The sequence below is a fragment of the Catenulispora sp. EB89 genome (genome assembly GCF_041261445.1).
Taxonomy (GTDB): domain Bacteria; phylum Actinomycetota; class Actinomycetes; order Streptomycetales; family Catenulisporaceae; genus Catenulispora.
Genome location: NZ_JBGCCU010000014.1, coordinates 114,456 through 172,126 on the forward strand (window position 1 = coordinate 114,456; position 57,671 = coordinate 172,126).

General features: G+C 70.4%; 43 protein-coding genes and 1 pseudogene (2 of these 44 cut by a window edge). 24 read left to right on the plus strand and 20 right to left on the minus strand.

Going from position 1 to position 57,671, the window contains the following annotated elements; all coding sequences use genetic code 11:
• The 3 genes from ABH920_RS27705 to ABH920_RS27715 all read right to left on the minus strand — a co-directional run.
• Positions 1-1,825, minus strand: partial view of a glycoside hydrolase N-terminal domain-containing protein gene (locus tag ABH920_RS27705; protein ID WP_370352078.1) — the 5' portion only. Its footprint begins 557 nt before the window's first position; the window shows 1,825 of its 2,382 coding nt (coding positions 1-1,825); it begins with the start codon at positions 1,823-1,825; its stop codon lies off the left edge, out of view.
• Between the two features lie 77 nt (positions 1,826-1,902).
• The gene (locus ABH920_RS27710) at positions 1,903-3,750 is read right to left on the minus strand and encodes a carbohydrate-binding protein (RefSeq protein ID WP_370352079.1); all 1,848 of its coding nucleotides are present in this window, start codon (positions 3,748-3,750) and stop codon (positions 1,903-1,905) included.
• A gap of 73 nt (positions 3,751-3,823) precedes the next feature.
• Positions 3,824-4,999 carry an ROK family protein gene (locus ABH920_RS27715; protein WP_370352080.1) on the minus strand — a complete coding sequence of 392 codons (1,176 nt, stop codon included), beginning with the start codon at positions 4,997-4,999 and terminating at the stop codon, positions 3,824-3,826.
• A gap of 266 nt (positions 5,000-5,265) precedes the next feature.
• Here ABH920_RS27715 and ABH920_RS27720 point away from each other — a divergent pair, with 266 nt between their 5' ends.
• Entirely contained in the window at positions 5,266-5,829 is a 564-nt protein-coding gene (locus tag ABH920_RS27720; RefSeq protein WP_370352081.1) for a GPP34 family phosphoprotein, read from the plus strand.
• A gap of 52 nt (positions 5,830-5,881) precedes the next feature.
• Complete coding sequence (locus tag ABH920_RS27725; protein WP_370352082.1) at positions 5,882-7,909, plus strand: prolyl oligopeptidase family serine peptidase; 2,028 nt, start codon at positions 5,882-5,884, stop codon at positions 7,907-7,909.
• A 115-nt stretch (positions 7,910-8,024) separates the two neighbouring features.
• On the opposite strand, the gene ABH920_RS27730 is transcribed toward ABH920_RS27725, so the two are convergent.
• Positions 8,025-8,411 (minus strand): nuclear transport factor 2 family protein, encoded by a 387-nt coding sequence (locus tag ABH920_RS27730; RefSeq protein ID WP_370352083.1) that lies wholly within the window; start codon positions 8,409-8,411, stop codon positions 8,025-8,027.
• A 118-nt stretch (positions 8,412-8,529) separates the two neighbouring features.
• Between ABH920_RS27730 and ABH920_RS27735 the strand changes: the two genes are divergently transcribed.
• The gene (locus ABH920_RS27735) at positions 8,530-9,231 is read left to right on the plus strand and encodes a TetR/AcrR family transcriptional regulator (protein ID WP_370352084.1); all 702 of its coding nucleotides are present in this window, start codon (positions 8,530-8,532) and stop codon (positions 9,229-9,231) included.
• Positions 9,232-9,295: 64 nt separating this feature from the next.
• Here ABH920_RS27735 and ABH920_RS27740 read toward each other — a convergent pair whose 3' ends face one another.
• The gene (locus ABH920_RS27740; protein ID WP_370352085.1) at positions 9,296-10,198 is read right to left on the minus strand and encodes a LysR family transcriptional regulator; all 903 of its coding nucleotides are present in this window, start codon (positions 10,196-10,198) and stop codon (positions 9,296-9,298) included.
• A 146-nt stretch (positions 10,199-10,344) separates the two neighbouring features.
• Between ABH920_RS27740 and ABH920_RS27745 the strand changes: the two genes are divergently transcribed.
• Together ABH920_RS27745 and ABH920_RS27750 are read left to right on the plus strand one after the other, a co-directional pair.
• A complete protein-coding gene (locus ABH920_RS27745) occupies positions 10,345-11,238 on the plus strand; it encodes an NAD(P)H-binding protein (RefSeq protein WP_370352086.1) in 894 nt (297 codons plus the stop codon).
• A 23-nt stretch (positions 11,239-11,261) separates the two neighbouring features.
• Positions 11,262-12,176: an alpha/beta hydrolase gene (locus ABH920_RS27750; protein WP_370352087.1), complete on the plus strand. Its 915-nt coding sequence runs from the start codon at positions 11,262-11,264 to the stop codon at positions 12,174-12,176.
• Between the two features lie 243 nt (positions 12,177-12,419).
• Here ABH920_RS27750 and ABH920_RS27755 read toward each other — a convergent pair whose 3' ends face one another.
• Entirely contained in the window at positions 12,420-13,256 is an 837-nt protein-coding gene (locus ABH920_RS27755; protein WP_370352088.1) for an endo alpha-1,4 polygalactosaminidase, read from the minus strand.
• A 447-nt stretch (positions 13,257-13,703) separates the two neighbouring features.
• Here ABH920_RS27755 and ABH920_RS27760 point away from each other — a divergent pair, with 447 nt between their 5' ends.
• From ABH920_RS27760 to ABH920_RS27770, 3 genes are all read left to right on the plus strand, one after another.
• On the plus strand, positions 13,704-15,746 hold the full coding sequence (locus ABH920_RS27760) for a discoidin domain-containing protein (protein ID WP_370352089.1): 2,043 nt from the start codon (positions 13,704-13,706) through the stop codon (positions 15,744-15,746).
• A 184-nt stretch (positions 15,747-15,930) separates the two neighbouring features.
• Positions 15,931-17,976 carry a phosphoesterase gene (locus ABH920_RS27765; RefSeq protein WP_370352090.1) on the plus strand — a complete coding sequence of 682 codons (2,046 nt, stop codon included), beginning with the start codon at positions 15,931-15,933 and terminating at the stop codon, positions 17,974-17,976.
• Between the two features lie 135 nt (positions 17,977-18,111).
• Positions 18,112-19,278 (plus strand): alpha-hydroxy-acid oxidizing protein, encoded by a 1,167-nt coding sequence (locus tag ABH920_RS27770; protein ID WP_370352091.1) that lies wholly within the window; start codon positions 18,112-18,114, stop codon positions 19,276-19,278.
• Positions 19,279-19,318: 40 nt separating this feature from the next.
• Here the strand turns inward: ABH920_RS27770 and ABH920_RS27775 are convergent, their stop codons facing one another.
• Positions 19,319-19,984, minus strand: a complete 666-nt coding sequence (locus tag ABH920_RS27775) for a response regulator (protein ID WP_370352092.1) — start codon at positions 19,982-19,984, stop codon at positions 19,319-19,321.
• Between the two features lie 6 nt (positions 19,985-19,990).
• A complete protein-coding gene (locus ABH920_RS27780) occupies positions 19,991-21,508 on the minus strand; it encodes a histidine kinase (RefSeq protein WP_370352093.1) in 1,518 nt (505 codons plus the stop codon).
• Between the two features lie 266 nt (positions 21,509-21,774).
• Between ABH920_RS27780 and ABH920_RS27785 the strand changes: the two genes are divergently transcribed.
• Positions 21,775-24,000, plus strand: coding sequence for an MMPL family transporter (locus ABH920_RS27785; protein ID WP_370352094.1), 2,226 nt, complete (start codon positions 21,775-21,777; stop codon positions 23,998-24,000).
• A gap of 500 nt (positions 24,001-24,500) precedes the next feature.
• Here the strand turns inward: ABH920_RS27785 and ABH920_RS27790 are convergent, their stop codons facing one another.
• Positions 24,501-25,517, minus strand: coding sequence for a LacI family DNA-binding transcriptional regulator (locus ABH920_RS27790; RefSeq protein WP_370352095.1), 1,017 nt, complete (start codon positions 25,515-25,517; stop codon positions 24,501-24,503).
• A 98-nt stretch (positions 25,518-25,615) separates the two neighbouring features.
• Between ABH920_RS27790 and ABH920_RS27795 the strand changes: the two genes are divergently transcribed.
• The 3 genes from ABH920_RS27795 to polX are packed head-to-tail and all read left to right on the plus strand — an operon-like array spanning position 25,616 to position 29,622.
• Positions 25,616-26,905, plus strand: a complete 1,290-nt coding sequence (locus ABH920_RS27795; RefSeq protein WP_370352096.1) for an enolase C-terminal domain-like protein — start codon at positions 25,616-25,618, stop codon at positions 26,903-26,905.
• Between the two features lie 5 nt (positions 26,906-26,910).
• Entirely contained in the window at positions 26,911-27,885 is a 975-nt protein-coding gene (locus ABH920_RS27800) for an NAD-dependent epimerase/dehydratase family protein (RefSeq protein ID WP_370352097.1), read from the plus strand.
• 9 nt (positions 27,886-27,894) lie between these two features.
• Positions 27,895-29,622, plus strand: a complete 1,728-nt coding sequence (gene polX, locus ABH920_RS27805; RefSeq protein ID WP_370352098.1) for a DNA polymerase/3'-5' exonuclease PolX — start codon at positions 27,895-27,897, stop codon at positions 29,620-29,622.
• Positions 29,623-29,635: 13 nt separating this feature from the next.
• Here polX and ABH920_RS27810 read toward each other — a convergent pair whose 3' ends face one another.
• From ABH920_RS27810 to ABH920_RS27820, 3 genes are all read right to left on the minus strand, one after another.
• On the minus strand, positions 29,636-30,259 hold the full coding sequence (locus tag ABH920_RS27810; protein WP_370352100.1) for a class I SAM-dependent methyltransferase: 624 nt from the start codon (positions 30,257-30,259) through the stop codon (positions 29,636-29,638).
• A 55-nt stretch (positions 30,260-30,314) separates the two neighbouring features.
• Positions 30,315-33,296, minus strand: a complete 2,982-nt coding sequence (locus ABH920_RS27815; RefSeq protein ID WP_370352101.1) for a DUF4132 domain-containing protein — start codon at positions 33,294-33,296, stop codon at positions 30,315-30,317.
• A gap of 190 nt (positions 33,297-33,486) precedes the next feature.
• On the minus strand, positions 33,487-34,902 hold the full coding sequence (locus ABH920_RS27820; protein WP_370352102.1) for an endo-1,4-beta-xylanase: 1,416 nt from the start codon (positions 34,900-34,902) through the stop codon (positions 33,487-33,489).
• 199 nt (positions 34,903-35,101) lie between these two features.
• Between ABH920_RS27820 and ABH920_RS27825 the strand changes: the two genes are divergently transcribed.
• The 6 genes from ABH920_RS27825 to ABH920_RS27850 all read left to right on the plus strand — a co-directional run bounded on the left by ABH920_RS27825 (position 35,102) and on the right by ABH920_RS27850 (position 42,778).
• Entirely contained in the window at positions 35,102-36,130 is a 1,029-nt protein-coding gene (locus tag ABH920_RS27825) for a LacI family DNA-binding transcriptional regulator (protein WP_370352103.1), read from the plus strand.
• 201 nt (positions 36,131-36,331) lie between these two features.
• Positions 36,332-37,522 carry an ROK family protein gene (locus ABH920_RS27830; RefSeq protein WP_370352104.1) on the plus strand — a complete coding sequence of 397 codons (1,191 nt, stop codon included), beginning with the start codon at positions 36,332-36,334 and terminating at the stop codon, positions 37,520-37,522.
• Positions 37,523-37,607: 85 nt separating this feature from the next.
• On the plus strand, positions 37,608-38,528 hold the full coding sequence (locus ABH920_RS27835; RefSeq protein WP_370352105.1) for a carbohydrate ABC transporter permease: 921 nt from the start codon (positions 37,608-37,610) through the stop codon (positions 38,526-38,528).
• A 4-nt stretch (positions 38,529-38,532) separates the two neighbouring features.
• Positions 38,533-39,471: a carbohydrate ABC transporter permease gene (locus ABH920_RS27840; RefSeq protein ID WP_370352107.1), complete on the plus strand. Its 939-nt coding sequence runs from the start codon at positions 38,533-38,535 to the stop codon at positions 39,469-39,471.
• 52 nt (positions 39,472-39,523) lie between these two features.
• Positions 39,524-40,891, plus strand: a complete 1,368-nt coding sequence (locus ABH920_RS27845; RefSeq protein WP_370352108.1) for a sugar ABC transporter substrate-binding protein — start codon at positions 39,524-39,526, stop codon at positions 40,889-40,891.
• A 126-nt stretch (positions 40,892-41,017) separates the two neighbouring features.
• The gene (locus ABH920_RS27850) at positions 41,018-42,778 is read left to right on the plus strand and encodes a beta-galactosidase family protein (protein WP_370352109.1); all 1,761 of its coding nucleotides are present in this window, start codon (positions 41,018-41,020) and stop codon (positions 42,776-42,778) included.
• 214 nt (positions 42,779-42,992) lie between these two features.
• Here the strand turns inward: ABH920_RS27850 and ABH920_RS27855 are convergent, their stop codons facing one another.
• Positions 42,993-43,703: a PspA/IM30 family protein gene (locus ABH920_RS27855; RefSeq protein ID WP_370352110.1), complete on the minus strand. Its 711-nt coding sequence runs from the start codon at positions 43,701-43,703 to the stop codon at positions 42,993-42,995.
• A 28-nt stretch (positions 43,704-43,731) separates the two neighbouring features.
• Positions 43,732-45,837, minus strand: coding sequence for a TPM domain-containing protein (locus ABH920_RS27860; RefSeq protein WP_370352111.1), 2,106 nt, complete (start codon positions 45,835-45,837; stop codon positions 43,732-43,734).
• Positions 45,838-46,067: 230 nt separating this feature from the next.
• On the opposite strand from ABH920_RS27860, the gene ABH920_RS27865 reads away from it, so the two are divergent.
• Both ABH920_RS27865 and ABH920_RS27870 read left to right on the plus strand, forming a co-directional pair.
• Positions 46,068-46,631 carry a hypothetical protein gene (locus ABH920_RS27865; protein ID WP_370352112.1) on the plus strand — a complete coding sequence of 188 codons (564 nt, stop codon included), beginning with the start codon at positions 46,068-46,070 and terminating at the stop codon, positions 46,629-46,631.
• 87 nt (positions 46,632-46,718) lie between these two features.
• The gene (locus ABH920_RS27870) at positions 46,719-47,642 is read left to right on the plus strand and encodes a DUF1003 domain-containing protein (protein WP_370352113.1); all 924 of its coding nucleotides are present in this window, start codon (positions 46,719-46,721) and stop codon (positions 47,640-47,642) included.
• Here ABH920_RS27870 and ABH920_RS27875 read toward each other — a convergent pair.
• Positions 47,612-48,187 (minus strand): hypothetical protein, encoded by a 576-nt coding sequence (locus ABH920_RS27875; RefSeq protein ID WP_370352114.1) that lies wholly within the window; start codon positions 48,185-48,187, stop codon positions 47,612-47,614. The genes ABH920_RS27870 and ABH920_RS27875 overlap by 31 nt on opposite strands.
• A 456-nt stretch (positions 48,188-48,643) precedes the next feature.
• Between ABH920_RS27875 and ABH920_RS27880 the strand changes: the two genes are divergently transcribed.
• On the plus strand, positions 48,644-49,552 hold the full coding sequence (locus ABH920_RS27880) for an endo-beta-N-acetylglucosaminidase H (RefSeq protein ID WP_370352218.1): 909 nt from the start codon (positions 48,644-48,646) through the stop codon (positions 49,550-49,552).
• Between the two features lie 58 nt (positions 49,553-49,610).
• Here the strand turns inward: ABH920_RS27880 and ABH920_RS27885 are convergent, their stop codons facing one another.
• On the minus strand, positions 49,611-50,246 hold the full coding sequence (locus ABH920_RS27885) for a TetR/AcrR family transcriptional regulator (RefSeq protein WP_370352115.1): 636 nt from the start codon (positions 50,244-50,246) through the stop codon (positions 49,611-49,613).
• 100 nt (positions 50,247-50,346) lie between these two features.
• Here ABH920_RS27885 and ABH920_RS27890 point away from each other — a divergent pair, with 100 nt between their 5' ends.
• From ABH920_RS27890 to ABH920_RS27900, 3 genes are all read left to right on the plus strand, one after another.
• Positions 50,347-51,072 (plus strand): MFS transporter, encoded by a 726-nt coding sequence (locus tag ABH920_RS27890; RefSeq protein ID WP_370352116.1) that lies wholly within the window; start codon positions 50,347-50,349, stop codon positions 51,070-51,072.
• Positions 51,073-51,411: 339 nt separating this feature from the next.
• The gene (locus ABH920_RS27895; RefSeq protein ID WP_370352117.1) at positions 51,412-51,792 is read left to right on the plus strand and encodes a hypothetical protein; all 381 of its coding nucleotides are present in this window, start codon (positions 51,412-51,414) and stop codon (positions 51,790-51,792) included.
• Positions 51,789-52,157: a VOC family protein gene (locus ABH920_RS27900; protein ID WP_370352118.1), complete on the plus strand. Its 369-nt coding sequence runs from the start codon at positions 51,789-51,791 to the stop codon at positions 52,155-52,157. The genes ABH920_RS27895 and ABH920_RS27900 overlap by 4 nt, the downstream gene beginning before the upstream one ends.
• A gap of 9 nt (positions 52,158-52,166) precedes the next feature.
• Here the strand turns inward: ABH920_RS27900 and ABH920_RS27905 are convergent, their stop codons facing one another.
• The 4 genes and pseudogenes from ABH920_RS27905 to ABH920_RS27920 form a co-directional block, all read right to left on the minus strand.
• Entirely contained in the window at positions 52,167-52,931 is a 765-nt protein-coding gene (locus ABH920_RS27905; protein WP_370352119.1) for a putative hydro-lyase, read from the minus strand.
• Positions 52,932-53,451: 520 nt separating this feature from the next.
• Positions 53,452-54,402: a collagen binding domain-containing protein gene (locus ABH920_RS27910; protein ID WP_370352219.1), complete on the minus strand. Its 951-nt coding sequence runs from the start codon at positions 54,400-54,402 to the stop codon at positions 53,452-53,454.
• 9 nt (positions 54,403-54,411) lie between these two features.
• Positions 54,412-55,875 (minus strand): annotated as a pseudogene (locus ABH920_RS27915) (MFS transporter); the annotation flags it as partial.
• Between the two features lie 834 nt (positions 55,876-56,709).
• Positions 56,710-57,671 carry the 3' portion of an AAA domain-containing protein gene (locus tag ABH920_RS27920; protein WP_370352120.1) on the minus strand. Its footprint extends 2,785 nt past the window's final position, so only the last 962 of its 3,747 coding nucleotides appear in the window; its start codon lies beyond the right edge, outside the window; its stop codon occupies positions 56,710-56,712.

Genomic DNA, 57,671 nt, shown 5'->3' on the forward strand with positions numbered 1-57,671 from the left:
GTCCGAACAGCGGGGACAGATGCCGGTGCTGCGGATCCCCGAGGTTGTCAGGAGTCATCCACTCCTCCAGCCACCCGGTCGTGGGGCTGACCACCGGCAGGTACAGCTGCTGCTGAAGCCCCTGGACGGTCCGGCTGTATCCGGAGTCCCGGCCGAGGACCTGAGCCGCGGTCTGGTAGTGGCTGAACAGGCTCCACACCTGCTCCTGCGCATAAGTGATGCCCTTGGCATCCAGCGGCCCCTGCTCCGGTGACCAGTCGCTGTCCGCGATCAGCACCTGCCGCGTGCTCCCAGAGGGATCCGTCACGGTCGTGGTGATCAGCCGCGCCTCCCAGAACTGCACGGCGCCCTTGATCAGCGGGTAGATCTTCGCCAGATACGCACGGTCCTGCGTGTACTCGTAGTGCTCGAACAGGTTGTGGCACAGCCACGCGTTCCCGGCCGGATGCCACCACCAGCCGCCTCCGCCGTACGGATTGGTGGAGATCGCGATGGTCCAGCCGGCGATCTTCCCGCTGGAGTTGCGGTACCGGTTCGTCGGGCTGTTGAACAGCCGCTGCGTGATGTCCGTCCACGACGGCAGCTGCGCGAGGCAGTAGTCGGTCAGCGCGTCGAAGCAGTCGGACAGCCCGACCCGGTCGGCCATCCAGTAGTTCATCTGCAGGTTGATGTCGGTGTGGAAGTCGGCCATCCACGCCGGGTTGTTGCCGTCCAGCCACAGCCCCTGGAGGTTGAGCGGCAGGCCGCCCCGGGATCCGGAGATCATCAGGTAGCGCCCGAACTGCACGTACGCGGCTTCCAGCTCCGGGTCGGGGATGTCGTCCCGGGCACGGGCCTGGATCCGGTCCCAGGTGTCCAGCGCCTTCTGGGACGGGGACGACGCGCCGAAGTCGACGGCGAACGTGCTGAACTCGCCGAGGAAGTCGGCGACGTGCGTGTAGAGCAGCGCGGTCGGCGCCTGCTGGACCGCGTCGAGGACCTTGGTCTGCGCCAGGCCGAGTGGATCGATGTCCGGGTTCCGGAAACCCGCCGCGAAGTCCGGCGCGTAGTCGGTGCCGCCGCTGACGACGATCGTCAGGTCCCGGCAACCGGTGAACGACAACGACGTCCCGGTGACGGCGACCGTGCCGGTGCCGCTCTGAGCCGTGAGGGCCGCGCCGTACGTCAAGCCGTTGGCGAGCGTGCCACCGAACGAGGCGAGCATCTGGGAACTGTCGACGGCAGTGGATTCGCCGTGGGTACCGGCCAGGGAGACCGTGCCGGTGTACGTGCCGCCGCCGTGCTGCGTGAATCGCAGGACTATGACGTCGTCAGGTCGGCTGGTGAAGATCTGCCGCTGGTAGGTGACGCCGTTGACGTCGTACGACGTCGTCAGCAGCCCCTGAGCGAGGTCGAGCGTGCGCCGGTAGTTGTTGACCACGCTCAGGTCATGAGCCGGAATGGCGACGGTGAGCTGCGCGAGCAGAGCGAAGGAGCCGAAATCGTTGGCGCTGTACGGGAACTGGCCGTCGCTCTGCAACGAGTCGTTGCGGCCGCCGGTCCACAGCGTGTCGTCGGTGATCGTCAGGTACTCGGAGCCGGGGTCGTTGCTCGCCAGCGCCCCGAGCCGGCCGTTCCCGACCGGCAGGCCCTGCGTCATCATCGAGGAGGGGGAGGCGGGCGCCTGCCACCACAGCTGGTTCTTCGCGGCCAGAGCCGGGGACAGCAGCGGGGACTGTGCCGGACGTACCGGGGCCGGCGTGGCCGCGAAGGCGGGCCGCACGCCGAACACGGTGACCGCGCCGGCTGCGGCGCCGGCCAGGAAGCTTCTGCGAGGGATGTCCATGGTCGTGCACTCCGTTGGTGAGGGATGGACGGCGCGGGGCCGGTCCGGGTCGCCGGTCCCGGCCCCGCGCCGGCGGGTCAGGAGGACGCGGGGACGTCGATCTTGTCGATGTCGGGGGAGTACCACCCGTTGCTGTCGAAGGTGATGGTGTTGGCGCCCGCGTTCAGTCCCAGCTGGAAGCTGATGGAGTGGACGGTGTTCCAGTCGCCGGTGGACGGGAAGGCGATGTTCGTGCCGCTGCCGGTGTTGGAGGAGATGGTCGCGGTCCGGTCGGTGCTGCCGTCGACGTAGGCGACGGTGATGGTGTAGATCCCGGCCTTCTTCACCGTGATGCCGTTGAACTGGAGCTTCGCGGTGCCGTAGAGGTTCCCGACCTTCTTCCCGCCCGAGCACTCGGAGCAGTCGCCGATCGCGGCGCTGCCGGACAGCGTGTTGGTCGGGGACTCGGCCTCGTAGGCGGTGGTGGTCACGGGGCTGCCGGCGGGCCGGACGGTGAACAGGCGCGAGCCGTGCGCGGGCAGCGCCTCGGTGATCTGGTTGCGGTAGCTGCCGAGGTCCTGGTGGTTCCACAGGTCGTGCACCGCGGCGTTGCCCTGGAACCCGAGGGCGGCCCAGTTGGCGGTGACGGCTTCAGGCGCGGCGGCGAGGTTGAACAGCGCGACGGTGTAGCTTCCGTCGGCGTTCTTGGCGGCCCAGACCTGCTGGTCGCCCATGGTGCTGATCGGCCGGGCGACCGGCGAGGCGCTCTGGTCGACGGCGATGACCTCGCGGTTGGTCAGCAGCGACAGGCCGTAGCTGTCCAGCTGGGTGAGGTCGTCGCCGGTGAACAGCGGGGACTTGTTGATGGCCCACAGCGTCTCGTAGCTCTGCCGCTCGGCGTTGGTCAGGCCGTCCATCGTGCCGTTGCCGACGTCGAGCGAGTCCAGGTCGTTCCAGCCGCCGGGGGCGGCCACGTCGCTCCACACCGGCGCGTCGTTCCAGCGCGCCTTGACCGAGTTGTCCCAGGTGACCAGCGTGCTGCAGTAGCACTCGACGTCGGTGTCGATGCGCCAGCCGTTCGAGTACTGCTTCCAGGTGGCGGCGGTGCCCCGGTCGAGCGACCAGGAGAGCTCCAGGTGGATGGGGCGGCCGGTGGCGGCGATGGCCTGGTTCCAGGCGGCCACGTCCGGGGTGTTGTCGTAGTTGTCGCCGGACTTGCCCGAGCCGGGCCCGACGCCGTCGACCTTCAGGAAGTCGTAGCCCCAGTCGGCGAGCATCTGCGCCTGGGAGTCGACGTACTTCTGCGCGCAGGCGTTGGCGAAGTTCAGCTTGTAGGAGCTGTCCCAGCCGTTGGTGGTGCGCAGGTCCGGATAGACGATGTCGGCCGTGGTGCAGCCGGGGGCGTTCCAGATCGGGACGGTGCCGCCGCCGTAGGCTTCCTTCTCCAGGCCGACCGGGAGGTAGATACCGGCCTTGAGGCCCTTGGCGTGGATGTGGTCTGCGACCGCCTTCATCCCGTTCGGGAAGCGGACCGGGTCCGGGGCCTGCCGGGCGTTCTGGTCGTATTCGGGCTTCCACGTGTTGTCGCGCCACCAGCCGGCGTCGATGTTGACGTAGTCGTAGCCGTAGGCGCTGAGGGTGGCCGCCAAGGCGTCGGTCTGCTTCAGGACATTGGCCTCGGTCAGGTAGCTGTAGCTGCCGTTGGTGTTCAGCCCCGGATACGACGAGGACTGCATGCTCCAGCTCGACCAGCCCATGTAGGGCGTGGCGGCCATGGTGGTCGCGGTGGTGCTTGCGGCGGCGGTCGCGGTTGTCCGTGCGGCCGAGCTGTGGGTGTCGGCCTGCACGGCTGCTGCCGGGACGACCGCGGCGACCGTGCCCGCGGAGACCAGGATCAGCGCGGCTCTGGCGATTTTGGGCAGGCGGGGGTACGAGGATGACCGCATGGGTCGAACCTCCTGTGTGGGGTGGGAGATATGTTTTTTGGTGCTGGGACTGCCTTGGATTGCCTGATGCGTGTTACTGCGTGTCCGAACCGATGAAGGACTGGATCGAGGTCGCCGCGGCGCCGCGCGCCCACTCCTCGAACGACAGCGGCCGGGTCATCAGGTCGCACTGGGCCGCGGTGCCGAACGCCGCCGCCACGAACGCCTCGCGGATCCCGTCGGCGAACAGGTCGTAGGCGGCCAGCCCCTCGCCGGAGATGATCACCCGGTCCGGGCCGAACAGGTTGACGACGCAGCCGATGGCCCGGCCGATCGCCGCGCCGGCCCGGGCGTAGACCGCACGGGCCCCGGGGTCGCCGCGGCGGGCCATCTCCAGCGCGTCGGCCACCGTGGCCACGGGTTCCCCCGAGGCCTCGCGGACGTCGCGCAGGATCGCCGGGTCCGCCGCGATGGCTTCGACGCACCCGTGGTTGCCGCAGTGGCACTGCGGGCCGAGCGGTTCGATGGGCAGATGGCCGATCTCGCCGGCCACTCCGTGCGTGCCCGACACCACGCGTCCGTGGACCACGAGGCCGCAGCCGATGCCGGCGCCGACGGTCACGAGCGCGAAGTCGGACAGCCCGACTCCGGCCCCGAACCACTGCTCGGCGACGGTGAGCGCCCGGACGTCGTTGTCGACCGTGACCGGCAGCCCGGTGGCGGACGCGGCGATCTCGGCGAGCGGGACGTCCCGCCACTCCAGGAAGGGCGAGTAGCGGACCACGCCCTCGGCCCGGTCCACGTCGCCGGAGACGGCGATGCCCAGGCCCCGTACCGGCACACCCAGTCCGTCGGCTTCCGTGGACAGCTCCCCGACCAGCGCGGTGATCGCCGGGAGCACGGCCTCCGGCTCCCGGTCCGTGAGCCGGACGTGCCGGGCCGCCCGGACCCGGCAGCGCAGATCGGTCAGGACGGCGATGATCTCGTCGGCGGTCACCTTGACCCCGATGAACCACGCCCGCCCCGCGTTCACCCGGACCGGATTGGCCGGGCGCCCCAGGGCGGAGCGCGCACCCTCGTTGAGGTCTTCGACGAGGTAGCCCACGTCCATGAGCGGCCGCACCGCCTTGGTCACGGCGGCCGCGGACAGGCCGGCCCGCTGCGCGATCTCGCTCCGGGTGATCGGCCCGTGGGCGAGCACGGTGGTGAAGACCAGGGACGCGGCGGGCGTCGCGGTCAGGACCAGGTCGTCGGCGGGAGTGGTGTGCACGGCCGGAAACCTAGGACTGTTCTTTTCTGTTGTCAATGAAAGAAGTAGGGGCACTGCGAAGAGTGATCATCTGTCGCTGATTTCCTGGGAAACACAAGCGATGGCTTGTCTTTGATATTCGATCGAAGGAGCGGCGCACGGCCGCCGATCAGGCGGCCCTCGGCGTGTGACGCGGTCGGTAACCACGGATGAACTCTTGCGCCGATCCTTCTTCGAGGGCTGACATCCCTGCGGCGGCTCCGTATTTTTGGAGTGTGGAGAACGGGATGCACCTCCTCCTGCTCGCCGTCGACCCCGACCGCGACGGACGGCCACGCTTCCCCCCGGCCCTCGCGCCGGCCCTCGTCCTGGCCGACCTCCTCGACAAGACCAGGCGCGGCCGGCCGGCCCCGGACTCGCTGGCCGAGTACCTGCGGACCCGTGCGCCGGGACGGTTGGACCGGTACGTCGAGGAGGCCCGGGAGCTGGGGATCCTGGAGGTCAGCGTGCGCCGGGAAGGCTACTTCGGGCACACCCGGATCCGTGTCGCCGACCGGTGGCCGGTGGAGCGGGCCGTGGACCGGCTGGTGCGAATCCTCAAATCGGATCAGCATCCTGATGACAGGGATCTGGCTTACGTCGTCCTGGCCGAGCACCTCGGGCGCGCGCAGGCGCACCTGAAGGGCCGCAAGTTCCGTGAGGAACGCCGGCGGCTGGAACTGCTGGTCGGGTGGGTCAGTAGCGGGCGCGGGCGGCATCGCTCGGTGGCGAACGCGGTGCTGTACGACGGCCTGCGGGCCATCCCCCTGACGACGGCGGACCTGGAAGCCTCGTTCGCCGCCCTTCGGTGACGCTGGGCGGGTCCGGGCTGTGGTGATGCCCGGCGCCGCCTATGGTTGAGGCATGACGACGACTTCACCTTATGGGACCTGGCGATCGCCGATCAGCGCCGCCGACGTGGCCCGCGGCACGAAGGTATTGGGCTGGCCCGCGATGGTGGGCGACGAGGTCTGGTGGAGCGAGAGCCGGCCCGACGAGGGCGGCCGGATCACGGTCATGCGTTCGGCGGCGGATGGCAGCGGGAGCGTGGAGCTGCTTCCCGCGCCTTGGTACGCGCGGACCCGCGTGCACGAGTACGGCGGCCGGTCCTGGATCGCGATCCCCGACGACGGCGGACACTCGTTGATCTTCGCGAACTTCGCCGACCAGCGGATCTATCGGCTCGCGCCGGGCGCGTCCGAGCCGGTCGCGCTGACGCCGGAGCCTTCGAGGCCTGGTGCGCTGCGCTATGGGGACCTGACGCTGTCGCGCGACGGTCGCGAGATCTGGTGCGTGCGGGAATCGCATTCGGACGACCACAAGGTCAGCCGTGCCTTCGTTGCGGTCCCTTTGTCCGGCTCTGGCGATGTTCGCGTCCTTGGCACCGACACGCACTTCCTGTCCGCGCCCCGGATCTCGCCGGACGGTCGGCGCTTGGCGTGGATCGGGTGGGAGCACCCGAACATGCCCTGGGACGGTACCTTCCTGCGGGTCGCGGAGATCGGCGACGGGGGAGTGCTCGGCGAACCGGTGACGGTGCTCGGCGGTGCCGAGGAGTCGGTCACGCAGCCGACATGGATCGACGACACGTCGCTGTACGCCATTTCCGACCGTTCCGGCTGGTGGAACCTGTACCGGGTGGGCATCGGGGACGGCGACGGCCCGCAGGCGCTGTGTCCGCGTGCTGAGGAGTTCTGCTCGGCGCCGTGGCTCCTGGGCTGGCACACCTACGTCGTGCTGCGCGACGGCAGGATCGTCGCGTCGCACGGCCTCGGGAGCCTGGCCCTCGGCGTGCTCGACCCGAAGACCGGTGAGCTGAACGACCTCGACCTGCCGTACACCTCCTGGGGCACTATGGCGACCGACGGAGACGCGGTCGCGGCGTGGGCGGCGAGTCCGACCACCGCGTCGCGGATCGTGCGCGTCGACATCGCGAACGGCGTGAATGGCGCGGCCGGCGCGGCCGGCGCGGCCGAGATCGTCGCGGAGTCCGTGGACCCGGCGAACATGCCGGACGCCGGCTACCTGCCGGTGCCGGAGGCCGTCGTGTCGACCGGCCCGGGCGGCCGCGAGGTCCACGCCAACGTCTACCCGCCGAACAACCGGGACTTCACGGCGCCCGAGGGCGAACTGCCGCCCTACGTCGTGCACGTCCACGGCGGGCCCACCGCGCAGTCCAGGATGGAGTTCAGCCTCGACGTCGCGTACCTGACCAGCCGGGGCATCGGCGTCCTCGACGTCAACTACGGCGGCTCCACCGGCTACGGCCGCGAGTACCGCAACCGCCTGCGCGGTCAGTGGGGCGTGGTGGACGTCGAGGACTGCGTCGCCGCCATCACCGGCCTGGCCGACACCGACCGCGCCGACCCCGCGCGCCTGGCGATCAGCGGCGGCAGCGCGGGCGGCTGGACGACCCTGTGCGCCCTGGTCGGCACCGACGTGTTCGCCTGCGGCACATCCCTGTTCGGCGTCTCGGACCTGACCGCCCTCGCCGAGGACACCCACGACTTCGAGTCCCGCTACCTCGACTCCATGGTCGGTCCCCTTCCCGAGGCGGCCCAGATCTACGCCGACCGCGCCCCGGTGAACCGAGTGAGCACCCTGAGCTGCCCGATCCTGCTGCTCCAGGGCGAGGACGACCCGGTCGTCCCGCCCTCGCAGAGCGAGAAGTTCGCCGCAGCCCTCGCGGACAAGGGCATCCCGTACGCCTACCTGCTGTTCGCCGGCGAGCAGCACGGCTTCCGCAAGGCGGAGAACCAGATCACGTCGCTGGAGGCGGAGCTCTCGTTCTACGGACAGGTGCTCGGATTCGTGCCGGCCGGGATCCCGGTGGTGGAGCTGCGTACCGGTCGGGACGCCTCGACCGGGAAGCCGTACATCGACCGGCCGTAGCGTCCGAAGGTTGGACTCCGCCACGCCGCGCGCACCGTGGCGGAGTCCAGGTACTGCAACCTCACGGTCTGCGCCGGCGTCCGGGCTGCGGCGTCGGCGTCGGCGTCGACCGCCGTCAGAACATCCCGTTGTCGTTCGCGGCGGTCTTGGGCACGTCCTGGATGACATCCCAGTGCTCGACGACCTTGCCGTCCTCCAGCCGGAAGAAGTCCGCCAGCGCGCGCCCGGGGTTGTCCGTGCCGGGCTCCAGGTCGAGGTGGGAGTGCGTGGCTACCAGGTCGCCCTCGGCGATCACGCGCTTGATGTCCAGCCGCAGGTTCGGGTACTCGCCCCGCAGCCAGGTCACGAAGCCGATGAAGGCCTCCGGGCCGTCCTGGGCGTCCGGGTTGTGCTGCACGTAGCGGGGCCCGAAGTGGTCGGCAATCGCCTTCTGCGGATTCCCGCCGAACGCGGTCTGGTAGTAGTCGACGACGACCTGCTTGTTGCGCTCGAGGTCCGTCATGGAACGCTCCGATCTGCTGCGGATGATCGCGGGTGATCGCGGGTGGGTCCTCAAAACTGGTGTCACTACAACTTTAGCCCGCCCTCATGATCGCGCAACCTGGCTATCCTGGGACGCCATGAGCTCCCACACGGTCGACTGGAGTGCGCTGCGGGCCCCGGGCGCCGCCGCCGGCCCGGCCGGAGGCCGCCGGGAGAGCCGCAAACGCGCGACCCGCCAACGGCTGGTCGACACCGCCACCGAGATGTTCCTGGAGCGCGGCTTCGACGCCGTGACGGTGGTGGAGATCGCCCGGGTGTGCGGGGTGTCGCCGACCACGGTGTTCAACCACTTCCCGACCAAGGAGTCCCTGGTCCTGGACCTGCCGGCGGACCTCCTCGGCGCGCTCCGGGCCGGGCTGGCCGACCCGGGCACGCCGCCGGTCGAGGCCATGGCGCGCATCCTGGCCGGCGAGCTGGACAACCTGATCACCTGGCTCGAAGCCCAGGACGACCAGGCGTGGGCCGCCGCGGCGGTCCAGCGCTTCGAGGCGATGGTCCGCGACACCCCCGCGCTGCGGGCGCACCACCGCGACATGCTCGCCCGGATGACCGACACGGCCTGCGAGGCGCTGGCCGCGAGGACCGGGTCGGCCCCGAGCGATCCCGAGCCGCAGATCGCCGCGACGGCACTGGTCGGCCTGTGGAGCGTCCAGGTCAACTCCTCCTGCGCACACCTGGACGGGCAGCGGAACCCGGCGCAGGTCCGCGCCGCCGTCACCGCCGAGGTCCGCCGCGCGGCGCAGCTGCTCGCCACCGGCCTGGCCGGCTTCGCATCCTGACCGGCTTGCGGCGCTCCAGGTGTCTGAGCGTCTGGGTGTCTGACCGTCTAGGTGTCTGGGCGGTCTAGGCGTCTGCCGGTGGCCCGGTCAGCTGCCGTCGAGCGCACTTGCGGAAGGCCTCGACGAGCCGGTCGCGGTCGCCGGACCGCGTCGCGAGGACGACATGGCTCGGCTCGATGTCGGGCAGCGGCACGGTCGTGAGGTCCGGCCGGATACCGCGGAACCCGGCGGCGACGATGGCGACGGCCTGCCCGGCGGCGATCAGTTCGAGCTTGTCTTCGAGGACTTCGATGGCCGGACCGTCCGGCGCGTGGCTGCCGTCCGGGCGGGGGTCGATCCGCCAGAAGGCGTTCCACGCCGGGTCGGGCAGCTTCGGAAGCGGCTCGTCAGCGATGTCCGACAGCGCGGCCGACTCCTTGCCGGCGAGCCGGTGGTCCAGCGGGACGAGCAGTTCGCGCGGCTCGTCATACAGGACGGTGACGTCCAACGCGTCGGTGGTCAGCGGAAAGCGCGCCACTGCCGCGTCCACCCGGCGCTCCAGCAAAGCCTCGCGCGGCTCGTTCCAACTCAGGTCCACGACGTGCACCTCGGCATCCGGATGCAGCCTGCGCAGTTCGCGGACGGCGGCCTCGACATCGATGTGCCTGGTGTGCCCGACGGTGATGCGGCTCGGCGTGGCCGCCGCGCGCGCCGCCGCCTCGGCCTGAACAGCAGAGCGCAGCAGCGCCCTGGCTCGCGGCAGGAACACCTCGCCGGCCTCGGTCAGGCTGGTGCCGCGCGGACTGCGGTCGAGCAGGCGCGCGCCGAGGCGCTGCTCCAGGGCGCGGATCTGCTGGCTCAGGTACGGCTGGGAGACGTGCAACCCGGCTGCCGCGCGGCCGAAGTGCCGGGCCTCGGCGACCGCGACGAACAACCGCACGGCTCGCAGGCCGAGATCGTCCGCGGCGGCGTACGGGATGTCAGACACCCCTCAACCATAGCAGTAGCTCGCCAACACCAATGGGCTTGAACTGCTGTCATAAGCAATACGCATTGCCTTCAGGAACACGTCTTGGACGGGAACGGCAGCCGGCGCGCACTGTGGAGATCACACCACCGAAGCCAGGAGAAGTCATGATCGTCATCACTACGCCGACCGGTCAGATCGGCCGCCAGGTTCTGGCGAACGTCCTCGACGGCGTGGGTGCCCAACCGGTGCGCGTCATCGTCCGCGACCCGGCCCGGCTGCCGGAGCAGGTGCGTCGCCGCGTCGAAGTCGTCGAAGGCTCACACGGCGACGCCGCGGTGCTCGACCGCGCGTTCCAGCGGGCCGACGCGGTGTTCTGGCTGGTGCCGCCGGACGACCGGGCCGTGAGCGTCGAAGAGGCCTACGTCGGCTTCGCCCGCCCGGCCGTGGAGGCGTTCGAACGCCACGGCGTACGCCGCGTCGTCGGCATCTCGGCCCTCGGCCGCGGCACCGACGTCGCCGCCAAGGCCGGCCACGTCGCCGCGACCCTGGCGATGGACGACCTGATCGCCGGCAGCGGCGTCGCCTACCGTGCCCTGACGATGCCCTCGTTCATGGACAACCTGCTCTGGCAGGCCGCTCCGATCAAGAACAGCGGCACGTTCTTCGGACCGATCGACGCCGACCGCGAACTCCCCTCGGTCGCCACCCGCGACATCGCCGCGGTCGCCGCCCGCCTGCTGCTCGACGACGAGTGGACCGGCGTGGCCGAACAACCGGTGCTCGGCCCCGAGGACCTGTCCTCCAACGACATGGCCCGGATCATGTCCGAGGTGCTGGGCACGCCGGTGCGCTATCAGCAGATCCCGTTCGAGGCGTTCACCGCGAACCTCGCTGAGCGCGGCATGAGCCCGGCGATGGCCCAGGCCATGACGGACATGTTGTCCGCCAAGAACGAAGGGCTCGACAACGCGGCAGTTCGTACGCCGCTGACCGCAAGCCCCACCAGCTTCCGGCAGTGGTGCCAGGACACGCTCAAGCCAGCCATCCGGGCCCAGTAGAACCAATAACGAGGAACCGACCTATGTCTGACCCCGAGCAGATCCTCGAACGCTTCGCCGACGGCTTCAGCTTCCAGCGTCGCTCGCCGATCCTGCACGCGCCCGGCGACCACGGGCTCGACTACGAGCGCGTCAGCTTCCCGTCCCACGACGGCGTTCCGCTGGAGGGCTGGTACATCCCAGCCCCGGGCTCGGACAAGCTGATCATCGCGAACCATCCGATGGGCTTCAACCGCTCCGGGCTTCCGACGCAGCTGGAACCGTGGCACAGCGAGTGGGCCGCCAGCGGCAACGGGTTCGAGGTCGACTTCGTCCCCGACTACCGGATCCTGCACGACGCCGGCTACCACGTGCTCGCCTACGACCTCCGCAACCACGGCCACAGCGGCGCTGCGAACGGCGGCATCACCTCCAGCGGCGTCTACGAGGCGCGCGACGTCGTCGGCTCGCTCGCCTTCGCCCGCGGCCGCCCCGAGACCCGCGACCTGGCGATCGGCCTGTTCAGCCGATGCATGGGCGCGAGTTCCACGTTCGCGGCCATGACACAGTTCCCGGACGCGTTCGACGGTGTGCGGGCACTGGTCGCGCCGCAGCCGGTGACCGCCCGCACCATCGTGGAACGCCGCCTCGGCATGCTCGGGCTCGCCGACCGGATCGACGAGTTCGAGCAGAAGATCATCCTGCGGACCAGCATCGGGTTCGCCGAACGCGACGCCCAGAGCTGGGCGAAGAACGTGCGTGTACCGACGTTCCTCTACCAGGTGCGCGAGGACGTGCTCACAGAACCCGGCGACCTCCAGACGATGTTCGCCAACATCCCCGTCGCCGACAAGAAGCTCGCCTGGATCGAGGGCACCACGGCCAGGTTCGACGGCTACCTGGAGTTCCAGCGCCGCCCGGCCCCGATGCTCGACTGGTTCGACAGGCACATGGCATAGGCGCACGGCACACGGCACACGGCACGCGGCACGCGGCACACCAGCGCACGGCGCGCGGCACACCAGCGCACGGCGCACGGCACAAGGCGCGCGGCGCACGGCGCACGGCACACCAGCGCAGGCGCGCGTCGCACCGGCTGCGGTCGGCGCCGTCGTCTGCCGGGGCCGGGTGCGGAGGCTGCCGGCCGCGCGTATCGCGTCGCCGACAGCCGACCGCCATACCGCGTCGGTCAGTGTCAGGGGTCAGCGACAAGGCTGGTAGACGCTGTCGTCGAGGTTCAGGGCGTACAGCACACCGTTGAAGTCGTTGGCATTGTCGGCTGCGCAGAACGCGTCAGTCGACAGGTTGTACTCGGCCTGGAACACCGGCTTACCCGCCGCGACGAACTGGTCCAGCCCGTAGCCGCCGTTCTGCGCGGTGGTGCACTGGCTGTACTGGTTGCACTGCTCGTCCAGGGCGCCGTCGAAGTACGGCAGCAGGTCGGGGATCTGCGCGCCGTCGTTCTTCAGCAGCACGCTCATGCCGCGGGCGTGGGTGTCGTCGGCGAGCGTGGCGTTGTAGTAGAGCTGGTCGGTTGCTGTCAGGGGGAAGCCGGTGTTGTTGGTGTAGCCGTCGACGTTGTCGAGCTCGACCATGTCGAAGCCCTTCGACTGGCACATGTCCAGGCGGGCGTCCATGATCTGCCGCAGCGCGCTTGCGGAGTTCTGAATCTCCCGGACATCCAGCCACTTCTCATTCGGCCAGCCGTCCATCACATTTCCCAGCACGGAAGCGGGGAATCGGGACGCGTCAGGTCTGCCGTTCTCGTAGCTGCCGGCGGAGATGTAGCAGACCGCTTTGATGCCGGCGGCGTGTAGCGCATTGACGTCGCTCGCGGAATTGTTGAACCCGTCCACGTCGTACATCGAGACGGCGCGGTAAGGAGCCGTCGGAACCTGGCTCAGCACCCAGTTCCACGACGCGTTCAGGTCCGGGTGCCAGCAGCTGTCGCAGGCCACCGGGCTCGGCGGCGCCGGCCCGTCGGCGACCGCGGCGGGGGAGTTGAGCAGGGCGGTGCCAAGTGCGGCGGTCGCGGCCACGGGCAGCAGTTTACGTCCAACGGGCACTTCGGTCCTCCAGCGTCGATCCGTGCTCGGAATTCTTCTTGGCGATTTTCTACAACCGTCGGAATAGGCCGTCCAGCGATGGACCCTGAACCGCTCATCGAGTGTGAGCGAATGACGGATTCGAACCGTCTCGCGTGCATGGCGGCAACCGGACAATCACCACCACCGGTGATCGCGAAGCGGTCTCGGGTCGGACGCCCGACCGCCGTAAGTTGCGCAACTTTTCATTCCGCGGTCGAAGTCTTGCAAGGTCCTGTCACAGTCTCTATGTTGTGCATCGCAGCTTCCGGAAACGTTTGCGGCCGATCCCCGCCGGACCGTCCGCGAGTCGCGCCTGTGTCAGAACCCTCACTTGTGCAAGAGGCTCCCCGACGGCCTTGGCGCCTTCTGGACAACCCCACATTTCACGAAGGAGTCGCGATGAGATCCCCGGCACCACTCACCCGGCAGCGCGGCAAACCGGCGACGGCCCTGGCGGTCGTGCTCGCCCTGCTGCTCGCCGCCCTGTTCGGCACGACGGCCGGCGCGCACCGAGCCGCCGCGGCGTCCTGCGGCACCACGAATCTCGCGCTGAACGCGCCGGCGACGGCGTCCTCGCTGGAGAACGCGACGCTCCCGGCGTCGAACGCGGTCGACGGGAACACCGGCACCCGCTGGTCGTCGCAGTTCTCTGACCCGCAGTGGCTCCAGGTCGACCTGGGCAGCGTTCAGAACATCTGCCAGGTGTCGATCCAGTGGGAGACCGCCTCGGCGAAGGCCTACCAGATCCAGGTCTCCAACGACGCCAGCACCTGGAGCTCCATCTACTCCACCACGACCGGCCCCGGCGGCACGGAAACCCTGAACGTCAGCGGCTCCGGCCGGTACATCCGGATGTACGGCACGGCCCGCAACACCGCCTACGGCTACTCGATCTGGGAGTTCCAGGTCTTCGGCGCCGGCGGCGGCACCTGCGGCACGACCGACGCCGCGCTGAACCGCCCCGCGACGGCCTCCTCGCTGGAGAACGCGACGCTCCCGGCGTCGAACGCGGTCGACGGCAACCTCGGCACCCGCTGGTCGTCGCAGTTCTCGGACCCGCAGTGGCTCCAGGTCGACCTCGGCAGCACCCGCTCGATCTGCGGCGTCCAGCTGGCCTGGGAGACCGCCTCGGCCAAGGCCTACCAGATCCAGACCTCGAACGACGGCTCCACCTGGACCTCCGTCTACTCGACCACGACCGGGCCCGGCGGGACCGAGAACCTGACCGTCAGCGGGTCCGGCCGGTACATCCGCATGTACGGCACCGCCCGCAACACCGCCTACGGCTACTCGCTGTGGGAGTTCTCGGTGTTCACCACCGGCGGCAGCACCGGCAACACGGTCACCGTGAACAACCCGGGCAACCAGTCCACCGCCGCCAGCACCGCGGTCAACCTGCAGATCCAGGCCACTGACTCGGCTTCCGGCCAGACCCTGACCTACGGCGCGACCGGCCTGCCGGCCGGACTGTCGATCAGCTCCTCCGGTCTGATCACCGGGACCCCGACGGCCACGGGCACCTCGACCGTCACGGTCACCGCGACCGACGGCACCGGCGCGAGCGGCAGCACCAGCTTTACCTGGACCGTCGGCAGCTCCGGCGGCAACGGCGCGCCGCCGCCGTCGTTCTGGGGCAACACCAGCGCGATCCCGACCGCGCAGAACGTGCTGGAGTTCGCGATCGTGAACCAGACCAACGGTCAGTACCCTGACAGCCAGGTCTTCTGGAGCTTCAACGGCACCACCAAGTCCATCGCCCAGCAGCCGTACATCGACATGCCCGCGAACTCGGCCGGCCGGATGTACTTCTACCTGGGGACCCCGAACGGCCAGTACTACGACTTCATCGAGTTCACCGTGGGCACCGCGTCGATCAACGTCGACACCACCCGCGTGGACCGCTTCGGCCTGAAGCTGGCCCTGAAGCTCCACGCCCACGACGGATCCGAGCAGCAGATCGGCGAGAACTACGCGACCTTCCAGGAATCGCGCTCGGCGACCTTCGCCCGGTTCCAGAGCTCGGTGCCGACCGAATTCAAGGAGCTCGCCACGGACCAGGCCCCTTACGGCATCCCGTCGCCGGGCAACGACCCGGCGTTCCAGACCGGCGGCGCCTACGCGAACTACTTCCAGAGCTACGCCGCGGCCAACGGCGACACCGCGGACAGCACGGCGCAGATCTTCGGCTGCGGCGGCACCCTGGCGAGCAACCCCCAGCTGTGCGCCGGCCTGAACCGGCACGTCGCACAGCTGCCGGCGGCGCAGCAGTCGAACCCGGCGAACTTCTACCAGGCCGCGCCGGCCAACTACTACGCACAGTTCTGGCACCAGAACGCGATCAACGGCGTGCAGTACGGCTTCCCGTACGACGACGACGCCGGCCAGTCCTCTGACATCTCGGTGACCAACCCGCAGTACGCGGTCGTCGCCGTGGGCTGGTGACGGCAGCTGATAGCCGCCTGACCGGCGGTTGACCGGCAGTGACCAGCATTTGACAAGATCAAGGGTGTGGAGCCGAGGCGCTGACCTCGGCTCCACACCCTGCTCATGAACAGGCCACCGGCTGTTCGTCCGGGCGAAAGCATGTTCATGCCGGTCCGTGGCCTCATATCAGGACCATGGCGGGGTGACTCAGAATTCGAGTGCCGGCAGTGCCGACAACCGCCACCGCGTGATTCCGCTGGTCGAACAACACGAATTCTTCCAGCAGATGCTGCGTCGCAGCCCGGTCAGCCGCCGCGGCGTTCTGCGCGGCAGCGTCAGTGCCGCCGGAGCGTCGTTCCTGGTGGGCGGAAGCCTCGTGGGCTCCGCCTCCGCCTCCGCCTCCGCGTCCTCCTCCGCCGATGACCTGACCACCACCGGCACGATCGCCGGCGGCTTCGTCGTCAACGGCCGCCACCTGTCCTTCGGGCCCGACCCGAAGCGGCAGATGCGGGTGGCCGGACAGCTGTTCGACCTCAACACCTACAACGCCGTGCCCTCCGGCATCAAGGTCGAGGTCGAGTACGGCTACGAGGCCGGAGCCTACGGCCACACCGTCGCCGCCGAGATCAGGCAGCTGGTCACGCACGTGCCGGTGTGGAACGGGGTGCCGACCGGCCCGGTGACGGCGTCCCTGACCGACCTGCTGCGCGCCGACCAGTTCTACGTGCACGCGCTGATCGACTGCCTGGAGCCCGGCCGTACGTACCACTACCGGTTCGTCTACACGAAGCACGGCGAGCGCGGCCACACCCCGGACGCCACGTTCACCACCGCGCCGGACGGCCGCCGCTTCCTGTCCCCGTTCACCTTCACCGCCTACGGCGACCAGGGCATCACCGGCGCCCCGGGCACCGGCCGAACCCTCGACGACGCGCCCTCGCTCCAGCCGGAACCCTCCAGCCACATCACCGACGACTACTACAACCCGAGCGACCCCGACTACTTCGACCCGGCCTCCACGACCGCCCCCACCGACATCTCGCCGGTGGCCGCGCTGGTCACGCAGATCACCCGCGTGCGCAACCCGGTCAACCACACGCCGTCCCGGTTCACCCTGCTCGCCGGCGACATGTGCTACGCCAACCCGAGCGGGAACGCCCAGCCGATCATCAACCCGGCCGGCCCGGGCGGGAACCAACCCGGGGACTCCAACACCCCGGTTCCGCCGCCGAACAGCGGAGGCTGGGACGACTACGACCCCTACGTGTGGACCAGCTACCTCACGACCATCGAGCCGAGCTCGGCGTCCATCCCGTGGATGTTCAACACCGGCAACCACGACGTCGAGCTGTTCACCACCTCGCTCGACGCCGACGCCGCGACCGTCGACGCCTACGGCCGCCTCGGCTACGGCGGCCACGCCAGCCGCATCGACATGCCCGCCAACGGACCGCGGTCCTGCCCGTCGGTCTACAGCTTCACCTACGGCAACGTCGGCGTCGTCAGCGCCGACGCCAACGAGCTGAGCTGGGAGATCCAGGGCCTGCTCGGCTACAGCGCGGGCGAACAGGCGTCCTGGCTGCGCCGGCGCCTCGGCGAGTTCCGCCACGATCCCGCGATCGACTTCATCGTCGTGTTCTTCCACCACTGCGCCTTCTCCACGTGCGACGGCCACTCCTCCGACGGCGGCGTGCGCAAGGTTCTGGCGCCCCTGCTGTCCGAGTTCGAAGTCGACCTCGCGGTCCAGGGGCACAACCACATCTACGAACGCTCCAACCCCATCAAGTACGACGCCGCCACCAACACCGGATCCTCCAGCGTGCAGGCGACGTCGAAGTCCGCCCACGAGGCGGCGACCGTGCGTCCGCAGACCGACGGGACCACCTACATCACCGTCGGATCGGGCGGTCGGCCGCGCTACAGCTGGTCCGGCGCGGTGGAGACGGACCGCAACTTCCTCACCGGCGTCGACACCGGCGCGCCGGGGAACGGCACGACCGTCACCGCGGATCCGGCCACCTCCCAGGGGCCGTCGGCCGCACAGCTCGACTTCACCCGCGAGTACGAGACCGTGGACTGGTCGCAGGCCCGCTACAGCGACTACGCCTTCATCGCCCTCGACGTGGTCCCCGCCGCCCCCGACGGCACCGCCACGATGACCGTGCGCGCCATCAACGAGCAGGGCGTGGAGTTCGACCGCGTCGTGTTCAAGCGCGACGTGCGCGGGCGCGGCCCGTACAGTCTGTAGCGGTCGGTCGCAAGTCGTCATTCCGGCCGTCGTCGCGCGCACGGCAACAGGCCTACGGTCGTAGGATGCCTGTCGGTCCAACCGGCAGGCATACCTACGCAGTCCACGAATAACGAGGAAGCAGGCTGACAGCGGATGGCGGACTTCGGCGGATATCAGTACGAGATCTACTTCGACGGGCTCCGCGGGGTGGTGCCGCGCTTCCCGATGGCGTTCGAGGGCTGGGAGGCCGCCGCGCAGGCCGCGCTGTCCCCGTCGGTGTGGTCCTACGTCGCAGGCGGAGCCGGTGACGAGCACACCCAGCGTGCGAACGTCGCCGCCTTCCTGCGCCACGCACTGATCCCGCGGATGTTCGTCGGCGCCAACCAGCGCGACCTGTCGGTCTCGATGTTCGGCCTGACACTGCCCTCGCCGCTGATGATGGCGCCGGTCGGGGTGCTCGGCCTGTGTGCCCAGGACGGCCACGGCGACCTCGCGGCGGCGCGCGCCGCGGCGAAGACCGGCGTCCCGATGATCGCCTCGACGCTGTCGGTGGACCCGATGGAGCAGGTCGCCGCCGAGTTCGGCGACACCCCCGGCTTCTTCCAGCTCTACACCCCGACCGACCGCGACCTGGCCGTGAGCCTCGTGCAGCGGGCCGAGAAGGCCGGGTTCAAGGGCATCGTGGTCACGCTCGACACCTGGGTGACCGGCTGGCGGCCCCGGGACCTGTCCACGTCGAACTTCCCGCAGCTGCGCGGGCACTGCCTGGCCAACTACACCAGCGACCCGGTGTTCCGCGCCGCCGTGCCGCAGCCGTTCGAGACGGACCCGGGCCCCAGCGTGCTGCACTGGGCCGGAATCTTCGGCAACCCGCTGACCTGGGACGACCTGCCCTGGCTGCGGTCGCTCACGACGCTGCCGCTGATCGTCAAGGGCCTGTGTCACCCCGAGGACGTGCGCCGGGCCCGCGACGGGGGAGTGGACGGGATCTACTGCTCGAACCACGGCGGCCGGCAGGCCAACGGTGGCTTGGCGGCGCTGGACGCGCTGCCGGAGGTGGTCGCGGCCGCCGACGGGCTGCCGGTGATCTTCGACTCCGGGGTGCGCAGCGGCGCGGACGTCGTCAAGGCCCTGGCGTTGGGCGCGAGCGCGGTGGCGATCGGCCGGCCTTACCTCTACGGCCTGGCCCTCGGGGGCGTCGACGGCCTGGTGCACGTGCTGCGCAGCATTCTGGCCGAGGCCGACCTGCTGATGGCCGTCGACGGGTATCCCACGCTCGCCGACCTCACCCCGGAGGCGCTGCACAGCGTCGCCGGATAGGCGAGCGGCGAGTCAGGAGCCTGTCTGTCTCCCGGCCGGGTCAGCCGCGCGGATCCACCAGCCCGACGTCGTAGGCGATGATCACCGCCTGCACCCGGTCGCGGGCGCCGATCTTCGCCATGGCCCGGCTGACGTGCGTCTTCACCGTGGACTCCGAGAGATGCAGCTTGGCCGCGATCTCCAGATTGGTCAGGCCGGCGGCCACCACGCGCAGCACCTCCAGCTCCCGCTCCGTCAGCGCGCTGAGTCGCGGATCCTCGGCCGCACGGCGATCGTTGCCGGGCATCACCTTGGCGAACGCGTGCAGCAGCCGCCGGGTCAGCGCCGGGGCCACCACCGCGTCGCCGACCGCGACCGCCCGGATCCCGGCCAGCAGCTCGTCCGGCCGGGCGTCCTTCAGCAGGAATCCGCTGGCCCCGGCCTGGAGCGCGGCGTAGACGTACTCGTCCAGGTCGAACGTGGTCAGTACGAGCACTCGCGAGCGCCCGCCGGCGGCCGTGATCCGGCGGGTCGCCTCGATCCCGTCCATCCCGGGCATGCGGATGTCCATCAGGACCACGTCCGGAGTCAGCTCCGCGGTCCGGCGCACCGCCTCGATGCCGTTCTCGGCCTCGCCGGCGATGCTGACCCCGGGTTCGGTCTCCAGCACCATGCGGAAACCCATCCGCTGCAACGGCTGGTCGTCGACGATCAGAACGCTGGTCATCGACGCTCAGACCTCCTGCGGCGCGAGCGGGAACCGGGCGGCCACCGTCCAGCCCCCGACGTCGTTCGGCCCGGCCTCGGCCCGGCCGCCGGCCAGTGCCGCGCGCTCGCGGACGCCGGCCAGGCCCTGGCCGCGCGAGTCGTGCGGTGCCGGCAGGCTCCGACGTGCGCCGGCCGGTCCGGCAGGCCCGGCTGCCCCGGCCGGCCCGGTGTCGGTCACGCTCATCCGCAGCGACCGCGCGTCGGCCTCGATCACCACCTCGACGGTCGTGTCCGGCCCGGCGTGCTTGAGGCTGTTGGTCAGCGACTCCTGCACGATCCGGTAGATCGCCGACTGCAGGCCGCGCGGCAGCGCCGCGGTGTTGCCGGCGGCCCGGCAGGACACCTGCGGCCCGGCCGAGCGCGTGCGCTCCAGCAGGTCCGAGATGTCCGCGACCCCCGGTTGCGGCGCGAAGGCGTCCGCGCCGACGCCTCCCAGCACGCCGACGCCGGTCCCGCCCTCGTCGACCTGGTGCTCCCGCAGCGCCCCGAGCGTCTGCCGCAGGTCGGCCAGGGACTGCCGGCTGGTCTCGGCGATCAGCTCGAACACCTGCCGGCCGCGCCACGGATGCGCCTCGACCTGGCGCGCGCCGCCGTCGGACAACCCGATGATCACCGCCAGGCTGTGCCCGACGATGTCGTGGGTCTCCCGGGAGAACCGGGCCCGCTCGGCCAGCACGGCCAGCCGGGCCCGCTGCTCGCGGTGCTGCTCGGCGTGGTCCGCGCGCTCGGCCAGCGCCGCCAGCTGGGCCTGCCGCTCGCGGGCCATCAGGCCCAGCGCGGCGCTGGCGATGATGCCGGTGGCCAGGAAGAACAACGAGACCAGGATCGGGCCCTGCACCGGAGCCATCCGCCACACCAGCACGACCAGGCTCGGCACGATCGCGCCCAGCGCCACCCGCAGCGTCGTCATGGAGCGGTACCTGGCGACCGTGTACAGGCAGATCATCCAGCTGACGTCGCTGGACGAACTCAGCGCCGCCGCCCACTCCACGGTGCAGGCGGCGACCACCACGCTGTACATGACCACCGGCAGCGGACGCCGCCAGATGATCGCCGCGGACTCCACCACAGAGGTGACCACCAGCAGCGGAGAGGCGTGCAGCAGCTCCGACCCGAGCCCGGCCTGCGTGGGCAGCAGGGTGAGCAGGAAGACGCCCAGGGCCAGGACCACGTCCTGGCGGTAGGGGTGCCCGCGGAACGCGGCCTGGACGCGGCGTGCGGATCGCGGCCACTCGAAGCCGGGCCCGACCGGTCGCTGCGCCGTTCCCGGCCACTCGGAGCCAGGCTCGGGATCGTGCTCGGAGCCGTGCTCGGCGTCGTGCTCCGAACCGGCCTCGGAATCGGGCTCGGCGGGCTCGGCGGGCGTCGCGGGCGCGGAACCCGGCCCGACCGGCCGCGCCGCCGATGCGGCCGGGCCTGGCGTCCGGGCCGGATCGGCCGGCGCGGCGGTCGTGCTGTCTACCCTCACCAGGAGGTCCACCATGGTTCTCCGTCACCTCCGGATGGCCGATGAACTGGCCGAAGCTCGACGATAGTCGACGGTCGAACACCCGGTCGTCCGCCTTGAGGATGGGCCCGAGCCGGTACCGCGGTGCCACACGATCGGCCCACATCGGCACTCCAGGACGGCGATCGGACACCTGAAGCGTACCTAGGCTCGAATCCCGGGCTCGGCCACAGGCGTCGACTCCCCAGTGGCGATACGGGGCCGTCCCGGCGACGCCGGCGCGTCCGTGGAGAGGAACGATCATGAAGGAAGCAGTGCAGGGGGCCCACGGCGGAGACGCCGAACGGGGCTTCTTCCCTCGACTGGGCCGGTGGGTGGCCCATCACCCGTGGCGGGTGATCGGCGCCTGGGTGGTCGTCGCGGTCGCGGTGGTCGGGTTCGCGCCCAAGCTGGCCACCACCACCGACGAGGCCAGCTTCCTGCCCAGCCACTACGAGTCGGTCCAGGCCCTGAACCTGCAGGAGGCCGCCTTCCCGCAAGCCGCCGCTCCGGCCGCCGTGATCGTCCTGGAGCGTGCCGACAACGGCGTGCTCACCGCCGCCGACTCAGCGGCGGTGAGCACGCTGGCCACCAAGCTGCAGGCCGCGCACATCCCGGACGTTACGGCGCTCCAGGCCGGCCAGGCCACGCCGAACGGCAAGCTGCAGACCATCGGCGTGCAGATGCCCACCGACAACGACCCGCAGCAGAAGCACCAGACCGACGCGGTCAAGGCGCTGCGCACGCAGCTGCAGTCCGACCTGGCCGGCACCGGCCTCAAGGGCGGCATCACCGGCTCGGCGGCGCAGACCCTGGACTCCCAGTCCTCGGGCAACAAGGCCGAGGCGCTGATCGGCGTGGCCACCATCGGGCTGATCCTGATCCTGCTGCTGATCATCTTCCGCAGCCCGGTCGTGGCGCTGCTGCCGATCATCACCATCGGCGTGGTCTCGCAGATCGCCGACGGGCTCATCGCCTGGGCCAGCAAGGCCTTCGACCTGAAGACCGACAGCTCGGTCACCTCGATGCTGATCGTCGTGCTGTTCGGCGTCGGCACCGACTACATCCTGTTCTTCATGTTCCGCTACCGGGAACGCCTGCGGGCCGGGGACAGCCCGAAGGACGCCGTGGCCGGCGCCGTCACCCGGGCCGGCGAGGCCATCGTCTCCGCCGGCGGCGCGGTGATCGTCTCGTTCATGGCCCTGACACTGTCCACCCTGGGCCTGTTCCGCTCCCTGGGCCCGGCGCTGGCGATCGCCGTGGCGGTCACCCTGGTCGCCGGCCTGACGCTGATCCCCTCGGTGGTCTCGCTGCTGGGCACGCGCGTGTTCTGGCCGTCCAAGGCCTGGCGCACCGAGCCGCGCGGCGCACGCTTCGCCGGCATCGGCCGCTCCATGGGCCGCCACCCCGCGCGCTTCGCCGCGGTCTCCGGCATCATCATGGCCGCCCTGGCGGTCGCCGCCTTCAGCTTCCGCCCGACCTTCGACCTGTCCTCCGGCTCGCAGGGCAAGGGCTCGGAGTCGACGGTGTGGCAGAAGAACCTGCAGGACGCCGCCTCAGCCGGCGCGACGATGCCGAGCCAGGTCATGCTGAAGTCCACGAACGGCGCCAAGCTCACCACCGGCGAACTGGACTCCTACCGCAGCACACTGGCCGCGGTCCCGGGGGTGGCGCAGGTGTCGACGCCGTTCCCGAACGAGACGAACACCGTCGCGCTGTACTCGGTGACACTGAACCACGACCCGTCATCGTCGGCGGCGATGGACACGGTCAAGGGCCCCCTGCGCACCACCGCGCACCAGGCGGCATCGGCCGGCACAGCCGCGGTGGTCGGCGGCACGACCGCGATCTTCGTGGACATCCAGTCCGCGGTGAACCACGACTACGCGGTGGTGTTCCCGGTCGCGGCGCTCATCATCACCCTGATCCTCGGCCTGGTCCTGCGCGCGGTCGTGGCGCCGCTGTACCTGATGGCCTCGGTCGGACTGGGCTTCGGCGCCACCCTCGGCGCGACAGTGCTGCTGTTCCAGAACTCCGGCGGCAACAACGGCCTGATCTTCATGCTGCCGGTGATCATGTACATGTTCGTGGTGGCGCTCGGCACGGACTACAACATCCTGATGATCACCCGCCTCCGCGAGGAGGCGCGCGCCGGCCGCAGCCCCCGCGAGGCCGCAGCCGAGGCGGTCCGGCACGCCGGTCCGACGATCGGCGCGGCCGGCCTGATCCTGGCCGGCTCCTTCGCCTCCCTGATGCTGGCCGGCCAGTCGACACTGACGCAGATGGGCTTCGCGATCTCGGCAGGCATCGCCATCGCGGCGTTCGTGATGTCGATGTTCTTCACCCCGGCCATCACCGCCCTGGTCGGCCACGCGGCCTGGTGGCCGGGACGCGCTGACGCGGTGCGGCCGGCGGAGGGCACGCGGCACGGCGGCGGCCCGGAGGGAACGCAGGAACACGGAGCGGCGGAGGCGTGGGTGCGGCGGTGAGGCGCTGTTCCACGGACCCTTCCGCCATCTTCGAACACTGCTACTATCGCGCATAGGTTGATGGCACACACCCCCCGAGTGCAGACATCAACCATGTGAGGAGTCCCGTGGCGACCGCACGTCGCCACGGGACTCGTTTGCTTTGGCGCGGCTACAACGGTCGTCGGTAGTAGACGGGGAGTCAATAGGAGCGCGCCGGATTGCGGGGCGATGAGTCAGGATGCTGCCGCCGAGCCGCAAGCCTCACTCGCCGAGCCGCGCCGCCTGCCGCGCCTGACCGACTTGCCGTGCCGCCGCGCGTGCTGCATTCCCCGCTAGCTGCGCCGCTGTGCTCGCGCCACGTGCCTGCTCGCCGCGCCGCCGCACTCGCCCCCACGCGATACCTCGTACCCGAGATACCTCGGCGCCGAGGTATCTCGGGTACGAGGTGCTGTCGTGCGCGCCGCCGCGCTGCGTGCCCTGCTCGCCGCGTCGCCCCCGCGCGCTTGCCCGCCGCCCCCTCAAGCCGAATCCCGCCGCACCACCGCCGGATCGAACAGAATCCGCTGCGCCCCCCGAGGCGCCGACCCGTCCAGCCGCCCCAGCAGCAGCCGCCCGATCGCCTCGCCCTGCTCCAGCGGCCGGATGGACACCGTGGTCAGCGGCGGCGTGGTCAGGGCGGCGATCTCGATGTCGTCGAACCCCATCACCGCCACGTCCCCCGGCACGCTCAGCCCCCGCGCCTTCGCCGCGTCCAGGGCGCCGAGCGCCACCACGTCGTTCGTGCACAGCACCGCGTCGGGTGCCTGGCGCAGCGCCAGCAGCCGTTCCATCGCGCGGGCGCCGCCGTCGCGGCTGATCTCCTCGCGCACCACCAGCGCCGCCGAGAACGGCCGGGCCGCGTCGCGCAGTGCGTGCCGGTAGCCCAGTACGCGGTTGGCGGGTGCCCCGGCGCGTTCGGCGCCGGTGATGAACGCGATGCGCCGGTAGCCGCGCTCGATGAGGTACCCGGCGGCGATCTCGCCGCCCGCGACGTCGTCGGAGCTCACCACGTCGATCCCCGGGCGCGTGGTCCGGCCGCCGAGGAGCACCACCGGGATCCCGACGTCGGCGGCGGGGGAGACGCGGCGGTGGTCGGTCTGGTAGCCGGCGAACGCCAGGCCGTCGACGCGGCGCGTGATCATCTGCTGGACCGCCGCGTCCTCGACCGCCGGGTCCGCGTCCGTGCTCGTCACCAGCACCTGGAGCCCTGCCGGGCCCAGCACGTTCTGCAGCCCGCGTGCGATCTGCGGGTAGAACGGGTTCGTGATGTCCGGAATCACCAGCGCCACGGTGTTCGTGCGCTGCAAGCGCAGCCCGCGCGCCAGCTGGTTGGGCTCGTACCCGAGCTCTGCGATCACCCGCCGTACCTTCGCCGTGGTCGCCGCCGACACCGGCCGCTGGCCGGACAGCACGTGCGAGACGGTCGTGATGCTGACCCCCGCCTGCTGGGCGACGTCGGTGATGCTGACGTGCCGCTTGCGGCCCTTCTGCGCCACTGAGCTCTCCGATCCGTCGGGGTGGTGATCGTTGACACCGGTTGGGGCCCATGACATTCTGCTGAGCCAGTATACAAAACGTTTTGCAAAGGAACACCGTGAGCGACCCCAACCGTCTCCTCGACGCCTCCGGAGCCCTCCCGCAAGCCCAACCACCCTGGCCGTCCCGCGACACCCTGCGCATCACCCGCGTCCGGGCGATCGTCACCGCTCCCGAGGGCCAGCCCCTGGTCGTGGTCCGTGTCGACACCTCCGACGATGGCCTGTACGGCCTCGGCTGCGCCACCTTCACCCAGCGCTACGCGGCCGTCGCCGCCGCCGTCGACGAGCACGTCGGCCCGCTGGCGGTCGGCCGCCACCCGGCCGACATCGAGGACATCACGAGGCTGATCCACTACTCCTCCTACTGGCGCAACGGCCCGGTGCTGAACAACGCGCTGTCCGGCCTGGACCAGGCGCTGTGGGACATCGCCGGCAAGCGCGCCGGCATGCCGGTGTACGAGCTGCTGGGCGGCCGCAGCCGGGCCGCCGTCGAGGTCTACTCGCACGCCGCCGGCGCCACCGTCGAGGCGACGCTGGAGCAGGCCGAGCAGCTGATCGCCGAGGGCTACCGGAACGTCCGGCTCCAGGTCGGCGGCCCGGGTCTGGGCACGTACGGCGCCCCCGGCACCCCCGGCGGCTACCCCCGCTCACCGCATCCGGACGGCTGGGCCGTCGAGCAGTACCTGCGCGACGCCCCGCGCCTGTTCGCCGCCGCCCGCGAGCGGCTCGGCGACAGTGTGAACCTGATGCACGACGTCCACAGCCGCCTCACCCCGAAGCAGGCCGTGGTCCTGGCGCGCGCCCTGGAGCCCTACCGGCTCTCCTTCCTGGAGGACGTCATCGCCCCCGAGCTCTATGACCGCCTGCCCGAGGTGCGCGCCGCCTCGCCGGTGCCGATCGCGGTGGGCGAACAGCTCGGCTCGGTGCCCGACGCGGTCCGGCTGGTGCGCGACGGCGGCGTGGACCTGCTGCGGCTGCACACCTCCGCGGTCGGCGGCCTGACCCCGACCCGCAAGATCGTCGCATTGTGCGAACTGCTCGGCGTGCGCACCGCCTTCCACTCCCCGGCGGACGTCTCGCCGGTCGGCGTCGCGGCGAACCTCGCCGTGGACATATCCACGCCCGCGTTCGGGTATCAGGAGTCGCATACCTACAACGACGCCACGCACGAGGTCTTCCCCGGCACCCCGGTGGTGCGCGAGGGGCACATGTACCCCTCGGACGCGCCGGGCTGGGGCATCGAGCTCGACGAGAAGGCGGCGGTCGGGTTCCCGCCGGTGAAGTTCCTGCACGAGCGCTGGTCGGCCGGCGTGCGTCGTCCCGACGGCGGGCTGGAGGCGCCGTGAGTCCCGTGAGCCCCCTGAGCGCCGTGAACGCCGTGAACGTCGTGAGCCAGGAGTTCCCCACCCCGCGCCGGGTCCTGGTGACCGGCGCGGCGGGCCTGGTCGGCCGGGTGGTCACGCGCGCCTTCGCCGAGCACGGCGCCGCGGTCACCGCGCTGGTCTACGAGGACCCCGGCGACCTGGCCGAGATCGGCGCGGACCGGGTCGCGGTCGGCGACGCGGGCGACCCTAACCTGGTGCGCGAGGCGCTGGCCGACGTGGACGCGGTGGTGCACCTGGCCGCGCTGCCGACGCCGCTGCACGGCACCGCGCTGGAGGTGTTCGGCGGCAACACCCGCGCCACGTTCAACGTGCTCGAAGAGGCGGGCCGCGCGGGCGTCCGGCGCGCCGCGGTGGCCAGCAGCTTCTCGATCCTCGGCCTGCCCTGGGCCGGCCGGACGCTGCACCCGGCGTACGTCCCGATCGACGAGGACACGCCGTTGCAGCTGGAGGATCCGTACGGGCTGTCCAAGCAGGTGGACGAGGCGACGTCGGAGATGATGGCGCGGCGGCACGCGATGGACGTCGTCGCGCTGCGGTTCCCGTTCATCAGCGACGCCGAGCGGGCCGCCGACCGGCTGCCGCTGCTCGCCGACGACCCGGCGGTCGGGGCGCCGGAGCTGTGGACGTACCTTGATGTACGTGACGCGGCGCAGGCGGCGTGGCTGGCGATAACCGTGCCGCTGCAAGGGTTTCACAAGGTGTTCGTGGCCGCGCCCGACACGATGGCGCCGTATCCGACTGCTGATTTGCTCGCGGCCCACCACCCGGACGCCGAGGTGCGCGCGCCGATGCCGGGACGCGCGGCGCCGCTGGACCTGCGGGCCGCCGAGCGGCTGCTCGGGTTCGAGGCGCGGCACGTGCTGGACCTGGAGCCCCGGCCGTGGCCGCCGCCCGGCCGACCCGCGACCGCGCAGGATGTGCCGACCCCGCCGCCTTCCTAGACTGACCTCATGGCCCGGCTCAACGACGAGGTCGGCGCGCTGCTCCGCGAGTACGCCGACCTCATCCTCCTCACCGGCGGCAACGCGTTCCGGGCCCGGTCCTACGAGAAGGCCGCCCGTTCGGTCGGCGGCTATCCGGGGGACCTGGCGCACCTGGACGAGGCAGGCCTGCGCGCCATCCCCGGCGTCGGCGACTCGACCGCGGACAAGATCACCGAGTACCTCGCCACCGGTCACATCGCCGCGCTGGAAGCCCTGCGCGCCAAGATGCCGCCGGGGGTCCGTGAGGTCACTCAGATCCCCGGCGTCGGCCCCAAGACCGCTGTGCTCCTGTATCGCAAGCTCGGCATCAAGTCCGTCGACGAGCTCCGCAAGGCCGTCGACGAGGGCAAGCTCAAAGGCCTGCCCGGGCTCGGCGACAAGACCGTCGAGAACATCCGGCACGGCATCGACCAGCTCAGCCTGACCTCCGGGCGCACCCTGCTGAACACCGCCCTGGACCTGGCCGAGGACCTGGTCGCCGAGATCGGCGCCGTCCTGGGCTGCAAGAAGTGCGACTACGCCGGATCGCTGCGCCGCATGCGCGAGACCGTCGGCGACATCGACATCCTGGCCACGGCGACCGACTCCGCGCCGCTGATGGCCGCGCTGCTCGGGCGTCCCGAGGTCGCCGACGTCATCGGCAGCGGCACGACCAAGACCTCGATCCGTACCGACAAGGGCCTGCAGGTGGACCTGAGGGTGGTCCCGCCGGCCGACTGGGGCGCCGCCCTGATCTACTTCACCGGCTCGCGCGCGCACAACATCAAGCTCCGCGGCCGGGCCGTCAAGCAGGGTCTGAAGCTCTCCGAATACGGGCTCTTCGATGTCGACTCCGGCAAGAAGCTCGCCTCACGCACCGAGAAGGAGGTCTACGCCGCCCTGGACCTCCCGTGGATCCCGCCGACCCTCCGCGAGGACCGCGGCGAGATCGAGGCCGCCCTGGCCGGCGACCTCCCGGACGTGGTCCAGCTCAAGGACCTGCGCGGCGACCTGCACACGCACACCGACCTCACCGACGGCCTGGCGTCCCTGGAGACGATGCTGGAGACGGCGGCGGACCTCGGCTACGCCTACTACGCCGTCACCGACCACGCCCCGAACCTCGTGATGCAGCGCATGACCGACGACAAGATGCTGGCCCAGCGCGAGCGCGTCCGAGAACTCGACCGCGCCTACCGCGGCATGCGCCTGCTGCACGGCACCGAACTCAACATCGACGCCGCCGGCGACGTGGACTGGCCCGCGGAGTTCCTGGCCGGCTTCGACATCTGCGTGGCCTCCATCCACTCCTCCTTCGGTCTGTCCCGCGCCGCCCAGACCAAGCGCCTGATCCGGGCGTGTGAGAACCCTTACGTCAACATCATCGGCCACCTCACCACCCGCCTCCTCGACCGCCGCGCACCCATCGACGTCGACCTGGACGCCGTCTTCGCCGCAGCCGCCCGCACCGGCACCGCGCTGGAGCTCAACGCCTCCCCGCAACGCCTCGACCTGAACGACGAACAGGCCATGGCCGCGAAGAAGCACGGCGTGAAGTTCGCCATCGACAGCGACGCCCACTCCACTCCCGCCCTGGCGAACCAGCGCTTCGGCGTCGCGATGGCGCAGCGCGGCTGGCTGACGAAGGACGACGTCATCAATACCTGGAGCTTGACGCGGCTTCGCAGCTTTCTGCGAAAGCCCGAGGTGCGGTAAGTGCTTCCGGTGGTTACTGATCCGCTGCCGCGCGCCGCAAAGTGAGCAGCTGCGAGGGCAGGACGGTGTCGTCGCGGACGTGGAAGTCGACGATCTCGAACGAGGCCCGCGCGAACCGCTGAATCCCGGCGTCGGTGCGGCGGGAGAAGAACCGGTGCGGCACGATCCAGTCGTCGTCCCACACTCCCTCGGTACCGTCGCCGCTGAAGACTGCCACGAAGAACAGGCCGCCGGGCCGCAGCAGACTCCGCACGGTTTCCAGGACCGCGGGCAGATCCGCGTTCGGTACGTGCAGCAGGCAGTTGAAAGCGAAGACCGCGTCGAACGACTCCGTCGGGAAGTCGAGATCGAGGAACCCGGAGACCCGGGCGTCCAGGCCCTTCTCCCGGCACTTCGCCACCATCTGCGGCGACAGGTCGGTGGCCACGACCTCCAGCCCCTGCTGCTGGAAGAACAGGCTGTCGGTGCCGACCCCGGCGCCGATCTCCAGCAGCCGCCCCGCCCCGAGCTCGCGGAGCCGGGCAAGGAAACCCGCGCGCTCCTCGATCTTCCAGGCCTCCTTGGCGGTGGCCTCCCGCTCCTCGGCGCTGTTGTCGTAGGACTCGCGCAAGCCGTCGATGACGTCCCCGTATCGCATGTCGATCAACGTAGCATCGCGGTCCCAGCCGCCGACTCCCGAAGATCCAGCCCGCTCAAGCCCCCACCGCCGCCGTCAAGTCGGCGACGATCTCGCTCGCCGCTACCGCGTCCAGCGCGCCGAGCTCCAGCGCCTGGTCGCGGGCGCCGTGGCGGCCGTTGGCGTCGGTGGCGGCGAGCCAGACGTCCGTGATCGTCTGCTCCGGGGTGTCGGCGAGGCGGCCTTCGCGGTAGCCGGGGCTGACGCGGACGATCAGGATCCTGCGATCCGGCAGCCGGCGGCCCGTCGCCACGGTGCGGCCGGCGTCCCACAAGGCGGCCGAGCCCCAGCCGGGGCTGCGGTGCAGCGCCAGCAGGTTGTCGGTCGGCAGTTGCGCGCCGCAGAAGCGGTCCAGGCGGGTCGCCTCGCGCTCGGCCGGGGTCAGGGCGAAGACCGGGCGGCCGACCTGCGGGAAGGGCTGGATGATCTCGTAGTCGTGGCAGATCTCGGCCCAGCGCGGCAGCTCGGTGCCGAGGTCCACGGGGTGCACCAGGCCGATGGTGCTCGCGGTGGTGTCGGCGCCGAACACGAACCGCTCGTCCGCGACGTCCGCGAGCGTGCCGTCCTCCGCGATCCGGAACGTCGCGCGCAGCACCCCCGCTCCGGCTCCCGCCCCCGGCCCCGCCGCCCCCGCCCTCGCTCCCGCTCCCGCCTCCGCCACGTCGAACTCGCCCCACACCAGCCGCCGCCCGAGCAGCCGCATCAGCGGATGCTCGACGAACACGGCCCGGAACTCCGCACCCGACCAGCGCCGCCCGGTCACCATCGCCCGCTCCAGCCGCGCCGCCTGCCGCACCGCGAGCGTCTTCGCGTCCTTCCTCAGCACACTGAAACGCAGCTGCGCCTCGGCCGCGAGCTCGGCGTCGTCTTTCGCCGTCGGCTTGGGCAGCGACGCGCGCCGCTTGCCGACAGCATCGACGACATACGGCTGCACGAACTCGTCGAACCCGACCGTGAACCCGCGCGCACCGTAGTCCAGCCGCAGCGTCCCCTCCGCCCCGGCGCCGAGGTCCAGCACCAGCTGATCCTCCAACTGGTCCGCGCTCAGCCCCCGCGCCGCCGCCACCTTCGCGATCCGCTTGGCGGCCTCGGCACGCAGCGCGGCGAACGGCGACCGCTGCGATATGTCGTAGACCTCCCGCAGCCCCTCCTCCCCGCCGACGGCGATCAGCACGTCCAGCCCGCCGGCCGCCCGCGCCGACCCGCCCTCGCCGGGCCAGGCCCGCACCAGCGGCGCCAGCCGCCGCACGGTCTCCTCGTTCCCGAACCACAGCAGCGTGTCGAACGCCCAGCCCAGCTTCTTGGTCGGATACCCGGCCCCGGCCCAGTTCTCGAACAGTCCCCAGGCGAAGTCGGCCAGCGAAGCCCGATCGCAGATCTCTGCGACAATCTCGATCCCGCCGTACGGCGCCGCCTCCCGCCGCGAGGAGATGGTCAGCATCTGCACCACCACGCGCACCGCGGACGTGGGCAGCGCCGCCTGCCGGCCGGCCAGCAGGATCCCGGGCAGCGAAGCCGGATCGGCCCACAACGGCACCGCCGGCATCGATTTCGGGAAGACGTCCAGCCCCCGCCGGTCCAGCACCGCCCGCGTCGCGGCCGCCGCCTCCGCCCCGGACTCGGCGGCCAGCGCGACGACGTCGGCCAGCCGGTGCCGGGCCACGAACCGCACCGCGGCCTCGGCCGACCTGCGCTCGGGCCCGGCCGTGCCGAGCGCGCTGGGCAACAGGTGCCGCACCGCCTGCTCGGGGTAGCGCCGGAAGAAGACGTCAGCGGCCTCGGAGTACGGCTCGTACTCCGAGTTCAACCAGTCCGCGAGGGTCAGCACGATCGTGCTCTGGTCCTTCGGGTCCGCTGTCGAAGGATCCGGCTCGGGAATCGAGGTCCGCCCCGCGCTCTGACGCGAGGGCCAGCAGAAGTACGGCGCCGGAATCGGCAGGCCCTTGAGCGGGACCGGTTTGCTGGTCTCGCGATCCGTCCACGGAGGGACGACCAGAACCCGGGGGAGTTCGGCCTCCGTGGCAGCTCCGGAACCACCGTCGGCACCGGCCGTGCCGAGCAACACCTCGACCCGCTGCCGTGCGACCTCCGAAAGCCGCCCCAGCTCCGAACGCGCACGCTCAGGATCGGCCGCGACATGTAACCGCAGCACGTAATCCACCTGCGTCGCCGGCTCCGCCTCGGCCAACCGCCGCAGCACCCGGCGCGGGAACCGCTTGGCCGCCTCCAACAGCGCGGCCTGCGCGTCCTTCGGCCCCAGCTCCGCGATCAGGGTGTTGACGGCCAGCTCGCTGGGCAGCTTCGGCAGCAGATTGAGCGCGTGCCACCGGCTCTTCTCCAGACACCCGATCAGGAACTCGTCCGCCCCGGCGTCGATCGTGGCCAGGAACGTCCCCTCCGCGCGCCGGTCGTCGTTGACCCACATCCAGTCCCGGATCCGCCGGCCCAACTCCCGCGCCTGCTCCCGCGACATCGTCGCGAGCATCAGGAGCCGGGCTGTGTAGTTGTCGTGGTCGGCGTCGGGGGAGTAGTCCGCGATGTCCGCCGAGCACCACTCCGGCCGGTCCGGCGCCAGCACCGCCATGGCCGCGCGGACCGCCGGTACCGGGAACTCGTCGCGCATCTTCTCGGCCGTCGCGACGGCCTCGCCATACTCCTCATCCGGCGCCGAACGCACCAGATCGAGCAGCCGCAGCATCAAGGGCCAGCGGCGGTCGGTGAGCTTGCTGTCGTAGACGGTGCCGCGGCCCCAGCTGAAGCCGGAGAAGTTCACGTCCTCGGCGGCGCTGGTCTCGGCGAACGCACGCACCGCCGCCGCGGGCCCGTTCTTCGCCACGATGAGGTCGATGCTCCGCCACGTCGCATGGCCCTGCGGGTCCGTTCCGGAGGCGCCGGTCGAGATCGTCTCGACGTCGACCCGGTCGCAGCGCTCCCGCCGGATGACTCCGTGCTGGAACTTCCGCGGCAGTTCGAAACGGTCCTCGGGATCCACGCTCATGCCCAGAGCGTAGCCAGTACGAAGCGCTCCGGAGCAGGGCTTGTCCGCACTTCAGAGGCGTGACAATTGCTGAGCGGCAACGGTGCTGACCGGGGTCGGCCGCGCGGGACGTTCTCTCGCGCGGCCGACGCTCGGCGCTGAGCTGTTGCTGATCGGCGACAGCTGGTTGCCGACTGCTGGCTACTGACTGCTAGCTGCTACAAGCCTGACCGTTGAGACTGAACGACGCCGGCGCCGCGGCGTTCCCGGTGTGCGTGGCCTGGAACCCGATGCTCACCGAGCCGCCCGGTGCGATCGCCCCGTCGTAGCTCGCGTTCGTCGCCGTCACCTGGCCGGAGGACGGGCTGTAGGAAGCGTTCCAGCCGTTGGTGATGGTCTGCCCCGACGCCAGTGTGAACACCAGGCTCCAGCCGCTGACCGCCGCTGATCCGGTGTTGTCGATCGTGATGTTCTCCGTCAGCCCGGTGTTCCAGGCGTCGACCGTGTCGCTCACCTTGCACGCCCCGCCACCGCCGCCCGAGGACGAGCTCGACGACGTCGGCGTGCTCGGACTCGACGAGCTCGACCCGCCGGAGGAGCCGCCGAGCGCGTTGACCGACGCGGTGTAGGCGGGCTTGGGCTGGTAGTTCTGGTCGTACATGGTCGCCGCGCCGTAGCCGGAGAAGGTGCCCGGGATCCACGAGTCGGCGTCGCCCACGCCCCACTGCGAGACGCCGACGCACCGCGTGACCGCCAGGCAGTTCGAGACCACGGTCGAGTAGTCCGAGGCCTGCTGCTGGAGGTTCGCGGAACTGGCCGGGAGCTGGATCCGGTCGTCGAGCTCGGTCACCGCGACGTCCAGGCCGAGCGCCGCGAAGCGCTGCATGTTCGCCAGCATCGTGGAGGGCACCTGGCCCAGGATGAAGTGGCTCTCCAGACCGATCCCGCTGATCGGCACGCCCTGCGCCAGCAGCGACTGCACCAGCGAGTACATGGCGTTGCTCTTGGCGTTCTCGCCCTCGATGTTGTAGTCGTTGAGGTAGAGCTTGGCGTTCGGGTCGGCGGCGTGCGCGGTGCGTATGGCGTCCGCAATGTAGCCGGATCCCATGGCGTTGTAGAACGCGTCCTGGCGCAGCGTGCCGTCGTCGTTGAAGGGCTCGTTGACGACGTCCCAGGAGTACACCTCGCCCTTGTAGTGCGTGGCCTCGGTGGTGATGTGGGTCTCCATCGCCGCCTGCACCTGGTTCGACGGCAGGCTCGACACCCACCCGGGCAGCTGGCTGTGCCACACCAGGTTGTGCCCGCGCACGCGCATCGAGTGCGCCTGCGCGAAGGCGACCAGGGCGTCGCCGGGGCCGAAGTTGAAGCTCCCGTTCGAGGGCTCGGTGGTGTCCCACTTCATCTCGTTGCCCGGCGTCATCATGTCGAACTGCGACGTGGCGACCCCGACCAGCGTGGAGTTGGACAGGTTCGACTGCACCAGCGCGGTGCCGAAGTACTTGCCCTTGCCCTCGGCGAGCTGCTTCAGCGAGGTGTCCGCGGCCGCCGGTCTGACCAGGGCCAGGCTGCCGGCCAGCGCGGCGCTGGCCACGACCGCCAGCGCGGCGGCCAGTCTGCGGTTGTGCATGAGTGGTGCTCCTTCCGTCGGAGGATTACCGGTCCGCCCACGAGCGCGGGTGCTCACCGTGATCCATTCCTGGACAAAGCTTTGGCAACGGGGAGCCGACGCCACGCGCGACGCGGCGGGCGGGTCAGAGTCTGCGCCCGCCGAAACATCGTGTCAATCGTTATCGATATCGTTTTCGGCGGGCAGTATCCTGGGCCGCGTGCAGACCGATCCCGTTCCTCCACGCGTGACCATCCGCGACGTCGCCCGGCAGGCCGGCGTCTCGGTCGCCACGGTCTCCAAGGTGCTCAACGACCGCTACGGCGTGTCCGCGGACACCACGGCCCGTGTCAAGGCCGTGATAGAAGAGCTCGGATACGAGGCGAGCCTGGTGGCGCAGAGCCTGCGCAACCACCAGACGAACGTCATCGGGATCCTGGTGGCCGACCTTGAACCTTTCAGCGCCGAGTTGCTCAAGGGCGCCGGCGACGCGATCCGCGGCTCGGGGTTCGAGCTCGTGGTCTACTCGGCCGGCGGCCGCGCCCGCGACCAGGTGGGCTGGGAGCGCCGCTACCTCTCCCGGCTGTCCGGCACGCTCGTGGACGGAGCCGTCCTGGTCACCCCCACCGTGGTCGACCTGCAGTACGGCGCCCCGGTGGTCGCGGTCGACCCGCACACCGGCCCCGGCGGCCGCCCGACCGTCGACTCCGACAACCTGCGCGGCGCCCTCGCGGCCACCGAGCACCTGCTGGCCCTGGGCCACCGCCGGATCGCGATGCTCACCGGCCGGCCGGACCTGCTGTCAGCGCAGCTGCGCGAGCAGGGCTTCCGGCAGGCGATGGCCGCCGCCGACGTCGCAGTGGACGAAGACCTGCTGCGCCTCGGCTCCTACGACCCGGACACCGCCGCCGAGCAGGCCGCGCGGCTGCTGGCCGAGCCCGACCGGCCCACCGCGGTGTTCGCGGCCAACGACCTGTCGGCGATCGCGACGATCGAGGTGGCGCACCGCATGGGGCTGCGCGTGCCGGAGGACCTGTCGGTGGTCGGCTTCGACGACATCCCCGAGGCGACGCGCTGCACCCCGATGCTCACCACGGTCGAGCAGCCGATCCGGGAGATGGGACGGCGCGCGGTGGAACTGCTGATCGGGCTGATCCGCGGCGAGGCGGAGCCGGACGCCACCCACATCATGCTGCCGACGCGGCTGCTGGTGCGGGCTTCGACGGCGGGGCCGGCTTCGGCTGGCTGACCGATCGAGGCGGTCCGCGTCGACCCGGCTCCCGACGCCTCCAGCACCGGCATCCGCTCTCCCGCCTCGATTTGATAACCCTTTTAATAACGGTTTCGCTAAGGGGTTTACGAACCCGACACGTCTGCGTAATCTCAAGCCTCACCGAGCCCCCGGCGGGCTCGGCGACCCACCACTTGCGAACCGCGAGGAGCCCCCGAGATGCGACCCCGCCTGTCCGGCGACCTACGCCGTGCGAACCGCGTGGAAGTGATGCGGAGCTTCTACGGCGGCCGCACGCTGACCCGGGGCGACGTCGCCGCGCAGCTCGGGGTGTCCGTCGCGACGGCCGGGACGATCATCGGCGAGCTGACCGCGGCCGGGCTGCTGGCCGAGACGCAGAGCACGCGCTCCGGCGGCGGCCGTCCGGCCAGCCAGCTGACGATGCGGGCCGGGGCGCCCTACCTGGTCGGCGTGGACCTCGCCGAGACGCATGTCATCGCCGAGATCTTCGACCAGGCGATGACGCGGGTCGGGCACTTCCAGATGCCGGTGGCGCCCACCGACGACGACCCCGACTCCGTGGTCGGCCATGTCGTGGACAGCATCCAGGGCGTGATCGCCGGGCTGGCCGGGGTCAGCGCGGCGGACGTCGCCGGCGTCGGGGTGAGCCTGCCCGGCCAGGTGGACCGCGAGGGCGGGGTCTCGGTGCACGCGCCGAACTGGGGCTGGCACGGCGTGCCGTTCACCTCCCTGTTCACCAGGCGCTGCGACCTGCCGGTGCTGCTGGACAACCCGCTGAAGGCGATAACGCTGGCCGAGATGATGTTCGGGGAGGCCGGCGACCATGACGACAGCGTGGTCGTGAACCTCGGCACCGGCGTCGGGCTCGGCGTCGTCGCCGAGGGCCGGCTGCTGCGCGGCCGGACCAACAGCGCGGGGGAGTGGGGCCACACGGTGCTCGTCGCCGACGGCCTGCCGTGCCACTGCGGCAGCCGCGGCTGCGTCGAGGCCTACGTCGGCGCCGCCGCGCTGCTCGACCTGCTGACCGAGGTCGATCCGGACAGCCCGCTGCTGGTCCCCGGCGACCAGGCGGCGACCGTGGCCAAGCTGGCCGAGGCCGCACGCCGCGCCGATCCGGTCGCGGTGGCCACGCTGGAACGGTTCGCCCGGCCCCTGGGGATGGCCCTGGCCAACGCCGTCAACATGCTGAACCCCGAACTGCTGGTGGTCGGCGGCTGGGTCAGCGCCGCCTTCGGCGAGCCGCTGCTGGCCGCGGTCGAGCCGGTGGTCAAGGAGTTCTCCCTGACCGTCCCCTACGACGCGGTCACCCTGGCAGCCTCCCGCATCGCCGACAACCCGGTGTCCCTGGGCATGGCGGTGCTGGCCTTCGAGACGTTCGTCCTGCCCTAGTGCGGACAGTGCCTGCAGCCCGAACAGTGCCCGCGGTCCCTCCAGTACCGCAGATCCGAAGCGAAGCAAGGAGCGAAGACAGACCATGACGTCCCCACCCCTGGACCTCGCCCGCCGCCCGGCCCCGCGCCGCGCCGCGGGACGGCGGCGGTCCCTGGCCGGCTGGAAGTTCGTCAGCCCCTTCATGGCCCTGTTCGCGCTGGTCTTCCTCGCCCCGATCGGCTACTCGATCTACCTGAGCCTGTACAAGACCAAGCTGATCGGCGGCACCCAGTTCGTCGGCCTGCAGAACTACAGCGACGCGATCCACGACTCGCAGTTCTGGACGTCCTTCGCCCGGGTCGCGCTGTTCCTGGTGGTCCAGGTCCCGATCATGCTCGGCCTGGCCCTGCTGCTGGCGCTGGCCATCGACAGCGGCCGGCTCTACGGCGCGGCGTTCTTCCGGATCTCGGTGTTCCTGCCCTACGCGGTGCCCGCCGTCGTCGCCACGCTCATGTGGAGCTTCATGTACGGGACCCAGTTCGGCCTGGTCCGCGACATCGACAAGCACTTCGGCGTCACGCTGCCCGACCCGCTCTCCCCGCACCTGATCCTGGCCTCCATCGGCAACATCGTGACCTGGGAGTGGGTCGGCTACAACATGCTGATCATCTACTCCGCGCTGCGGGTGGTGAACCCCTCGCTGTACGAGGCGGCGGCGATCGAGGGCGCCGGCCAGTTCCGCATCATCTGGTCGATCAAGCTCCCGGCGCTGCGCCCGGCCCTGGTCATCGCCACCATCTTCTCGATCATCGGCAGCTTCCAGCTGTTCAGCGAGCCCAGCATCCTCAAGCACCTGGCGCCGAACGCGATCACCACGTACTACACGCCGAACTACTACGCCTACTCGCTGTCCTTCGACGGCCAGCAGTTCAACTACTCCGCGACCGTCGCCATCGTCATGGGCGTGGCCACGATGATCGTCGCCTACGCCGTCCAGCTGCGCGGCATGCGAAAGGCGGGCTGAACCGATGACCACGGAGCCTTTGGAAACGGTGCAGACGGCTAACCGGGGACGTCCCCGGAACGCCACCCCGCCGATCCGGGCCAAGGCCCGGCGCGCGTCGCAGCGCCCCCGCAAGAGCGTCACGCTGACCGTGCTGTGCGCGGTGATGGCGCTCTACACCCTGCTGCCGCTGGCCTGGCTGGCGATCAACGCCACCAAGACCCAGCAGAACCTGTTCAACTCCTTCGGGCTGTGGTTCAAGGGATTCGGGTTCTTCTCCAACGTCAGCAACACTTTCAGCTACCAGCACGACATCTTCGGCCGCTGGCTGCTCAACACCCTGCTGTACGTCGTGGTCGGCGCCGGCGGCGCCACCATGCTGGCCACGCTGGCCGGCTACGGCCTGGCCAAGTTCGACTTCGCGGGCAAGAAGGCCGTGTTCGCCATCGTGATCGGCGCGGTCGCGGTCCCCGCCACGGCGCTGGCCGTCCCGACCTTCCTGATGTTCTCCAAGATGGGGCTCACCGACACCCCGTGGGCGATCATCATCCCCTCGCTGATCTCGCCGTTCGGCCTGTACCTGATGTGGACCTTCAGCGCCGACGCGGTCCCGGCCGAGATCATGGAGTCGGCCCGGATGGACGGCGCGGGGGAGTTCCGCACCTTCTTCTCCGTGAGCCTGCCGCTGCTGGGCCCCGGCATCGTCACGGTGCTGCTGTTCAACGTGGTCACGACCTGGAACAACTACTTCCTGCCGCTGATCATGCTGAAGGACCAGAACTGGTACCCCCTGACGCTGGGCCTGAGCACCTGGAACGACCAGGCCCACACGGCCGGCGGCGACGTGGTCTTCAACCTCGTCATCACCGGCTCGGTGATCACGATCATCCCGCTGATCGCGGCGTTCCTGCTGCTCCAGCGGTACTGGCAGTCGGGCCTGAGCGCCGGAAGCGTGAAAGGTTGACGGCGCCCCGGCCCGACCGCGGAACCCTCCGATGCAAGAGAAGGGAACAGCAATGACCATAACCCGTCGTCGCGGCGTCCTGCTGGGCGCGACCGCACTGGCCGTGGCGCTCGCCGCCACCGCCTGCGGCAGCTCCTCCAGCAGCGGAGGCAGCAAGGGCTCCGGCGGCTCCGCGCAGTCCGCCACGGTCACCGACGCCGACCTGCAGGCGGCGCTGACCGCCGGCGGCAACCTGACCGTCTGGGCCTGGGAGCCGACCCTGAAGAAGGTGGTCGCCGACTTCCAGACCAAGTACCCGAACGTGCACGTCAACCTGGTCAACGCCGGCACCGGCAACGACGAGTACAAGGCGCTGCAGAACGCGGTCCAGGCGGGCAAGGGCGTCCCGGACGTCGCGCACATCGAGTACTACGCGCTGCCGCAGTTCGAGCTGACCAAGTCGGTGGCGAACCTGGACCAGTTCGGCGCCGCCGCGCTGAACGGCACCTTCACCCCCGGCCCGTGGAACGCGGTCCAGTCCGCCGGCGGCGTCTACGGCCTGCCGATGGACTCCGGCCCGATGGCGCTGTTCTACAACAAGACCGTCTTCGACAAGAACGGCATCACCACGCCCCCGGCCACGTGGGACGAGTACATCGCCGACGCGAAGAAGATCCACGCCGCCGACCCGACCGCCTACATCACCAACGACACCGGCGACGCGGGCTTCACCACCAGCATGATCTGGCAGGCCGGCGGCAAGCCGTACACCGTCGACGGCACCAACGTCGGCGTCAACTTCGCCACCGACCCCGGCACCCAGAAGTTCACCGCGGCCTGGCAGCAGCTCATCGACGGCCACGACCTGGCGCCGGTCAGCTCCTGGAGCGACGCCTGGTACCAGGGCATGAACACCGGCAAGATCGCCTCGCTGACCATCGGCGCCTGGATGCCCGCCTCGCTGGAGTCCGGCGTGAAGAACGGCTCCGGCCAGTGGCGCGTCGCCCCCATGCCGCAGTGGACGGCCGGCGGCAAGGTCACCTCCGAGAACGGCGGCAGCTCGCTGGCTGTGATGAAGGCCAGCACCAACCAGAAGCTGGCCTATGCGTTCCTGAAGTACGCGACCGTCGACGAGGGCGCGCAGACCCGCGTGGACAATGGCGCCTTCCCGGCCACGGTGAAGCAGCTGAACTCGCCGGACTTCCTGAACAAGTCGGACGCCTACTTCGGCGACCAGAAGATCAACCAGGTGCTGGCGCAGAGCGCTTCCGAGGTCGCGCCGGGCTGGTCGTACCTGCCGTTCCAGGTCTACGCCAACAGCGTCTTCAACGACACCGCCGGCAAGGCCTACATCGGCGGCTCGTCGCTGGCCGACGGCCTGAAGGCCTGGCAGGACGCCTCGACCAAGTACGCCAAGGACCAGGGCTTCACCGTCAAGTAGCGGCGCGGCGCCAGAGGAGTCCGACTCACGCGGGGCCGGTGCGGCCGGGGCTGATCCATCGCGATCGATGGGCGCCCGGCCGCACCCTGGGGCCTGCCGTGACGTAGCACAGGGAGCAACACGAACGTGGCAGTACTCGACATCACCGACGACGGCTTCGTCCTCGACGGTCGGCCGTTCCGGATCGTGTCCGGCGGTCTGCACTACTTCCGAGTCCACCCGGCGCAGTGGTCCGACCGGCTGCGCAAGGCCCGGCTCATGGGCCTGAACACCATCGACACCTACGTGCCGTGGAACCTGCACGAGCGCCGGCCCGGCGAGTTCGACTTCAACGGGATCCTGGACCTGGCGGCGTTCCTGGACCTGGCCGCCGCCGAGGGGCTGCACGTGCTGCTGCGGCCCGGGCCGTACATCTGCGGCGAGTGGGAGGGCGGCGGGCTGCCGTCGTGGCTGCTCGCCGACCCGGACCTGGCGCTGCGCAGCACGGATCCGGCGTTCCTGCAGGCGGTCGAGGGCTACCTCGACGCGCTGATGCCGATCGTGCTGCCGCGCCTGGGGACGGCCGGCGGGCCGGTGACCGCGGTGCAGGTGGAGAACGAGTACGGGGCGTACGGATCGGACACCGCCTATCTGGAGCGGTTGTACGAGGCGCTGACGTCACGGGGCATCGACGTACCCCTGTTCACCTCGGACCAGCCCGGCGACCTGGCCGCGGGCGCGCTGCCCGGCGTCCTGGCCACGGCGAACTTCGGCGGCAAGGTGACGGCTTCGCTGGCGGCACTGCGTGCGCAGCAGCCGACCGGCCCGCTGATGTGCGCGGAGTTCTGGAACGGCTGGTTCGACCACTGGGGCGGCGTGCACGCGCAGCGCTCGGCGGACGACGCCGGAGCCGCGCTGGACGAGCTGCTCCAGGCCGGCGCGTCGGTGAACTTCTACATGTTCCACGGCGGGACCAACTTCGGCTTCCTGAACGGCGCCAACGACAAGGGCACGTACCGCGCGACGGTCACGTCGTACGACTACGACTCGCCGCTGGACGAGGCCGGGGACCCGACGGAGAAGTTCCGGCGGTTCCGGTCCATCATCGGCAAGTACGAGGCGGTCCCGGACGAGGAGATCCCCGAGCCGGGGGAGAAGCTGCCGCCGGTCTCGATCGAGCTGACGCGGCGCGCGCCGCTGTTCGCCGACGCCGCGCTGGACGCTCTGGGCACGGCGCAGGACTCCGAGGCGCCGCTCACGATGGAGCGCCTGGGGCAGGACTTCGGGTTCGTGCTGTACGAGGCGCGGCTCCCGGCGTCGGCCGCGGGCCCGGCGACGGTCGCCTTCGACCAGATCGGCGACCGCGCACAGGTGTTCGTGGACGGCCAGCCGGTCGGCGTGCTGGAGCGCGAGCGGCACGAGCACGTGGTGTCGTTCACCGTGCCGCAGGGCGGCGCGGAGCTGCGAGTGCTGGTCGAGAACCAGGGGCGGGTGAACTACGGCGCGAAGCTGGCCGACCGCAAGGGCCTGATCGGCGGGGTGTACCTCAACGACGCGCCGCTGACCGGCTGGACCTCGCGCCCGCTGACCCTCGACGACCTGTCGGGCCTGGCCTTCGCCGACGGCGACGGAGCGGTGGTCGGACCCTGCTTCCACCGCGGCGAGTTCGATGTTGCGCAGCCCGCCGACACCTACCTGCACCTGCCCGGCTGGACCAAGGGCGTGGCCTGGATCAACGGCTTCAACCTGGGCCGCTACTGGTCGCGCGGCCCGCAGGGCTCGCTGTACGTCCCGGGCCCGGTCCTGCGCGCCGGCGCGAACGAGGTCGTGGTGCTGGAACTGCACGGCGCGCGCGGCACGGAGGTCGAGCTGCGACCGGTGCCCGAGCTGGGGCCGACCGAACTGTGAGGCCAGGGAGTGCGTTGTGAGCGTGGCCGGGTTGTGAGGCCGGCTGCGCTGTGAGACCGGTGGGGCCGTCGCTTGTGAGGGAGCGGCGGCCTCGCCATTTCTGCTGCTGGCGCGATTCGCGCCTTGACTGCCCGGAGCTTGACCCGGCCGCCGCACCCGCGCTTGAGCCCGAGCCCGAGCCCGAGCCCGAGCCCGCGCTTGAGCCCGAGCCGCCTCACCCCGTCTTCAGCGCCGCCAGCCGCTTCGCGACCTCCGCCTTGTCGGCCAGGTCCTCCAAATCGTTGAACTGCGAGTCCAGGCTCGAAGCCGCCAGCTCCTGCTGCCCCTTCACCTTCGCCTCCTCGCGCCGTACCTTCTCCTCGAAGCGGCTGACCTCGCTCGACGGGTCCATGATGTCGATGCTTTTCAGCGCGTCGTTGACGTGCGACTGCGCCTGCGCCGACTTGGAGCGGGCGACCAGCTCGTCGCGCTTGGTCCGGAGCTGGTTCAGCTTCTCCTTCATGGAGTTCAGGCCGGTCTTCAGCTGGTCGACCACTTCCTGCTGGCCCTTGATGGTCGGCGCCGCGGCCGCGGTCTGGCGCTCGGCGGCGAGTTGGCGTTCCAGGGCGACCTTGGCCAGGTTGTCGAAGCGGTCGGCCTCGGCGTTGTCGCCGGAGGTGCGCAGGGCGTCGGCGCGCTGGCTCGCGGCCAGGGCCTTGTCGCCCCACTCCTTGGCGGACTTCACGTCCTCGGCGTTGTCCGCCTCCATCAGTCGCAGGTTGCCGATCGTGGTGGCGATCGCCTCCTCGGCCTCGGAGATGTTGTTCGTGTAGTCGCGGATCAGCTGGTCCAGCATCTTCTGCGGGTCCTCGGCCGAGTCCAGCAGGGCGTTGATATTGGCCTTCGCCAGCTGCTTCACGCGGCCCAGGATGGTCTGCTTGGTCATCGTCGTGCCCTTTCGTCGGTGATCGAACTCAGAACCTGCCGCCGCCCCCGAGGCGCCCTCGCGTGCCGCCGCCCCCGAAGCTGCCGGGGCCGGCGCCACCGAAACCGCCGCCGCCACCGCCTCCGAAGCCGCCGCCACCCCGTCCGCCGCGCCCGCCGCGCCCACCGCCGAGCAGGTCGCCGAGGATGATCCCGCCCAGCACGGCGCCGCCCATCGACCCCGACTGACCGCCGTACGGCGAGCGGTACCGGTCGGCGTCACCCTGCGCCGCCGCCATCGCCTGCCGCGCGCGGCCGTCGGCCTGCTGCGCCAACGCCAGTGCCTGCGACGGATCGCTGCCGGCAGCCGCCGCCGACTGCTGCAACAGCCGCTTCGCCTCGGCCAGCCGGGTCCGGGCCTGGCTCCCCACAGCACCGCGCCGCGTCGCGACGAAGTCCTCCGCGGCGGCGATCTCGCTGCGCGCCGTCAACGTCGCCTGCTCCAACAGGCTGCGCGCCCGCCGGTCGTTCTGCTCCCGCTCCCGCACCGCGTCCAGCGCCTCGTCCAGCAGTGCGTCGGCCTCCTCGGCACGCCGCAACGCGTCGATCGGGTCGTACCGTCCGGCCATCTCCTGGCGCAGCGTCGTCAGCACCTGACGCGCACGTGCCGCGCGTCCCGCCAAGTCGGCCGAAGCCGCCGCAGCACCCTGCGACGCGCTCAAGCCGTGCGCGTCGGCCAGGTCGGAGTCCATCTCGGCCAGCGCCGCGGGGAGCTTGGCGGCCGCCGCGTCCAGCTCGGCCGAGCGCCGGTCGATCGCGTCCAGCAGCAGCCCGGCCTGCTCGACCCCGGCCTCGGCGCCCCGGATGAGCACCGCCGCGCGCCGCCGGTCGTTGCCGTCCAGTGAGGTCCGAGCGGCGGAGAGGCTTTCGTTCGCGAACGCCAACCGGTCGGCGATCTGCTGCGGATGCCCGACGACGGGAGCGGTCGCCGAATCGGCATACGTCGTACGCAGCTGTTGCAGATGCGCCGCCGCAGCCGAGACACGAGCGGTCTGCGCCGAGGCGGCCTCGGTAGCGGCGGACAGCGCGGCCGGAGCGTGTTCGACCAGGGCCCGCAGCCGATCGAAGGACTTGGCCTCCGCGTCCAGCCGGGTATTGGCACGCCGACAGCGCTCGATGATCTCGGCGAGCATCCGACGCTGCGTCGGCTCGTCCTCCGGGATCTCGTCGTCCAGCGCCTGCCGCAGCCGGAACGCCGCCATCAACTCGGCCTTGGCCTCGGCCAACGCCTCCGCGAACGGAGCCGCCGCCTCGTCCCCGAACTCCGCACTGGCGAAGCCGAGTTCCTCCTCGCTCGTCCGCACCGCGTCGTCGGTGGCGACCAGCGCATGCTTGGCCGACGCGTCCAACTCCTTGAGCGGAACCTGCCCGCCGGGTCCTCCCGCCGCTGTCGGTCGACGGCGCGAGCGCGAGTACGCGTAGGCACCCACACCGACGGCACCGACGACCACCACGGTCCCCCCGATCCAGCCGGCATCCGAGGACGAGGAGGAGGACGACGCCCCGGGATCCGGATGCCCGGGAGTGATGGCCACCGCCGGCACCGGCTGCCCGACCATCACGGCGTTGATCCCGTCGGCCGCACCGATGGCCGCACCGGCCCAGTCGTTCTGGCGCAGCGCGGGCTCGATCGCGGCCGTCGCGACCGAGGCCAACTGCGCGGACGTCACACCGGAGTCGGTGTCCGTTGAGTAGCCGTACTGACGAGCGTGCGTCGCGACGGCCAACAGCACGTCGTGCAGCCCGAGGCCGTTCTTGGTCGCGGTCTCGTTGGCCCAGTCCGCCGGGGCCTTCCCCGAGAAGTCGCGGACATACGCCACGAACAGCTGGATCCCGCGCTGCGAGTCGAGCTGGTTCAGCGCCGTCGCGACCTGGTCACGCCGGTCGCCGAGCGCGCCGACCTGGTCCGTGATCTGCCCGGTCCGGTCCAGTTGGATCGGGGCGTCCGCGCCGATCGTCGCGGCCGCAACGCGCGCCGCCGCCTGCGGCACGCTCCACCCGAACATTCCGCTGAGCAGCAGCAACAACAACAGCAGGCCCAAGGCAGCCGAACGGCAGACGACCGCCCGGATCCGCGTCGCCGTCACCGTCGCCATGCCGGTCTCTCCCGCGCTCGGAAGTGGTCCACGCTCCGTCGATCAGACCGTAGGCAGCGCCGCCGACGACCCGCGACCGCACTGGGCCGACCGGTCATCCGGGAACTCCCGGCGCGCGCGAACCCGTTCGGAGCAACCGCGCCACGAACGGAGTATCAGAACTTGATCTCCGCGCGCCGCCGTTGCCAGCCTGAGCGCTTCCGTCGATCGAGCGAAGGGCGCTTCACTCCATGACCCATCCCCGTCTCCGTCCTCGACGTGCCGCCGCTGTCGCCTTCGCGGTCACCGGCGTCCTCACCGCCCCGGCCGCCATCGCGGTCGCCGCGACCGGCACCAACCACACGACGCACACCACCCGGGTCACGAACCACTCGCAGGGCCTGCCGGTCCAGAGCAACAACGGCTACGACGCCGCCTGCGGCCCGGCCGCCGACGTGCAGGCGATGTCCATGGCGCTGGGCCTGGTCGGCATCGGCAACGTCGCGCTCTACACCGGCCCCGGCCGCACCGGCACGGGCTGCGACGTGATCAGCGGCAACGGCCTGCCGATCGGCACCGACTTCCAGGTCATGGGCATGACGGCGGCCAACGTCGACAACCGGGGCGACGAGCCGGTCGCGGTCTACTCGGACACGACGGACGACCTCGACGCGGTCGTGCCGGCCGGCGCGGACAGCGACATCGCCCCGGTCGACGTGAACTTCGCCTTCTACCCCGAGGGCAGCACCCCGCCGCCGGACGACAGGGGCCTGATTCCCACCGCGGTCTTCCACTTCAAGCCCGCGAACGCCTGACCCCAGTCCGGAAGACGAACCGGTTGACGAACCCGTTGGCCGACCGGCCCGCGCCGGTCGGCCAACGGTCGGCTATTTTCATGCTCCATGAGCCTTTACACCACGTTGCGCCACCCGCGGGTATACCTCCGGCACCACCACGGCCACGCCCACACCGGCCAGGAGTACATCGGGTTCAACGGACGCCTCGCCGCCTGGATCACCCGCAAGATAGGTTCGATGTGGACCGTCTACGCGTGCGCGGCGATCACAGCGGCGTGGATGATCCTCGGGTCGCGCGGCGCATTAGGCTTCGATCCATATCCGTACCCGTTCATGCTCTTCCTGGGCAACGTGGTACAGCTCCTGCTGATCTTCATCATCCTGCTCGGCCAGCAGGTCCTGGGCCGCACCGGCGACCGCCGCGCACGGCAGACCTTCGAGGACGCCGAGGCGATCCTGCACGACTGCGAGCAGATCCAGAACCACCTCATCGCGCAGGACGAGCACCTGTCCAGCTGCGCGGACCTGGACGACAACGAGCGCCTGGAGCTGGCCTCGCACGGACTGCGCTTCGAGGCGCCGCCGACCATGGCCGACGAGCACGTCGGCGTCAACGGCCGCCTCGCGGCCTGGATCACGCACCGCTGCGGCACCATGACAGCGTTCTACATCGCCACCGTCTTCCAACTCGGCTGGATCATCCTGGCCCAGACCGGCGTCCTGAGCTTCGACCCGTACCCCTTCGCCTTCCTGCTGTTCCTGTCCAGCCTGACGCAGTTGCTGCTGATGTTCGTCATCATGGTCGGCCAGCAGGTCATCGGCCAAGCCGCCGACCGCCGCGCGGAGATGACCTACCGAGACGCCGAAGCCGTGCTGCACGCCTGCGAGCGCCTCCAGGCCCACCTGCGCGCCCAGGACCTCGCGATACGGCACATCGTGGAGCACATGACCGAGTGCGAGGCGCAGCCGGCGGCAGTGACGCGCGGTTACGCCGGAGGCTACTGGATGGGAAACCAGAAGCTGTTGTAGTCGCCGGGGCCGCCGGTGAACACATTGGTGTTGCTCACGTTCTGGTACAACGCCAGGCCGGTGGCCGTGTCGGTGAAGGTGGTCCCAGTGCTGGAGGCGAAGCCCGGCGAGTTCCAGTCCTGATACGCGTTCCCCGGCGCCTGGCACGGGTTGGTGGTGTAGACCTGGCCGGCGGCGTTGCTGTCCAGGCAGCGGCCGGTCGCCTGATCCTGGAGCGAGTAGAAGTAGTAGTAACCGGAGTAGGGCGAGTAGGCCTGCCACTCGGTCCAGTTCCAGTCCTGGTACTTGTTGCCCGGGACCTGGCACGGAAGCGTGTAGACGCTTCCGCCGGCATTGCTGTCGAGGCAGGTGGTGGCCTTGGCAAATGCCTTCAGCCCGAACCAGCCCGAGTGGATCGCGACCGGGGTCGAGGAGGGGACTGCCGCTGCCGTCGCGTGGGCCGAACCGACACTGGCCGCCGAAGCGCTGCCCGGGGCCACGAGGCCGACGGTCGCGGCGGCGAGCAAGGCCGCAGCGGCCAGCGACCCGGTGCGTGACCTGGTCACCGACTTCTGTGTAAGCATATTGATGGCATCTCCCAAGCTGCGGCTGCCCACTCTTACGGGAACAACAGTTTGGGCACCCGGCCAAGGCCTGGCAACGCGTTCAACTGTCCAGGTTGAACGGTGCCCTCGCCGGCGGTGGCCTGCTTCGGTCGCGCGAGCCGTACCTAAATCGCTTCAGGGCTACCTCAGGATGCCCCCGTTTCACCACCGTGTCAACGCCGGTACGAAGGACCAACGGCAGAAAACCGACGCATGATCACAGGACGCGACAACTGATGCGCGGGTCTTGACACCTCCCCGACACGAGAGCATATTCACCTCACTGAATCGGTTTATCTACCGAGCGCCCACCTGTCACCCTCATCCAGCAAGGGAGCTTGATCGACGATGCGCGGATCCAGATCGAGGTGGAAGGTCCTGCTCGCCACCAGCGCGCTGACGCTGGCGTTCGCCGGTATGGCGGGCGTCGCGCAGGCGGCCCCGGCGAAGGCCGCCAAGGCTAAGAGCGCGCCTGCGGCCGCGGCCGCGAAGGCCGGCCACGGCGCGCGCCACGCCGGCACCTCGGCCGGCAAGAGCGGTCCGATCTCCGTGGCGTACGTGGAGGTCAACAACAACAGCATGCTGAACGTGGGCAAGTACACGCTCGCCAACGGCGGCGCGAACGTCTTCGACATAGCCGTGATATTCGCCGCCAACATCAACTACGACGGCACCAACGCCTACCTGTCGTTCAACTCGCAGGTACAGAGCGTCCTGGACAACGCGGCGACGCAGATCCGGCCGCTCCAGGCGCAGGGCATCAAGGTCGAGCTCTCGGTCCTGGGCAACCACCAGGGCGCCGGCTTCGCCAACTTCCCGTCCCAGTCGGCCGCCGCGGCCTTCGCGCAGCAGCTGTCCACCACCGTCACGCAGTACGGCCTGGACGGCATCGACTTCGACGACGAGTACGCCGATTACGGCACCAACGGCACCGGCCAGCCCAACGCGAGCTCCTTCGTCTACCTGGTCCAGGCGCTGCGCAACGACATGCCGAACAAGCTCATCACCATGTACGACATCGGCCCGGCGGCCTCCAGCCTGACCTACGACGGCACCGACGTCGGCCCGCTGTTCGACTACGCGTGGAACCCGTACTACGACTCCTGGAACGTGCCCAGCATCAACCTGCCGAACAGCCAGCTCTCGCCGGCGGCGATCGACGTGACGTCAACGCCGTCCAGCGACGCGGCCAGCCTCGCGCAGCAGACGGTGGACGGGGGTTACGGGGTCTTCATGACGTACAACCTCGGCGCCACGGACATCCACGATTACATCTCCAGCTTCACGAACGTCCTGTACGGCAGCAACGCCGTCTACAGCGGCTAGCAACAACCGAAGTCGCGGTGCGGGCTCCCCGGCGGGAAGGGCCCGCACCGCGGCGTTTTCACGAGCCGTCCTCGCCATTCGGCAACAACCGCTGCAAATCCGCCAGATGCATCGTCGGCCCGCTCAAAGGCACCCGCGAACCCTCAGCCCGCAACCCGGCGATGAGCAGATCGGCGTGCCGATGCGCCAACTCCATCTGCACCTCATCGCTGAACGGCCCCGGCAGCTTCTGCGACACCCGCACCACCAACAACCCGACATCGGCGAACGCCGCGTCCTCCCGTAACCCGCCGGTCTTGCGCGCCGTATCCAGCAAGTCCTCGACCAGGTGCGCCGACGCCGTCCGCGCCTCCTTGATCCGCGGCTCGTCCAGATCGATCGCCCCGAGCAGCGCCGGGATCACCGCCGACGTGCGCAGGTCGATTACCGCGTGGATGTACGCGGCCAGCGCGTCCATCGGATCGGAGTGCTCGCTCCGCGCCTGCCGCACGGCCTCTGCCGTCGAGATCAGCGCCTCCAACACCACCGCGTGCATCAGCGTGCCGCGGTCGGCGAAGTGCCGGTAGAGCGTGGCGATGCCCACGCCGGACCGGCGCGCGACCTCCTCCAGCGACCCGTCCGGTCCCTGTTCCACGAACACGTCCCGGGCCGCGGTCATCAGCCGCTCCCGGTTCCGGCGCGCGTCGGCTCGCATGCGGACCCCTTTCGGTCGAGGTCCAGCCTAGCAGTAGACGGAGGGAACCCCTTCGCTTAGTATCGGAGGGAACCCCTCCGTTTACCGGGAGGTGTCGACGATGACCACGGCGACCGCCGTCCAAGGGTCCGAAACCGGTCCCGCCACCAGCCGGCTGATCCTCGGCGTGATCGCGTCCGCGCAGCTCATGACCGCCCTGGACGCCACGATCGTGAACATCGCACTGCCCTCGGCGCAGCACGCGCTGAACTTCGGTGACGCCCAGCGCCAGTGGGTCGTCACGGCCTACACGGTGTGTTTCGCCGGCCTGCTGCTGTTCGGCGGACGCGTCGCCGACCTGTTCGGCCGCCGCCGGACCTTCCAGCTCGGCCTGGCCGGCTTCGGCCTCGCCTCCCTGCTGGCGGGCCTGGCGCCCTCGCTTCCGGTGCTGGCCGCAGGCCGTGCGCTCCAGGGTGCGTCCGCCGCACTGATCACCCCGAGCGTGCTGTCGCTGTTGGCGGTGACGTTCACCGGCGCGCGGGAGCGGGCCCGGGCGTTCGCCGTCTACGGTGCGGTGGCCAGCAGCGGCGCGGCGTCGGGGCTGCTGCTCGGCGGCGTCATCACCGAGTACCTGGGCTGGCGCTGGTGCTTGTACGTCAACGTCGTCCTGGCCGTGGTGGTACTGAGCGTGGGTCGCAGAGTTCTGCCAGACCAGCCGGGGACGGCGCGCGGCGGCCTGGACGCGGTTTCGGCCGTGCTGGCCACCGGCGGCCTCGCGGCCGTGGTGCTCGGGTGCGGTCAGGCGGCCCGGGACGGCTGGTCGTCGGCGTCGTCATCAGTGCTCTGATCGGCGGCGTCCTGCAGCTGGCCGCCTTCGCGCTGCGGCAGGCCCGCGTCCCGGATCCCATGCTGCCGCTGCGGATTCTCGCCGACCGCAATCGGGCCGGTGCCTGCCTCGCGGTCGGCACGGCGGTGATCGGGGCGTTCGGGATGTTCCTGATGCTGACGTATCACCTGCAGGAGGTGCTGCACTATTCACCGGCGAAGGCCGGCGCCGCGGTTCTTCCGATGGCGGTGGCCAACGCGACCAGCGGCTACCAGTTGGGCAACCGGCTGATGCCGCGGGTCGCACCCCGCTTCCTGATCGCCGGGGGGACTGCTCGTCGCCGCCACCGGGCTGTTCCTGATGACCCGGCTGACGCCCGGCAGCGGGTACCTGATGCCGATCCTGCCCGCCGAGATCCTGGTCGGCACCGGCATGGGGATGCTGTTCCCGCCCGCCTTCCAGCTTGCGATCCGCGGCGTGACGCATCGCGACGCGGGTATAACGTCCGCTGTCATCAACGCCGCCACCCAGGTCGGCAGCTCGGTCGGGACCGCGGTGCTCAACTCGCTCGCGGTGAGCGTGACCGCCGCCTATCTCGTTTCCCATCCGCTCACCGCGTCCGGCCGCCAGGCCGCGCTCGTCCACGGCTACGCCACGGCGATCGCGGTGGCCGCCGGGCTGCTCGCCGCCATGGCCGCGGCGATGCTGCTGATGATCCGCACCACCGAGGAGAAGTCATGACCATCCAGCTGAACCACACCATCGTCCGGGCCCGGGACAAGCGCGCCTCGGCCGCGTTCCTGGCCACCATCCTCGGCCTGGAGGTCGGCGCCGACTTCGGGCGCTTCGTGCCGGTCGCCGTCGCCAACGGCGTGACACTCGACTACATGACCGCGACCGATCCGCAGCCGCAGCACTACGCGTTCCTCGTGGACGACGACGAGTTCGACGCCGCCTTCGCCCGGATCCGCGAACAGGGCCTGGACTACTACGCCGAGCCGGGCGGCGACGGACACGGCGAGATCAACACGCGGTGGGGCGGGCGCGGCGTGTACTTCGACGATCCCGACGGGCACGCCATGGAGATCCTTACCCGAGTGCCGTGACCTGGCGCGTCACACAGTGACCGGCGGCTCCCGGACATCGGTGAGGAACATGTGCCCGGGAGCGTGCGTGATGGCGAACGGTGGCCGGGACGCGACCACCGCCGCCTGCAGGGTCACGCCACAGGCCCAGAACATCGGAACGTCGTCGGGCTCAGCCTCCGGCGGCTCCCCGAAGTCGGGCCGCTCCAGGTCGTAGATGCCGAGCCGTCGAGGATCGCCGACCTGCACCGGCGCCCCATGCGCCGCCGGCATCAGGGCCGTGATCCGCCCGGCGGTGCCAACCAGCGCCGACGGCACCGGCCGCATCGAGACCACCAGCGGCCCGCGAACCCGCTCGGCCGGCCGGCACTGCCGGTTCGTCCTGTACATGGCGACGTTCCGCCCCGGATAGCGCCACGGCACCCCGGCCTGAGCCAGGGCACTGTCGAAGCTGAAGCTGCACCCGGTGAGGAACGTCACCGAGTCCTCGCGCCACACGTCGACGACATCAGTGGTCTCGTCGACCAACCGGCCGTCCCGCCACACGCGGTACAACGGCAGATCGGTCCGCAGGTCGGCACCCTCGGCGAGCCGCGTATGCCGCGACCCGGTGTCGGTGACATCGAGGATCGGGCAGGCCTCCGGGTTGCGCTCGATGAACAGCAGCACGTCATAGGCCCACCCGGCAGGCACGCTGAGGAAGTTCGCCTGCCGGAAGCCGGGCGCCAACCCGGCCGTCGGCCCACGCGCCCCGGCGCGGAACCCGGCCCGCAGCTCGGCTGCTGTTTCGGGCATATCGGCACGTTAGGCCGATCCGGGGCGGGGTTCAACAGGGGGGCGGCTGCGTGCCTCGTCTCGATACCTCGGCATCGAGGTACCTCGGCATCGAGGTATATCGATTCGAGGTACCTGACCCTGCCATACCTCGCGGCCGAGATACCTCGCGGCCGAGATACCTCGGGGCCGAGGTATAGCAGCATGCGCTGGGTCACCGTGCTGCGCCTCGATGCCGAGGTACCTCGGCATCGATGTATATCGATTCGAGGTGTCTCGTTTCGCTATACCTCGGTACCGAGGTATCTCGCCGCCGAGGCATGCGCAGCCATCGCTCACCGCCCGATCACGCCGTACCGGCGCGCACTACCCATCCGACCGCCGGCCGCCGGTGCAGCATGCGCCGGGCTACCGTGCTGCGCCTCGATGCCGAGATACCTCGGCGTCGCTGTATATCGATTCGAGGTGCCTCGTTTCGTTATACCTCGGTCCCGAGGTACCTCGCCGCCGAGGCAGGCCGCCGCCGTCCCTCGCCGCGCCCTCACTCCGGGTACCCCAGCTGCACGTCATGCCGACTGTCGATCCGGCCGTCCACCCGTACCGCGCTCGCCACCGGCGGATATCCGCTCGCGATCAGCGTGTACTCGCCGGCGTCCAGGTCGGCGAAGGCGAACGAGCCCTCCGGGTCGCTGTCGGCCGTGGCGACCACGTTTCCGGCGCCGTCCATCAGCATCACGCGTGCGTCGGGCAGTGGCGAGTCCGTGGACCAGGCGCGGACCGTGCCGGTCAGGCGTACCGCCGGGTGGAGTTCGACCTCGGCGCGCGTGGTGCCGTGGCCGTCGATCGTGATCGACAGGGCGCCGGGGCGGTGACCGGTCGCGTTCACCGCCAGGATCAGGGTGCCGACTGGCAGGTCGCGGAAGGTGTGGGTGCCGTCCTCGCCGGTGCGGCGGCTGGTGACCAGGTCGCCGGCGGCGTCGGTGAGCATCAGGGTGGCGCCGCCGATGCGGCTGCCGTCGGTGCCGCGGACCGTGACCGCCAGCCGGCCGCGTTCGGCCAGTTGGATGTCGTGCCGGACGCTCCGCTCGCGGGCGGTGATGGTCGAGGCCTCCGGTTCGCGGCCGTCGGCGGCGACGATCAGTACGTACGCGCCGGTGCGCGGGACGCCGAGCCGGTAGCCGCCGTCGTCGGCGCTGCGGGCCCGGCCCACCTGCCGGCCCTGCGGCGAGACTGCGGTGATCACGGCCAGCGGCATCGGCGCGCCGTCGCGGTCGCGGACCCGGCCGTGGATCAGGACGCCGTCGCCGTTGTAGGGGATCGGGATGTGGTTGTACGCGGGCTCGGCCGCCGTCGGCTCCGGGACAGGGACAGGGACTGCGTCGTGCAAAGGAAGGAGGAACTCCGTGGGATCGGCGGAATGCCCGGCCGATTCGGAGCCGGACCGCACGGCCTCCGCAGTCTGCACGGACTGCACGGACCGCACTGACTGCACAGCAGGCGCCGGCTGACCGACCCGGAAGCTGATCAGCACGAACGACACCGCCGCCGCCGCCAACAGCAACCCAGCCGCCCACCAGAACGCGATGACGTACCCGTGCACCTGGGCCTGCGTGTGCAGCGTCGCAACCTGCTGCGATGTGGCGTTCGGAGCGGTGTGCGCGGCGGTGTAGTTCCGCGTGGCGCTCAGTGCCAGGGTACTGAGAAGCGCTGTCCCGATCGCCCCGCCGACCTGCTGCGAGGTGTTGACCATCGCCGACGCGACCCCGGCGTCTCGCGGATCCACACCACCGGTCGCGACGTTCATCGCCGGCATGAACGCGCACCCCATGCCCAGTCCCAGCGCGATCGTGCCGGGCAACACCCACGTGTGATACGAGCTGTCGGCGGTGATCCGCGTCAGCGCGAGCATGCCCGCCGACCCGAGCAGGAACCCCGGCGGCATCAGGTACCGCGGCCGGACTCGAGTCATCAAGCGTGCGCTGATCTGCGTGGCGCCGATCAGCATGCCGCCGACCATCGGCAGGAACGCCGCGCCGCTGCGGATCGGCGACATCCCCTGCACCGCCTGCAGGTAGTACGTCAGGAACAGGAACGCGCCGAACATGCCGACGATCGCCAGCCCCAGCGACAGGTACGCACCGCCCCGATCGCGGTTCCACACCACGCGCAATGGGAGCAGCGGCGCCTTGGAGATCGCCTCGACGATGACGAACAGCACGAGCGCGACCCCGGCGGCAATCAGCAGGCTGATGGTGATCCGCGCGCTCCAGCCGTCGGACTCGGCGCGCGACAGGCCGTAGACCAGGGATCCCAGCCCGCCGGTCACCAGGAAGATGCCGAGGAAGTCCAGCCGTCCGTGGTCGCGGTGCCGCGTGGGTTCGCGCACGGCGACCGCGGCGCCGGTGAACGCGATGACGGCGAACACGACGTTGACGAACATCGTCCAACGCCAGCTGAGGTACTGCGTCAGCAGCCCGCCGAGCATCAGCCCGACCGCCGCGCCGCCGCCGGCGATCGAACCCCAGATGCCGAACGCCTTGGCGCGCTCGGCCGGCGCGGTGAACATCACCGTCACCAGCGACAGCGCCGACGGCGCCAGCATCGCGCCGAAACAGCCCTGCAGCGCGCGGGCGCCGAGCAGCATCCCGGTGTCGACGCTGGCCCCGCCGAGCGCCGAGGCCAGCGCGAACCCGATGACGCCGACCTGGAACGTCCGCTTGCGCCCGAGCCGGTCGGCCAGCCGGCCGCCGAACAACAGCAGCGCGCCGAAGGGCAGCGCGTAGGCGGTGACCACCCACTGCCGGTCCGCGTCGGAGAAACCCAGGTCGTGCTGCGCCGAGGGCAGCGCGATGTTCACCACGGTGCCGTCGAGCACCACCATGAGCTGCGCGAGGCCGATGAAGGCCAGGGCCTTCCAGCGGCGTGGGTCGACGAGCGGTGGGGCGGCAGGATTGGTTGAGGACATGCGGGATACACCTATCCGAACAACTGCAAGGAATTATCAGGATTCGAAGATAAGGGGGCGGTGAGCGGAATTTCGCTATGGTTATGCGAAGGCTCTGGGAGCGCCGGTTTTCAGCGGCTTATTCGCGCATTGCGACGCCGCCGACGTGTGGTGCGTGCCTGATTCATGGACATCCGCACCACCTTCGCCAATACGAAACGACTCCGTACCACAATAGTCGCCGAAGCCCGTATTTACGAACTCTGAGATTAACGCCATGTTTGCACTCGGTCGCAGTGGGCAACGCGCTACATCCCCGTCAAGCGGTGTGCAGAGTTGTGCGAGGCAGGTAGAGGAGGCCGGGGCGTCAGCAGCAGGGGTCCTGCCGGACTTCACCGGTGCCATGCTCCATTACGCGCTGTGGCTCTACGGTGGCTTCCCCAACGCCGAGTACCAGCTCTGCTGCGCACGCGTGATCAGGGAGCTGACGTGGTGCGAGGAGCGGTTCGCCGCCGAACACTGGATTCGCTGGGTGCTCTCGGAGACGATCAAAGAGGCGGATCGGGCCCGAGGAGAGGCCTGGACCATTACCCGGTCATACCTGCACTTCGCCACGGATCTTACCGTGCCGGCCACTAACAACCAGGCAGAACGAGATCTGCGCGCGGTCAAAACCCAGCTGAAGATCTCCGGCTGCAGCCCTCGACGCCGTCTGCCGCAGCTGTGCGCGAGCCAAGCCAGCTGCAGGTGCCGATCGCCGATCCGGTGTCATGGCACTGGACGTCGTCGGCCCCGCGACCGTCACTGTGACGGTCGCGGTATCTCCGGAACGACTGCCGTCACCGTGAAGGAGGTTCACCTGTCGTAGAGCCGCCACGCCGGGATCCGTTGTGCACGGCGGTTCCCCTCCTCCGATGCGAGCAGTCCGGTTCGTTTGAGCTGAAGGAGGAGGTGGCGTGCGGGGTCGGCGCCGGGGGCGGTCCCGGTGTCCAGGACGACTGCCGTGGTCGACGTGTCCGCCGCTGTCACCACGGCGTCGGCCACGTAGCCGTCCAGCTCCTCGCAGAGGCTCACCTCCCCGGCCGAGGCCGCCAGCCGGTCGAACAGCAGATCCCGGTACTCCTCGCCGTGCGGCCATCGGGGACTGTGCCGGCCGGCCTCGATCTGTTCCAGAAGCCTGAGGCCCAGCCCGCCGCGGCGGATCCAGAAATCCCGGTCGCTGATGACGAACAGGTGGGCCCGCGCCCGGGTGATCGCCACGTTCCACAGGTTGGCCTGGTCGTCCAGGAATCTCAGGGCACCGGGGCTGATGCCGTCGGCGGCGACCAGGCTGTAGATGACGGCGTCGCACTCACCGCCCTGGAAGGAGTGCGCGGTGCCCACGCGGACCCGCTGCTCGTCGGCCCACTGGGCCCGGATCGCCGAGGCCTGGGCCTTGAACGGGGTGACGACGCCGATCGTGGCCTCCGCGGGCAGCTTGTCCAGGAAGTAGCGGATGCCGCCGCCGACGCGGTCGATCTCCTCCTTGTTGATCCACGACCCGCGCTGGTGTCTCATCGCGGTGCCCTGCTGGTTGATCCACTTCACGTTCGGCTGGCCCGGGACGCCGCGCAGGTGTTGTGACGGTGTCAGGATCGTCAGCGGCTTTCCGCGTGGCGCGTAGAAGAGACTGTCGGACAGGCGTGCGATCTCCGGATGGCAGCGGTAGTGCTCGTTGAGCGTGAGGCTGCCTCCCGCCGCGTGTTCGAGGGCGTGGAACGCGGAGTCCTGCCGGTAGGCCAGGTGCGCGTCGAGAAGCTGTTGCGGGCCGAAGCCGT

What these genes read in the sequence shown, in the direction of transcription:
- ABH920_RS27895 (WP_370352117.1), top strand. Translation starts at nt 51,412, where the DNA reads ATGACCCGGCTGACGCCCGGCAGCGGGTACCTGATGCCGATCCTGCCC.
- ABH920_RS27730 (WP_370352083.1), bottom strand. Translation starts at nt 8,411, where the DNA reads ATGACGGACCTCGAGCGCAACAAGCAGGTCGTCGTCGACTACTACCAG.
- ABH920_RS27750 (WP_370352087.1), top strand. Translation starts at nt 11,262, where the DNA reads ATGTCTGACCCCGAGCAGATCCTCGAACGCTTCGCCGACGGCTTCAGC.
- ABH920_RS27780 (WP_370352093.1), bottom strand. Translation starts at nt 21,508, where the DNA reads ATGGTGGACCTCCTGGTGAGGGTAGACAGCACGACCGCCGCGCCGGCC.
- ABH920_RS27785 (WP_370352094.1), top strand. Translation starts at nt 21,775, where the DNA reads ATGAAGGAAGCAGTGCAGGGGGCCCACGGCGGAGACGCCGAACGGGGC.
- ABH920_RS27905 (WP_370352119.1), bottom strand. Translation starts at nt 52,931, where the DNA reads ATGCCCGAAACAGCAGCCGAGCTGCGGGCCGGGTTCCGCGCCGGGGCG.
- ABH920_RS27890 (WP_370352116.1), top strand. Translation starts at nt 50,347, where the DNA reads ATGACCACGGCGACCGCCGTCCAAGGGTCCGAAACCGGTCCCGCCACC.
- ABH920_RS27865 (WP_370352112.1), top strand. Translation starts at nt 46,068, where the DNA reads ATGACCCATCCCCGTCTCCGTCCTCGACGTGCCGCCGCTGTCGCCTTC.
- ABH920_RS27900 (WP_370352118.1), top strand. Translation starts at nt 51,789, where the DNA reads ATGACCATCCAGCTGAACCACACCATCGTCCGGGCCCGGGACAAGCGC.
- ABH920_RS27815 (WP_370352101.1), bottom strand. Translation starts at nt 33,296, where the DNA reads ATGAGCGTGGATCCCGAGGACCGTTTCGAACTGCCGCGGAAGTTCCAG.
- ABH920_RS27745 (WP_370352086.1), top strand. Translation starts at nt 10,345, where the DNA reads ATGATCGTCATCACTACGCCGACCGGTCAGATCGGCCGCCAGGTTCTG.
- ABH920_RS27720 (WP_370352081.1), top strand. Translation starts at nt 5,266, where the DNA reads ATGCACCTCCTCCTGCTCGCCGTCGACCCCGACCGCGACGGACGGCCA.
- ABH920_RS27860 (WP_370352111.1), bottom strand. Translation starts at nt 45,837, where the DNA reads ATGGCGACGGTGACGGCGACGCGGATCCGGGCGGTCGTCTGCCGTTCG.
- ABH920_RS27710 (WP_370352079.1), bottom strand. Translation starts at nt 3,750, where the DNA reads ATGCGGTCATCCTCGTACCCCCGCCTGCCCAAAATCGCCAGAGCCGCG.
- ABH920_RS27845 (WP_370352108.1), top strand. Translation starts at nt 39,524, where the DNA reads ATGACCATAACCCGTCGTCGCGGCGTCCTGCTGGGCGCGACCGCACTG.
- ABH920_RS27855 (WP_370352110.1), bottom strand. Translation starts at nt 43,703, where the DNA reads ATGACCAAGCAGACCATCCTGGGCCGCGTGAAGCAGCTGGCGAAGGCC.
- ABH920_RS27820 (WP_370352102.1), bottom strand. Translation starts at nt 34,902, where the DNA reads ATGCACAACCGCAGACTGGCCGCCGCGCTGGCGGTCGTGGCCAGCGCC.
- ABH920_RS27870 (WP_370352113.1), top strand. Translation starts at nt 46,719, where the DNA reads ATGAGCCTTTACACCACGTTGCGCCACCCGCGGGTATACCTCCGGCAC.
- ABH920_RS27830 (WP_370352104.1), top strand. Translation starts at nt 36,332, where the DNA reads ATGCGACCCCGCCTGTCCGGCGACCTACGCCGTGCGAACCGCGTGGAA.
- ABH920_RS27840 (WP_370352107.1), top strand. Translation starts at nt 38,533, where the DNA reads ATGACCACGGAGCCTTTGGAAACGGTGCAGACGGCTAACCGGGGACGT.
- ABH920_RS27810 (WP_370352100.1), bottom strand. Translation starts at nt 30,259, where the DNA reads ATGCGATACGGGGACGTCATCGACGGCTTGCGCGAGTCCTACGACAAC.
- ABH920_RS27770 (WP_370352091.1), top strand. Translation starts at nt 18,112, where the DNA reads ATGGCGGACTTCGGCGGATATCAGTACGAGATCTACTTCGACGGGCTC.
- ABH920_RS27760 (WP_370352089.1), top strand. Translation starts at nt 13,704, where the DNA reads ATGAGATCCCCGGCACCACTCACCCGGCAGCGCGGCAAACCGGCGACG.
- ABH920_RS27725 (WP_370352082.1), top strand. Translation starts at nt 5,882, where the DNA reads ATGACGACGACTTCACCTTATGGGACCTGGCGATCGCCGATCAGCGCC.
- ABH920_RS27835 (WP_370352105.1), top strand. Translation starts at nt 37,608, where the DNA reads ATGACGTCCCCACCCCTGGACCTCGCCCGCCGCCCGGCCCCGCGCCGC.
- ABH920_RS27735 (WP_370352084.1), top strand. Translation starts at nt 8,530, where the DNA reads ATGAGCTCCCACACGGTCGACTGGAGTGCGCTGCGGGCCCCGGGCGCC.
- ABH920_RS27885 (WP_370352115.1), bottom strand. Translation starts at nt 50,246, where the DNA reads ATGCGAGCCGACGCGCGCCGGAACCGGGAGCGGCTGATGACCGCGGCC.
- ABH920_RS27880 (WP_370352218.1), top strand. Translation starts at nt 48,644, where the DNA reads ATGGCGGGCGTCGCGCAGGCGGCCCCGGCGAAGGCCGCCAAGGCTAAG.
- ABH920_RS27775 (WP_370352092.1), bottom strand. Translation starts at nt 19,984, where the DNA reads ATGACCAGCGTTCTGATCGTCGACGACCAGCCGTTGCAGCGGATGGGT.
- polX (WP_370352098.1), top strand. Translation starts at nt 27,895, where the DNA reads ATGGCCCGGCTCAACGACGAGGTCGGCGCGCTGCTCCGCGAGTACGCC.